Raw genomic sequence first — 56,402 nt, 5'->3', positions numbered from 1 at the left:
AGTACAGCGGCGGCGGCTCGGGCTGGCTGTGCACGGCCAACTGCGGCGACTGGCGCACGCGCCAGCTGGTGTACACCGAGCGCGGCGCGTTCGGCCGCATGCCCTGGGTCTACAACCTGGGCGCCAACGTGACCTGGACCCTGCCGGTAGAGGGCATCGACCTGAAGGCGCGGCTGTCGGTGTACAACCTGCTCAACCGGCAGACGGTGATCAACGTGCATTCGCGCTACGAGAGCGCACCGGGCACGCCGATGCCGTATTTTGGGGAGGGCACGGTCTGGCAGGAGCCGCGCTGGACGCAGTTGGTGGTGACCTGGAACTTCTGACGGCAGGTGCGCGGGCGGCCCGTCGCGCACGGGCCGTCCATCGCGACGGGAACGGCATGTTCAAGCACACAGGCAAGGCGCTGGCCCTGGCAGGGCTGCTGCTCGCATCGGGCCCGTCGGCGGCGGCCGATCCGCCGGCGCAGGCGTCCTTCGACACGCTGTTCGATCACGCCATGGCGCGCTACCGGCTGCCCGGCCTGGCGGTGGGGGTGGTCGAGGACGGCAAGGTGGTCTACCTGCGCACGGCGGGCGAGACGCGCGCCGGCAGCGGCGAGAAGATCGACGCCGACACGCTGTTCAAGATCGCCTCCAACACCAAGGCCATGACCACCGGCGTGCTGGCGCGGCTGGTGGACCAGGGCAAGCTCAAGTGGGACGACCCGGTCACCCGGTACCTGCCGCAGTTCCGCATGGCCGATCCCTGGGTCACGCGCAACTTCCAGGTGCGCGACCTGCTGATCCACAACAGCGGGCTGGGGCTGGGGGCGGGCGATCTGATGCTGTGGCCCGAGCCCAACGACTTCACCCGCGCCGACATCATCGCCGGGCTGGCCTATCTGCAGCCCACGCACAGCTTCCGCGCGCACTACGCCTACGACAACCTGATGTACGTGGTCGCCGGCGAAGTGGCGGCCAAGGCCGGCGGCAAGCCCTACGACCAGCTGGTGCGGCAGGAGCTGTTCGGCCCGCTGGGCATGACCCGCTGCCAGGTCGGCGCGTTCGATCGCGATGCGGTGGGCAACCTGGCTCAGCCGCACATGGTCCAGGACGGGCGCAACGTGGTGGTGCGCGCCGATGGCCCGACCATCCCGGACAACCCGTCCATGTCCGCCGGCGGCATCCGCTGCAGCGTGCGCGATCTGACCACCTGGATCGCGATGTGGCTGGCGCCCGATGCGGCCCATCCCTGGCTTTCGGCCCAGCAGCGCGCCGCGCTGTGGACGCTGCATACGCCGATGCCGATCGGGGCGCAGCTGCGCGACTGGGACGGCACCCATCTGTACGGCTATGGCTACGGCTGGCGGCTCTCGGACGTGGACGGCCAATGGCGCGTGGCGCATACCGGCACGCTGATGGGCATGTATTCCTCGGTGACGCTGCTGCCGGACCGCAAGGTCGGCTTCGTGGTGCTGATCAACGGCGACGGCGAGGCCGCGCGCACCACGCTGACCGAGGCGCTGACCAAGCACTACACCCGCCCCGGCGCGGGGCTGGATGTCGATCACTACGCGGGCCTGCTGGAACAGGCGCGCGCCAGGGCGGCCGCGAACGCCACGCACCCGCAGGTGCCGGACACCTCGGACCGCAAGCCCGCCACGGCGGCGCAGTTCGCGCGCTGGCAGGGCGTGTATCGCGATCCGTGGTTCGGCCAGGTGAGCCTGTGCCCGCAGGGCCAGGGCGTCGTGTTCCGCGCCGCGCGTTCGCCGCTGATGCGCGGGCCGGTGCTGGTCTCGCACGGGCGCTGGCTGGTGGACTGGGACGATGCCAGCGTCGATGCCGAGCCGTGGCTGGACTTCGCCCAGGCCAACGGCAAGACCACGCTGACGCTGAAGTCAATCGACCCGGACGCCGATTTCAGCTACGACTATCAGGACCTGCACTTCCAGCGCGTGGCCGCGTGCCCGGCGCAGCGGGGCGCAGCCAATCCATGAACCAGGGCCCGTCGATGCATTCCAAACCGAACCTGCCATTGCGCGCGGCCATGCTGCTGCTGGCCGCGCTGCTGCTGTCGGCCTGCGCCGGCCTGCCGCCGAGGAATCCGCTGGCGCAGTGGGAGCCCTCGCCGAATCAGAATGCGCGCGGGCCGATCCTGATCGTCATCCATTTCACCAGCGAGGACTCGGTCGCCGAGAGCTTGAAGACCCTCAAGACCGCCAACAGCGCAGGCCCGGTCAGCGCGCACTATCTGATCGGCGCCGACGGCAAGCGCTACCAGCTGGTCAGCGACGACCGCCGTGCCTGGCATGCCGGCGCGGGCCACTGGGGCACGATCAACGACGTCAACTCCGCCTCGATCGGCATCGAGCTGGACAACGATGGCCAGTCGCCCTTCGCCGATGCGCAGATCGACAGCCTGCTGCTGTTGCTGGACGACCTGTGCCGGCGCCACCACATCCCGCGCACGGCGATCATCGGCCACGAGGACATGGCGCCGGGGCGCAAGGTCGATCCGGGTCCGCTGTTCCCGTGGAAGCGGCTGGCGCAGGCAGGCTTCGGCGTGTGGCCGCGCGCCGATGCGCCGCCGGCGCCGGCCGGTTTCGATCCGTGGCTGGCGATGGCCACGCTGGGCTATCCGCTGGACAACCGCGGCGACGCGGTGCAGTCCTTCCGCCATCATTTCCGCGGCCTGGAGGGGCGCACTTTCGATGAGGAAGACCTGCGCATCCTGCATGACCTGACCCTGCCGCCTCCGGCGAAGGACGCGCAGGAGGATGCGCCGTGAGGCGTGTTCTCGCCCTTCTGCTGGTGCTGGCCGCCTCCAACGTGGCGCATGCCGCCGAGCCGGTGCGCACCTCGCCGGCCACCACCGCCGCGCAGGCCGGGCTGGTCGATGTGACCACGCTGGCGCCGGACGTGCGGCGCGAAATCCGCTACGCCGGCGCGCACAACTTCACCGGCAAGCCGGTGGATGGCTACGAGGCGCCGAAGTGTCTGTTGCTGGCGCCGGTGGCACAGGCGCTGGCGCAGGTGCAGGCCGACCTGCGCGCGCAGGGCCTGGGCCTGAAGCTGTTCGACTGCTATCGCCCGGTGCGCGCGGTGCAGGCCTTCATGCGCTGGGCCGCCGATCTGCCCGACCAGACGATGAAGGCCGAGTTCTACCCGGCGCTGGACAAGACCAGGATCATCCCCGATGGCTATGTGGCCGAGGTCTCTGGCCACAGCCGCGGCGCGACGGTGGACCTGACCCTGGTGCGCTGCCAGGCCGGTGCCTGCACCGAGCTGGATATGGGCACGCCGTTCGACTTCTTCGATCCGCGTGCGCATACCAACGCGCCGGGCCTGAGCGAGGCGCAGCGCGCCAACCGCAAACGCCTGGTCGAGGCGATGGCGCGGCGCGGCTTCGCCAACTATCCCGGGGAGTGGTGGCATTACACCTTCAAGCCGGAGCCCTCGCCCGACGTGCAGTTCGACGTGCCGGTGCGCTGACTTGTCCGAGCAGCTGTCTTTCGGATGTAGAGCGGAGCTTGCTCCGCTGCTCTTCGGCCGGATCAATCGGGAAAGCCCCAGCGGAGCAAGCTCCGCTCTACAGGTGGGAGCCGCCCGGGTGGCCTTTTCGGCTAATGGCGGCGATGGGCTCTTCGGGAAGGCCTCATTGCCGCCATGGCGGCTCCCACCTTACTTCGACTGGCCTGCGCGGCCGCTGGAATTGCTTCATGCCTGAGACCCACACCGCCCTGATCCAGTCCGACATCGTGCTGTTCGGCCTGATCGCCGCCACGCTGGCGTTCGTGTTCTGGACCGCCTCGCTCAAGGGCGTCTGGCAGAAGTTCTACGGCATCGTGCCGCCGCTGCTGCTGTGCTATTTCATCCCCGGCATCTTCAACTCGCTCGGCGTGATCGACGGCGCCGGCAGCCAGCTCTACAACCCGGTCGCCAGCCGCGTGCTGCTGCCGGCCGCGCTGGTGCTGCTGACCCTGACCATCGACCTCAAGGCGGTCATGGGGCTGGGCTGGAAGCTGCTCGCGATGTACTTCGGTTCGTCCTTCAGCATCATGCTCGGCGCGTTCTTCGCCTTCTGGGTGATGCAGCACGCGCATCCGGCGACCACCGCCGGCGATACCTGGGGCGGCATGGCGGCGCTGGCCGGCAGCTGGATCGGCGGCGGCGCCAACATGGTCGCGATGAAGGAGATCTTCCAGGTCGACGAGACCACCTTCGGCCAGTTCGTGGTGCTCGATGTGGGCGTGGGCTATGTGTGGATGGCGGTGCTGATCTTCCTGGCCGGGCGTGCCAAGGCCATCGATGCGCGCTCGGGCGCCGACACCGCGGCCATCGACGCGCTCAAGGCGCGCCTGGCCGACTACAGCGCCCAGCACGCGCGCATCCCCACGCTGACCGACTACATGCTGATCATCGGCCTGGCCTTCGGCGTGGTCGGCCTGGCGCACGCGGTGTCGCCGCCGCTGGCGGGCCTGTTCGCGCCGTATCCGTGGGCGCACGCGGCCAGCCTGGATTCGCCGTATGTGTGGGTGGTGCTGCTGGCCACCTTCGCCGGGCTGGCGCTGAGCTTCACCCGCGCGCGCCAGCTCGACGGCGTTGGCGCCTCGAAGATCGGCACGCTGCTGCTGTACGTGCTGATCGCCTGCATCGGCATGCAGATGGACATCGCCGCGCTGCTCGGCCGGCCCTGGCTGTTCGTGCTGGGCGTGCTGTGGATCGCCGTGCACATCGTGCTGCTGTGGCTGCTGGGCCGGCTGCTGAAGGTGCCGTTCTTCTATTTCGCCATCGGCTCGCAGAGCAATATCGGCGGGCCGGCCTCGGCGCCGGTGGTGGCGGCGGTGTTCCATCCGGCGCTGGCACCGGTCGGCGCGCTGCTGGGCACGCTGGGCTATGCCACCGGCACGGTGCTGGCCTATCTGGTCGGCATCGGCCTGCGCGCGATGGCCGGCGCGGGCTGAGCCTGGGCGACCGCGCGCGTCCACCGTCATTCCGCGAAGGCGGCAACCCGGCATCTTCGGCCTTGCGCGTGTTCCCACGCTTGACCGCTGTTTCCCGGCGACCTACACGCGAATCGATGGCAGGCCCTAGAATCCCCTCACTCATCCGAGCGGGGCGGTGCGATGGTCGAGGGCTGGGGTTTGTTCGTGCTGGGCCTGGTGCTGCTGGCGCTGGGCGGCGACACGCTGGTCAAGGGCGTGTCGGGCATCGCGCAGCGGGCCGGGCTGTCGCCGTTCACCGCCGGGCTGTTGCTGCTGGCCTTCGGCACCTCGCTGCCGGAGCTGTTCGTCAACGGCGCGGCGCTGCTGCGCGGCACGCCGTCGCTGGCGCTGGGCAATGCGGTCGGCAGCAATCTGGTCAATCTGGGCCTGACCCTGCCGCTGGCGGCCCTGTTCGCCAGCGTGCAGGTGCGCCTGCGCCTGCTCACCCCGCTGCTGTGGGTGCTGGTGATCGCCTCGCTGCTGGTGATGGTGTTCGGCCTGGACGGGCGGCTGAACCGGCTCGAGGGCGGCCTGCTGCTGCTCGGCTTCGTGCTGGTCGTGGTGAAGGTGATCGTGCGCGGGCGCGCCGAGGCGCCCGAGGTGCGCGCGCCGGTGGAGGCCTACGCCGCCACCCGCACCGTGACCTGGCTCAACCTGCTGCGGCTGCTGATCGGCGTGGTGCTGCTGGGCTACGGCGCGCGCGATGTGGTGGTGTCGATGGGCACGCTGGCCCCGGCGCTGGGCCTGACCCCGCTGATGGCCGGCCTGCTGCCGGTGGCCATCGGCACGGCGCTGCCGGAGATCGCCGCGGCCATCGCCGCCGCGCGCCGCGGGCAGGGCGACATGGTGCTGGGCCACGTGATCGGCTCCAGCGTGTGCAATCTGCTGCTGGTGGTGGGCGGCATGGCCCTGATCGCGCCGCTGTCGTTGCCGGCCTCGTTCGTGAAGCTGGAGCTGCCCGCGGCCATCGTCATGGCCATCGTGCTGGTGCCGATGCTGCGCGGCGATGCGCGCGTCAGCCGCGGCGAGGCGGCCGTGCTGCTGCTGGCCTTCTGCGCCTGGGTGGCGCTGGAACTGGCCTGGCTGCGCTGATCAGCGCGGCGCGTCGTCCTCGTCCTGCGGCGCCTGGGGCCGGGTGACCTGCGGCGAGATCCGCGTGTCCTTCGGCGGCACCGGCCGGGCATGGGTCATCAGCGACAGCGCCGCCTTGCTCATCAGGTGCGCGCTGATCGGCGCGGTGATGAACAGGAATGCGGTGATCAGCAACTCGCGCGGCTGCGGGTCCTGGCCCAGCACCAGGTGATAGCCGACCGAGGCGATCAGCACGCAGCCCACGCCCAGCGTGCTGCCCAGCGTGGGCGCATGCACGCGCCGGAAGAAGTCCGACAGCCGCACCAGGCCCAGCGCGCCGATCAGGATGAAGGCCGTGCCGGCGATCAGCACCAGCGCCAGCAGCACGCGGAAGAGGTCGATCATTCGAACACGTCCCGGCGCAGCACGAACTTGCACAGCACCACCGTGCTGCTGAAGCCCAGCATCGCCACCACCAGCGCCGCCTCGAAGTACACCGGGCTGTCCAGATGCATGCCCAGCAGCATCAGCGCCGCGATGAAGGTCACCGACAGCGTGTCCAGCGCCAGGATGCGGTCGGCCACCGTGGGCCCGCGCAGCAGACGCCACAGGCACAGCAGCGCGGACACGCCGATGGCCACCAGGCAGGCCACGATGGTGTGCTCGAAGAACAGATGTGCGGTCATGGAAAGATCTCCATCAGCGGTTTTTCGTAGCGGGTCTTGATGTTGTCGATCGCTTCCTGTGCGCTGCGCATGTCCAGCATGTGGACGAGCAGGTAGCGGCGGTCGTCGGTCAGCGCGGCCGAGACCGTGCCGGGGGTCAGGGTGATCATGCTGGTCAGCGCGGCGATGCCGTGCAGGTTCTGGATGTCCAGCGGGATCCAGATGAAGCCCGGATGCAGCCGGCGCTCGGGGCCGAGCACCTGCATGGCGACGATCATGTTGGAGCGCAGGATGTCCCAGGCCACCACGCACAGCATGCGCGGCACCGGCCGCAGCGAGCCGATGCGCGCGTACTCGCGGTCCAGGCGCGCGGCGAAGCGCGGGATCAGCCAGCCCAGCAGCAGGGCCAGCGCGAACTGCGCCGCGCTGTAGCTGTCGGTCATCAGCAGCCAGAACGCGATCACGCACAGGCTCAGCGGCCAGGACGGGGTCAGCCAGCGCAGCAGGCGCGCGCCCATCACGGCGCCCTCAGCACGGACGGCGCCGCGCGCAGCTGGTCGGTATAGCCGGCCGCGTCCAGCAGCTGTTGCCCGGTCGCGTCGGTGTAGCGCATCAGCGGCGCGGCGAAGGCCGTCATCGCCACGCCGAAGGCCAGCAGCAGCACCGTGGCCCAGGTCTCCTGCGGCCGGGCGCGGGCGGGCACGGGCTGTTCGCATTCGGCCTGCTCCACCTGCGCGGGCAGGCGCCAGAACAGGCGCACGCCGGCGCGGCTGAGGCCGATGATCACCAGCAGGCTGGAGAGCAGCACCACGCTCCATACCAGCGGCGTCTGCGCCGTCGGCACCGCCGAGAGCAGCGCGGCCTTGGCCAGAAAGCCAGACAGCGGCGGCAGGCCCGCGGCCGAGACCGCGGCGATCAGGAACAGCGTGCCCGGCACCGCGCGCCCGGGCAGGGCGGCGATGATCGACTTGTCGTCGCCGGCCGTGCCGCGGCGGCGGCGGATAAGGTCGGCGATCAGGAACAGCGCGGCCGCCACGAAGGTGCTGTGCGCCAGGTAGTACAGCCCCGCGCCGATGGTCTGCGCCTGGCCCAGGGCGAAGGCCACGAACAGCGTGGCCGCCGACCAGATCACCAGATAGCCGATCATCAGCCGCAGCCGTGCCGAGCCCAGCACGCCCAGCGCGGCCATCAGCAGCGTGCCGGCGCCCAGCCACAGCAGCGCGGGGCGGGCGAAGCCGGCCAGCAGCCCGGCCTGCGCGCCCAGCAGCAGGGTGCTGACCCGCAGCACCGCATACAGGCCGACCTTGGTCATCACCGCGAACAGCGCCGCCACCGCCGCCGGCGCGCGCGCATAGGTCTCCGGCAGCCACAGGTACAGCGGCAGCAGCGCGGCCTTGGCGCAGAACACCACCAGCAGCAGGCCGAAGGCGGCCTTGACCAGCCCGGCCTGCGCCGGCGGCACCTGGCCGATGCGCGCGGAGAGCTCGGCCATGTTGAGCGAACCGAGCAGCCCGTAGATCAGCCCCAGTGCGATCAGGAACACCGCCGAGGCGGCGACGTTGAAGGCCACGTAGTGGAACGCCCCGCGCAGGCGCAGCCCGCGCCCACCGCTGGCCAGCAGGCCGTAGCTGGCGCTCAGCATCACCTCGAAGAACACGAACAGATTGAACACATCGCCGGTGAGGAAGGCGCCGTTGAGCCCCATCAGCTGCAGCTGGAAGAAGGCATGGAAATGCGGCGCGCGCCGGTCCCAGCCGCCGCAGGCGTGCAGCAGGCAGGCCACGCCCAGCAGCCAGGTCACCGCCAGCATCCAGCCCGACAGCCGGTCGGCCATCAGCGCGATGCCCAGCCGCGCCGGCCAGTCGCCGAGCAGGTAGGCGACCACCTCGCCGTCGGCCACGCGCGCGACCACGGCCGCCACCGCCACGCCCTGCAGTGCCAGCATCCCCCACGCCGCCCAGCGTCGCGCCGCCCAGCCGAAGCGCCGGTGTTCGAGGAACAGCGCCAGCGCCGCGCCCAGCAGCGGCAGCACGATCGGCCACAGCAACAGATGGCTCATGCGCCAGGCTCCCGCGGCGGCTCGGGCGCGGCATCGTGCGCATCGACATGGTCGCTGTGGTTGTCGGCGCGGCTGCGCATGGCCAGCACCAGGCTGACCGCGGTCATGGCGAAGGCGATCACGATCGCGGTCAGCACCAGCGCCTGCGGCAGCGGATCGGTGTAGTGCGCCAGGTCGGCCGGCTGGCCGTCCACCAGCACAGGCGGCTGGCCCGGCCGCAGCCGCCCGCCGGCGAAGATCAGCAGGTTGGTGGCATAGGACAGCAGGGTCAGGCCCAGGATCACATCGAAGGTGCGCGCGCGCAGCATCAGCCAGATGCCGGCGGCGGCGAGGATGCCGATGGCGCTGGCCAGGGCGAGTTCCATCAGGCGCGGCCTCCGGTGCTGGGCGAGCGGCGGTCCGGGTCCAGCGGCTTGCGCTGGGCCCGGCGGCGGCTCGAACCGCGGATGGTGCCCAGCATCGAGAGCATCAGCATCGCCCCGCCGAACACCACCAGATACACGCCGGTGTCGAAGCCCAGCGCACTGGCCAGGGGCACATGCCCGATCAGCGGCAGCTGCAGGTCCAGGTGGCCGCTGGTGAGGAAGGGCACGCCGAACAGCAGCGACGCCAGCCCGCTCAGCACCGCCAGCACCAGGCCGAGCCCGATCAGGCGGATGTAATCGAAGCCGAAGCGCGACTCGACCGAGGCCGCGCCCTGGATGACGTACTGCATCAGCAGCGGCACGGCCAGCACCAGCCCGGCAATGAAGCCTCCGCCGGGCGCGTTGTGGCCGCGCAGGAACAGGAAGATCGACACGGTCAGGATCAGCGGGAACAGGATCTGGGTCAGGTCGGCCGGCACCGGCAGCTGCACCGGGTCGCCGGCGATCAGGCGCTCGGGCGCCATGCGCGCGCGGCGCAGGCAGGCATGCACCACCAGCGCGGCGATGGCGAACACGGTGATCTCGCCGAAGGTGTCGAAGCCGCGGAAATCCACCAGCGTCACGTTGACCACGTTGCGGCCATAGGCCTCCGGCAGGGCGCGCGTCAGCAGCTCGCCGGCGACGGTGTCCGCGGGCCGGGTCATCATCGCGTAGGCCAGCACCGCCAGGCCCGCGCCGGCCACACAGGCGATCAGCGCATCGCGCCACTTGCGCCAGCGGGAAGCTTCGGGCGGGCTGGTCTCGGGCAGGTAGTTCAGCGCCAGCATCATCAGCACCAGGGTCACCATCTCCACCAGCAGCTGGGTCAGGGCCAGGTCCGGCGCCGATAGCAGCACGAAGGTCAGGCTGATCATCAGCCCCGCCGCGCTCAGCACGATCGCCGCCAGCAGGCGCTGGCGATGCAGGCGCACCGCGCCGAGCGCGGCGGCGATCATCACCACCCACACCAGCGCGCCCAGCAGCGGCAGCGGCTGCACCCCGGCCAGCGACAGCGCCAGGCCGTCGCGCCACAGCGGCACCGCGGCCGCGGCGATGGCCACCAGCACCAGCATCAGCAGGCTGCGCTGCAGACTGTTGTTGGCCAGGCGCGTGCTGATGCGGTTGCCGGCGACGAACAGCAGCTCCAGATGCCGCCTGAACAGGTCGCGCCCGATCGCCCGGGTCACCACCGCGTGCAGATCCAGCAACCGCGCCAGCCCCAGATACAGCGCCACGCCGCCGACCACGCCGGCCAGGCTCATCGCCAGCGGCCAGTTCAGGCCGTGCCACACCGCCAGGCTGTAGTCGGGCGTGGCCGGGCCCAGGATGGCGTAGACGCCGGCGTGCAGCAGCCGCGCCACGGTCAGCGCCGGGAAGATGCCCACCGCCACGCACAGCACCACCAGCACCTCGACGGGGATCTTCATCCAGCGCGGCGGCTCGTGTGGGGTGACTTCGAGGTCGCGCGGACCGTCGCCGAAGAAGGTCTCGTAGACGAAGCGCAGGCTGTAGGCCACGCCCAGCACACCGGCCAGCAGCGCGGCCACGCCGGTGAACACGCGCATCGGCGCCGGCGCCGGGGTCTCCAGCGCCGCGGCGAAGAACATTTCCTTGGACAGAAAGCCGTTGAGCAGCGGGATACCGGCCATCGACAGCGAGGCCACGATCGCCAGCGTGCTGGTGAAGGGCATCAGCCGGCGCAGCCCGCCCAGCCGGCGGATGTCGCGCGTGCCGGTCTCGTGGTCGATGATGCCGGCGGCCATGAACAGCGAGGCCTTGAACACCGCGTGGTTGAGGATGTGGAACACGCCGGCCACCACCGCCAGCGGCGTGGACAGGCCGAACAGCATCGTGATCAGGCCCAGGTGCGAGATGGTCGAATACGCCAGCAGACCCTTCAGATCGTGCTGGAAGATCGCATACCACGCGCCCAGCAGCAGGGTGACCGCGCCGATGGTGCTGACCGTGTAGAAGAACAGGTCCGTCCCCGCCAGCGCCGGGTGCAGGCGCGCCAGCAGGAACACGCCGGCCTTCACCATCGTGGCCGAGTGCAGATAGGCCGAGACCGGCGTCGGCGCGGCCATGGCCTGCGGCAGCCAGAAGTGGAACGGGAACTGCGCGCTCTTGGTCAGGATGCCGCCCAGCACCAGGAACAGCGCCCATGGATACAGCGCACTGGCGCGCAGCGTGTCGCCGGCGCCCAGCACCGTGTCCAGGTCGAAGCTGCCGACGATGCGGCCGATCAGCAGCACGCCGCCCAGCAGCGCCAGGCCGCCACCGCCGGTCACCACCAGCGCCATGCGCGCGCCTTCGCGCGCATCCTTGCGATGCGTCCAGAAGCCGATCAGCAGGAACGAGGTCAGGCTGGTCAGTTCCCAGAACACGCACAGCAGCAACAGGTTGCCGGACACCACCACGCCCAGCATCGCGCCCATGAACAGCAGCAGGAAGGCCAGGAAACGCGGCACCGAGTCGCGCTCGCTGAGGTAATAGCGCGCATACATCACCACCAGCGCGCCGATGGTCAGCACCAGCAGCGCGAACATCCAGGCGAAGCCGTCCACGCGCAGCGTGAACTCCAGGCCGATGCGCGGCAGCCAGGCGTGCCGGTCGTGCAGCACCTGTCCATCGAGGATGGCCGGCGCCATCGCCGCCAGCAGCGCCAGGCCGCCCAGCGGCGCCAGCGCGGCCAGCCACGCCAGCGCCGTGCGCGGCAGGCAATGGGCCGCCGCCACGATCGCCGCCATGACGAAGGGCAGGGCGAGCAGGGGAAGGAGGAGGTGGGGCATGCAGGGAATGCAGCCATTCGCGAGCAGGCCATCACGATAACAGCGGCGGCGTGAGCGGGCCGCTGACTGTCGGGTCATCGTGGTCAGCGAGGACCTGCGATCGATCCCCGGGCTGCCGGCCTTAGTGCTGCAAGGCCGGCAGGTTTGCGTTGCGTCGGGTAGGCCTGACTGGTCGTCAGAGTTCCGCCCTCGCAAAGGCGGGGTCGAGCCGCGCGGGGAGAAGAGGGGGCTTGCAGCGCCAACCCGAAGAGCCGCCCTCGCGGCGCGATCTGCAGAGGATTGACAGGCCCTCGCGTCGCGGGAGTGCGCGCGGCGACGCGAGTGCGGCGTGCTGGCCTATCCTGTGCGGATGACTGCGTCTGTCGCTGCCGCCGTGTCGTCTTCCCCCGCCCGCGTCGCCCTGGTGCTGGGCGGCAGCGGCCAGATCGGCCAGGCGCTGCTGGACCGGCTGGTCGCGCGCGGCTGGTCGGTGCTGGCGGTCTCGCGCCACGGGCAGCCGGCGCGCGAGCGCGTGCAATGGCTGGCCGGCGACCTGGCGACGATGCCCGCACTGCCCGATCGTGTCGATGCGATCTTCAGCGCCGGGCCGCTGGACCACTTCGCGCGCTGGTATGTGGGCAGCGCGCTGATCGCGCCGCGCGTGGTGGCCTTCGGCTCGACCAGCCTGGGCACCAAGCAGACCTCCGTCGACGCGCACGAGCGCGACCTGGCCGCGCGCCTGCGCGATGCCGAGGCCGCGGTGTTCGCCGCGGCCGCCGCGCGCGGCGCGCAGGCCACCCTGCTGCGGCCCACGCTGGTCTACGGCGCCGGTCGCGATGCCTCGCTGACCCGGATCGCGGCGCTGGCGCGGCAGCTGCGCTGCTTCCCGCTGCCGCGCGGCGCCACCGGCGGCCTGCGCCAGCCGGTGCACGTGGACGATCTGGCCGATGCGGCGCTGGCCGCCTGCGACGCGGCGGCCAGCGCCGGCCAGGCCTACGCGCTGCCCGGCGGCGAGACGCTGACCTATCGCGAGATGGTGGCGCGCACGCTGGCGGCGATGTCGCCGCCGGCGCGGCTGCTGGAACTGCCGCCGCCGCTGTTCGCCCTGGCGGTGCGCACGGCGCAGGCGCTGGGCGTGGCGCGTTCGCTCAACCCCGCCGCGGTGGCGCGCATGCGCCAGGACCTGGTGTTCGACGCCGCGCCCGCGCGGCGGGACTTCGGCTATGCGCCGCGCGGCTTCGCGCCGACCGCGGCGATGCTGGGTCAGTAGCGCCAGCCCATCTTCCGGTAGAACTTGGCCAGCACCCAGATCGGGCCGATCAGCAGGTAGGACAGGTCGGTGAGGAAGCTGGGCTTGCGGCCCTCGATCTTGTGGCCGACGAACTGCGCGATCCACGCCACCACGAACACGCTCGCCGCGCTCCACAGCAGCACCTCGGTGCCCGCGCGCTGGCTGATCAGCCGGCACACGCAGCCCATGGTGAAGAACACCACGAACATCCCGTAGCCGATCGACCGCGAGAGCCGGTTGTAATACATCCACGCGCAGAACATCGCCAGGCCCGCCCACACCCCGCCGCGGAACCAGGTGGCCTGCACCGGGATGCACCACAGCAGCGCGATCACCGACCACAGGATCGCCGGCACCGCGACGACGTGGATCGCCTGGTTGGTGAGATTGCGGTGGTCTTGCGAGTAGTTCGCGAACCACCGATCGATCGGACGTTGCGCGTCGACGTGCTGCATCGGGTCCCTCCCAGGAAGACCGACAGCATAGCCCGCCGCCCGCCGCCGCACCCAGCGGGCGGCATGCTGCGCCGCGAAATCGACGCGAACGCAAACAAAAGCGCCGCGCCTTCTTACGAAAGCGCGGCGCGTTGGCCCCTCCCCTTGCGAAGCAGGGGGAGGCTGGGAGGGGGTTGCCTCAGCTACGCGCGGCCCCAACCGAACGCCGCCTCGCCAACCCCGCCAACCATCACCGCTGCATCGCCACCACCGGCGTCGGCTCGACGACCGGAGCCGCCCGCTGCTGCGCCAGCAACTGCTGACTGCTGTGCTCGAAGCTCGGCGGCTGCGCCAGATCCACCGTGGCGCGAAAGCCCGGCGTGGTGCCCACGACGTAAGCCTTGCCGTCCTGCACCGCCACCCCGCCGACCTTCTCCGGCGTATCGATGCCGTGCTGCTTGGCCTGCACGGTGATATGCGCGGCCAGCTCGTTCGAATAAGGCGCCGGCACCTGGGCACGGATGGCCGCGTACAGCCGGTGGTCCGGATGCGAGGCCTGGTCCAGCCCCGGCGTCGCGATCGCCGGGCGTGCCGCCAGCGCCCGGCGCGTGTCCGGCCCGACCTCGCCATCCACCGCGATCCCGTGCGTGCGCTGCAGCCGCTCCACCGCCGCCTGCGTATGCGTGCCGAACTTGCCGTCCTCGGCCAAGCGCCGCCCGTGTTCGTCCCGCACGCCCAACGTGTTGAGCTGCTGCTGCAGGGCGCGCACGTTCGGGCCGTGGTCGCCGTGCTGGAGCACCTCGGCACCGGCGCCACGATGCGGTGCCGCGGTCGAGGTCGGCGCGGACGTGGTCTGTGTCGGCGCATGGCGATCCCAGAACGTCTGCGGGCTGATCAGATGGCCCTGCGGATCGCGCAGCTGGTAGTGCACGTGCTGGGCATATTGGCCGGCGCCTTCGGGTCCGCGCCCGCCCATCGTGCCGATCGGATCGCCGGCGCGCACGACCTGGCCCTCCTTCACCGAGCGCGAATCCAGATGCAGGATCTCGTGCGAGTTGCCCTGCGCGTCGCGGATCTTCACCGTGCCGTACTGGCCGCCGGAGAAGGTCACCGTGCCGTCGATGGGCGAATGGACGGTCGGATGCCGCAGGTTGCGGCCGGCCTGGCCGCCCTCGTAGTTGAAGTCGGTGCCGCCATGCGGCCCCTTGCCACGATGCTCGCCGAAGTTGCCCGTGATGTGGGGGTCTTGACCGCCCTGGCCCGGCAGCATGCGCTCCATCGTCTGCTGGAAGCCGCCGTGGCCTTGCGCGTGGGAGGCGGGCGAGGGCGCCGCATGCGTCGGTGCGTGTCCCTGGGTCTGGGTCTGCGACAGGCGCTGTTCGACGAAGCGCTCGTAACGGTCCAGGTAGGGCGCCACCTCGCGCTGGGACAGGCCGAGACCGCCGTAGTCCTTGCTGGGGCCGTCGTGGTGATACTTGTAGATGTAGTCCTCACCGTGGCCGCGGCTGCGCGCCAGGTCCCGATTGTCGATGAAGTGCTGCACCAGCGCCTGCGACTGGGTCCGCACGTCGAAGCGGTTGGCGTTGTTGAGCCCGTACTGGCCACCGGTGCGGTCGATGAACTGGCCAAGCCCGGACGCGGAGGTGGTCCCCGCGGCCGCATCCGGATTGAAGCCGGATTCGACCCGGGCGATGGCCAGCACATAGGCCGTCTCGCGCGATGACAGCCCGGCCTGGCGGGAAGCGTCGATCAGGTTGTCGATCACCCTGGACTGGGTCTGCGGGGTGGCATCGCCCCATCGGCGCGACTCGCCGTGCAGACGGCCATCGCCGGCGTCGATGGGTTCGCGGTAGTGGCTCCAGGGTTTGATCCTGTCGCTGCGATAGGCGGCCCCGCGGGGCTGCACCATCTCGGTGTAGATCGTGTCGTCGGTCATGTCGTGCGTTCCTTTCTATGAGACGGATTCTTCCTTGGGAGGGGTACTGCTCCATGTACTGCGTACTGCGTTGGCCACGCGCCGCCGGATGGCGGTGCGTGAGCTTTCCTTAGCTCAGGACGGGTAGGGCACCACCTCCGGGTGCTTGAGTCCCAGCTCCTCGAGCTTGTGTTGGTATTCGTCGTTGTTCGGGCTCTGCTGGCCGTCTTCCTCATGCAGCGGCGGAGTCGCGTGATTCAGCAGCCGGCCCTGGGCGTCGTAGAGGAAGAACCACTCGCAGAACTCGCAGCCATAAGGCAGTTCGCCGTATTGCACGACGAAGTAGGCGCCGCCCTTGCCGTCTTCGGCACAGCCCAGGCCCACCGCGGTGTAGTCGCTCATCTCGGGGGGCGCGGCCAGGGTCTGGCGTTGCCCGTCGCGTTCCAGCTCGACCTGGGTCTTGGTGGAGGCGGCGCCGTCCTGGCGAGGCAACGCGTCCAGGTGCAGGCGTGCGCCTGGGCATTCCTTGATCATGCCGTTCTGTCCTTGTGCGGACGCTTCGGTCGAAGCGGGAGAGGGTGAGGGAGCCGAAGCCTGTACCGGCGTGTCGGCGGTATGGTCCGTGGAAGGCGTCTTGCCGCCGCAGGCGGCCAGCACCAAGGTGAGGCCCAAGGCGGGCAGGATGGAGCGGGCGGGGCGCATCAGGTCACCTCCTTGGCGGTGCGAGTCACGGGAAGGCAGGCCATACGGTCAGCGGCGTCCGGCATGCGGGTCGAACTGCTCGAAGCCCAGCGGGCCGATCTCCTCTGCCATGGCGCGTCCGAGCGATTCATCGACTCAAAGCGACTGGTCGTCCACCTTCACCAGGGTCCAGCAGGGCCGCTGGGCGAAGTAATAGACCTGCTGGTCGCCGCTGTCCGGCGTGCGCACCAGCACCTTGCGTCCGCCGGCCTCGTCGGAGACCACGACCTCGCGTCCGCCGTTGCGGGCCGCCTCCAGGTTGGGAATCACCGGCCATTCGACCTCGGCCAGCGGGACCTGGCGGGTCACCGGTGCAGGTTCGGGCTGGGCGTTCGGATCGAGCTGGATCATCGTCAACGGATCGGCCGTGGCCTTTTCCTGGACCGCGATGTCGGCGCTGAAGCGCTGTACGAAGTGGTCGAAGTCCGCATCGGGGCAGTTGGCCGGGGCCGCGGCGGACGCGGCTGGCGCAGCGGGGACAGGCGCGGCAGCAGGGGCGGGCGCCTGCGGCTTGCAGGCGGCGAGCGCCAGAATCAGCGCGGACACGGGCACGAGCGTGCGGGTGAAGACCACTGGATCCTCCTGATCGCGAACAAGGCGCCCCCGGGCAGGGCGCGTCATCGGGCCGGAGGATACCCGGCGCCTGCGGCCAGGTTTGTGAAGCGCACCCCGCGTCGCGCGCGGGGTGCTTGGCGCCGTTCAGTCCAGGCGGATGTCGGCCAGCTTGAGCAGGGCCTCGGCGTAGCGGGCGCGGGTGCGCTCGATCACTTCCGGCGGCAGCACCGGGCCCGGCGCGGTCTTGCCCCAGTCCAGCGTCTCCAGGTAGTCGCGCACGATCTGCTTGTCGTAGCTGGGCGGGCTGAGGCCGACCTGGTACTCGTCGGCCGGCCAGTAGCGCGAGGAATCCGGCGTCAGCATCTCGTCCATGATGTACAGGCGGCCGTCGGCATCGGTGCCGAACTCGAACTTGGTGTCGGCCAGCAGGATGCCGCGCGAGGCGGCATATTCGGCCGCGAAGCTGTAGATGCGCAGGGTCGCATCGCGCACGCGCTCGGCCAGGTCGCCGCCGACGGACTTGACCATGGCGTCGAAGTCGATGTTCTCGTCGTGGTCGCCGACCGCGGCCTTGGTCGAGGGGGTGAAGATCGGCTCGCGCAGCTTCTGCGCCTGCTGCAGGCCGTCGGGCAGCTCGATGCCGCTGATCTTGCCGGTGCGCTGGTAGTCCTTCCAGCCGCTGCCGATCAGATAGCCGCGGGCGATGGCTTCCACCGGCACCGGCTTGAGCTTGCGCGTGACCACCGCGCGGCGGGCGTACAGCGCCGGGTCCACACCCTCGGGCAGGACGTCGGCGACCTCGATGCCGGTCAGGTGGTTGGGCATCAGGTGGGCGGTCTTGTCGAACCAGAAATTGGAGATCTGGCACAGCATCTCGCCCTTGCCGGGGATCGGGTCGGGCAGGACCACGTCGAAGGCGGAGAGGCGGTCGGTGGCGACGATCAGCAGATAGTCGCCGGGCGCGGCGTTGGCCGGCAGGCGTTCGCGTGGGATGTCGAAGACGTCGCGGACCTTGCCGCGATGGCGCAGGGTCAGACCGGGCAGATCGGCTTGCAACAGCGTGGTGGGCACACAGCACTCCTGGCGTGAGGCGAAAGGCGCTCGAAACCCCGCTCGCTGCGTGTGCCGGCGCGCCGGTTAAGGCGGCGGCGGGCCGCGTAGTGTACGCGCCTGCGCGCAAAGCGACAGGTGCCAAGGGCCCATCATCGATCCCCGGGCAGGCCGCGTTGGCGCCGCCCTGCGGCGCCCACCCGAAGGGCCGCCCTTGCGCGCACCCGGAGACTGCGTCATGGCTCGGCCGTGGACGGACGTCCACTCCCTCCCGCTTCCTTGCCCCGGGCACGCGCAAGGACGGCGCGACCCACCCGGGGATCGATGACGGGCCTTGGGCCGCCTACCGTAAAATGTCGCTTCCCTCCCCACCGCAGGCCCGACCTCCCGATGAATCGCTGGTACGGAAAACTGCTGGGCGGCATCGCCGGCGCGCTGCTGTTCCGCCCCAATCCGGTGTTCGGCGCGCTGGTGGGACTGCTGCTGGGCCATGCCTTCGACCGGGACTGGTTCCAGCTGTCGCGGGACAACCCGTACCGCGCCTTCGACCTGACCCGCGACGCCAGCGATGCGGAAGTCGACCAGGCCTATCGCCGCCTGATCTCCCAGTACCACCCCGACCGCCTGGCCGGCGCCGCGCCCGAGCTGCGCGCCCGTGCCGAGGCCCGCGCGCGCGAGCTCAACGCCGCCTACGACCGCATCAAGACGCTGCGCCGCAAGCGCGCCGCCTGACCTCCTTCCTCTTCCGGCAGACCGCCATGTCCAACTGCATCATTTCCCCGTCCATCCTGTCGGCCGACTTCGCCCGGCTTGGCGCCGAGGTCGACGCCGTGCTCGCCGCCGGCGCCGACTGGATCCATTTCGACGTGATGGACAACCACTACGTGCCCAACCTGACCATCGGCCCGATGGTGTGCGAGGCGCTGCGCAAGTACGGGGTGACCGCGCCGATCGACGTGCACCTGATGGTCGAGCCGGTCGACCGCGTCGTGCCGGACTTCGCCAAGGCCGGCGCGAGCCACATCAGCTTCCATCCCGAGGCCAGCCGCCACGTGCACCGCACGATCCAGCTGATCAAGTCGCACGGCTGCACCGCCGGCGTGGTGCTCAATCCGGCCACCTCGCTGGACGTGCTGGACTGGGTGCTGGACGAGGTGGACCTGGTGCTGCTGATGTCGGTCAATCCGGGCTTCGGCGGGCAGGCCTTCATTCCCTCGGCGCTGGACAAGCTACGCGCGGTGCGCGAGCGCATCGACGTCAGCGGCCGCAGGATCCATTTGGAGATCGACGGCGGGGTGAAGGTGGACAACATCGGCCAGATCGCCGCCGCCGGTGCCGATACCTTCGTCGCCGGCTCGGCGATCTTCAACGCCCCGGACTATGCGCAGGTGATCTCGCAGATGCGCGCGGCCGTGGCGGGGGCGAAGTGAGCCTGTCCATCCGCAGCGCCACGCGCGAGGACATCCCGCTGATCCTGGAGCTGATCCGCGCGCTGGCCGAGTACGAGCGCGAGCCGCACGCGGTCCAGGCCACCGAGGCCGACCTGGGGCGCACGCTGTTCGACGCGGGCGCCACCGCCTATTGCGTGCTCTGCGAGCAGGACGGCGTGGCGCTGGGCTTTGCGGTGTACTTCTTCAACTACTCCACCTGGAAGGGGCGCAATGGCCTCTATCTGGAGGACCTGTTCGTGCGGCCGCAGGCGCGCGGCCAAGGCGCCGGTCTGGCCCTGCTGCGCCACCTGGCGCGGCTGGCGGTGGAGAGGGACTGCGGGCGCTTCGAGTGGTCGGTGCTGGACTGGAACCAGCCGGCGATCGATTTCTACCGCGCCGTGGGCGCGCGGCCGATGGACGAATGGACCATCTATCGCCTGGATGGCCAGGCGCTGACCGACTTCGCACAGGGCTAGGGGCGCACCATGTTCAATCTGCTCAAGGCCACGATGCTGGCGATCGCCGCGCTGCCGCTGGCCGCGGTAGCGGCGCCCGCGTCGGTGGATCTGCTGGTCGGTTCGTATACCGACAGCGGCTCGCCGGGGCTGTATGCCTATCGCTTCGATACCGCCAGCGGCCGGCTGGACGCGCAGCCCTGGCAGACGCTGCGCCTGGACAACCCGTCCTGGCTGGTGCTCGCGCCCGACCAGACGCGCGTGTACGCCGTCAGCGAGAACGGGCCGGGCGCGCGCGACACGGTCGGCCGTGCCGGGATGCTGGCCCTGGACACGCAGCATCGGCTGACGCTGCAGGGCCAGGTCTCCACGCTCGGCGACCATCCCACCCACGCCAGCCTGACGCCGGACGGGCGCTATCTGCTGGTGGCCAACTACTCGGTCGACACGCATCCGGGCGGATCGCTGGCGGTCCTGCCGATCGATGCGCAGGGCCGGCTGCAGCCGGTCACCCAGCTGCTGACCTACCAGGCCAGTCACGTGGATCCCGAGCGCCAGCGTTCGTCGCATGTGCACTGGGTCGGCTTCTCGCCCGACGGCGCGACCGCCTATGCCTCCGACCTGGGCGGCGATCGCGTGTACGCCTACCGCTATGCGCCGCAGGTCAACGCCGAACGGCCGCTGCAGCCCGCGCCCACCCCGTTCCTGGCGCTGCCGCCGGGCAGCGGGCCGCGGCACCTGACCTTCGACGCCAGCGGCAGGCACGCCTACCTGACCCTGGAGATGGCCGGGCAGGTGGCGGTGCTGGACGTCGACGCGCAGGGCGCGCTGCGGCTGCGCGAGGTGGTGAACCTGTTCGCGCCCGGCTTCAGCGGCGGCAACGGCGGCGGCGCGCTGCACCTGTCGGCGGACGGGCGCTTCCTGTACGCGATCAACCGCGGTGGCGACGACCACCTGGCCGTGTTCGCGGTCGGCGCCGATGGCGGGCTGACGCTGATCCAGCGCCGCGCCACCGAGGGCCGCCAGGCGCGCGAGTTCGCCATCGATCCGTCCGGGCGCTTCCTGCTGATCGCCGTGCAGGGCGCCAACCGGATCGTGGTGCTGGCGCGCGACCTGCACACCGGCAAGCTCGGCAAGACGCTGCAGACCGTTGAGGTGGCGGCGCCGTCGGACCTGAAGTTCCTGCGGCCGTAGCGCGGAGCTTGTGGCAATCCCCTCTTGGGCACTCCGCTGGGGCTTTCCCACAAACCCTCCACCGGGGCCTTCCCACGAACCGGACGAAGGGCAGCGGAGCGAGCTCCGCTCTACAGGAGGGCCGCGGCAGGATGTGAGGAGGCAGTTGCTCCCGCAAACCGGAGATGCCGCCCTATGGCGGCACACAAAAAAAGAACCGCGTCGAGTCGCCCCGGCGCGGTTCCCGCGAAGACTGGAGGCTGATCCTGCCTCCCTCCGTCGTCCCTGCTATGGCCTTCCACGCTACGTGCCGTATCTGACGGGAACATGACAGCCGGAGGCCGCGGCGACTGCTAGCCTGCGCCACCCCACGTCCGTTGCCCTCCCCATGTCCCAGCCGCGCTGGTGTCTGATCCTCAACGGCAAGGCCGCCGGCAACGATGCGGTGCGCGCCGCGGTGACGCAGGCGCGCGAGCGCGGCGCGCGGCTGGACGTGCGCGTGACCTGGGAGAGCGGCGACGCCGAGCGCTACGTCACCGAGGCCATCGCCGACGGCGTGGACACGGTGATCGCCGGCGGCGGCGACGGCACGCTCAGCGAGGTCGCCACCACCCTGGCCCATCGCGACGAGGGCGCCGACGCGCTGCCCGCGCTGGCCCTGCTGCCGCTGGGCACGGCCAACGACTTCGCCACCGCCGCCGAGTTGCCGCTCGAGCCGCAGGCCGCGCTGGCGCTGATCGCCGCGGCGCCGGCGCGTCCCATCGACCTGCTGCGCGTCACCGCAGACCACGGCCCGCACTGGTGCGCCAACATGGCCACCGGCGGCTTCGGCACCCAGGTCACGGTGGAGACCGACGAGGCGATGAAGCGCGTGCTCGGCGGCCTGGCCTATGTGGTCACCGGCCTGTCGCGGCTGGGTCGGGTCGAGCCGATGCGGGCGCGCTTCCGCGGGCCCGACTTCGCCTGGGAGGGCAGCTTCATCGCGCTGGGGCTGGGCAACGGCCGCCAGGCCGGCGGCGGCCAGGCGCTGTGCCCGGATGCGCTGGTCGACGACGGCCTGCTGGAGCTGACCATCGTCCCCGAGCTGACCGGCGCCTTCGCCGCCACGCTGGGCACGCTGATCACCGGCGGCAAGCGCGCCGCGCTGGAGCAGGCCGCCGTGCGCGCGCGTCTGCCGTGGGTCGAGATCGATGTGGCCGAGCCGATCACGCTCAACCTGGACGGCGAGCCGGAGACCTCGCGCCACTTCCGCGTGGATTGCGTGCCCGGCCGCCTGCGCATGCACCTGCCCGACGGCTGCCCGCTGCTGGCCTGATCCGGCTGCATCGCCGCCGTGTTGCACGCTCCGCGGCTTGGCGAGGTTCCGGCGGCCAAGCGTGCGCGCGCAGCCCACGTGCCGCTTTGGTCGAATGGTCCGAAGTCCTGATCTCGATACGATGGCGACCGAAAGCAGCACCGACCCGGCTCGCGCGGCATCCGCGGCGCCCGCCCTTGCAACGAGGTCCGCCATGTCCGCCCAGGTGATCCTGCCCCGCGTCATGCATGTTGGCGCCGGCGCCAGCCAGAAGGCGGGTGAAGTGCTGGCCCAACTGGGCTGCTCGAGCCCATTGATCGTCACCGACCGGATGATGGTCGAACTGGGCTACGTACAGGGCGTACAGGCCGCGCTGGCCGCGGCCGGCATCGTCTCGGAGGTGTTCGACCAGACCGTGCCCGAGCCGACCGATGCCTCCATCGTCGCCGGCGTCGAGCGCGTCCGGCGTGGCAGCTACGATGCGATTATCGCCCTGGGCGGCGGCAGCCCAATCGACAGCGCCAAGGCTATCGCCATCCTCGGCAAGCATGGCGGGGTGATCCGCGATTACAGATTCCCGCGCCAGGTCGATGCGCCGGGCCTGCCGATCATCGCCATCCCGACCACCGCCGGCACCGGCTCGGAATGCACGCGCTTCACGATCATCACCGACGAGGCCAACGACGAGAAGCTGCTGTGCGTGGGCCTGGGCTTCATGCCCATCGCCGCGCTGGTGGACTACAGCCTCACCGTCAGCGTGCCGGCGCGCACCACCGCCGACACCGGCATCGACGCGATGACCCATGCGATGGAGGCCTACGTCAGCCGCAAGGCCAGCGCCTACAGCGACAGCCAGGCCATCGCCGCGATGCGCCTGATCGGCCCGAACCTGCGCACGGTCTTCCACGACGGCGGCCACCGGCCGGCGCGCGAGGCGATGATGCTCGGCTCGACCCTGGCCGGCATCGCCTTCTCCAATGCCTCGGTGGCGCTGGTGCACGGCATGAGCCGGCCCATCGGCGCGTTCTTCCATGTCCCGCACGGGCTGTCCAACGCGATGCTGCTGCCCAGCGTGACCGCTTGGTCGATCCCGTCTGCGCCGGCACGCTATGCCGACTGCGCGCGCTTCCTCGGCGCGGCCGGCCCGCACGACAGCGACGCGGTGGCCAATGCCAGGCTGATCGATTTCCTCTATGCCATCAACGCCGAATTGCGCGTGCCGACGCTGGAGGAATTCGGCGCCCAGGGCGCGCGCTTCTTCGAGCTGCTGCCCACCATGGCCGAGCAGGCGCTGGCCTCCGGCTCGCCCGGCAACAATCCGCGCGTGCCCAGCGCCGAGGAGATCGTCGGCCTCTACAAGACCTTGTGGGCCCAACCGAGGCACGAGGCGCGGCGCGCGTGAATCCCGCCCCGCAGGCGCACGTCCGCACCCCGCCGACCCCGCCATGACCGGCCATCGCATCCCCGTGGCGCGCCGCTAGAATGCGGCGATGAGTCGCTATATCGCCCTGCTTCGCGCCGTCAACGTCGGCGGCACCGGCAAGCTGCCGATGGCAGAACTGCGGTCGATGTGCGAAGCCATCGGTTGCACCGAGGTGCGCACCTACATCGCCAGCGGCAACGTCGTGTTCGCCAGCAGGCTCGCCAAGGCGGTGGTGAAGCACAAGCTCGAAGCCGCGCTCGAAGCGTATGCCGGCAAGCCGGTCGGCGTCGCGATCCGCACAGGCGCCGAGATGGCCGCGGTGCTAGCGGCGAATCCGTTCGCCTCGGCGGCGCCGAACCGCACGGTCGCGATCTTCCTCGACGGGCCGCCGCCCGCCGACACGGTCGAACGGGTCAGCGGTCTGCGCAACGAGGACATCGCGCTGGGCGCCAACGAGATCTACGTCCATTACCGCGATGGCATGGCCGATTCCAAACTGAAGATCGCCGCGGCGAAGGCCGGCACCGCGCGCAACATGAATACCGTGGCAACCCTCGCCGAATGGGCGGCCGAGTAGCGCCTCGCCCGTTCCCGTCCTGAGCGGCGAAGCCTCGCGCGCTTCGGCGAGAGCTTGCGGATCGTCAGGGATGTCTTCGGCTTGGCGCTGCCCGCGCCTGTCCCAGGCGTCAGCGGCTGGAAAACGCCCGTTGCCGCTTCGGCTCGAACGTGCGAGCCGAGGTGCGTGCTTCATGCCGACAGTGCACTGACAGGCCTCAGCTCCAGCTGTGATGACCGTCGCCTGCGTTGGCGCTGGATGGCGCCTGGGGCTAAGGCGGGCTGGGCGATACAATCGCGCGTCCTCTCACCGATGTTCCGTCCATGTCGCAGCGTGACTGGGTGGCCGCCGCCATCCACAAGATCGAGGCCGACTTCAACCGCTCGGCCGACACCCATCTGATCCCGCTGGAGCTGCCTGGCTACCCTGGCATCGACCTGTACCTGAAGGACGAGTCCAGCCATCCCACCGGCAGCCTCAAGCACCGGCTGGCGCGCTCGCTGTTCCTGTACGCGCTGGCCAACGGCTGGCTGCGCGAGGGCGCGCCGGTGATCGAGGCCTCCAGCGGTTCGACCGCGGTGTCCGAGGCCTACTTCGCGCGGCTGCTGGGGCTGCCCTTCATCGCGGTGATGCCGGCCAGCACCTCGCCGGAGAAGATCGCCGCGATCACCTTCTACGGCGGCCAGTGCCATCTGGTCGAGCAGGCCGGGGCGATCAATGCCGAGTCCGAGCGCCTGGCGCGCGAGCACGGCGGTCACTTCATGGACCAGTTCACCTACGCCGAGCGGGCGACCGACTGGCGGGCGAACAACAACATCGCCGAGTCGATCTTCAAGCAGATGGCGGCCGAGCCGCATCCGATCCCGGAATGGATCGTGTGCAGCCCCGGCACCGGCGGCACCGGCGCCACGCTGGGCCGCTACGTGCGCTACCGCCGGCATGCCACGCGCATCCTGTGCGTGGATCCGGAGCACTCGGTGTTCTTCGACTACTACCGCGATGCGCTAGGCGGGGCGAGCGATCCGGCGCGCCTGCACCACTGCGGCTCGCGCATCGAAGGCATCGGCCGGCCGCGGGTGGAGCCGAGCTTCGTGCCGGCCTGCATCGATGCGATGGTCAAGGTGCCCGATGCCCTGAGCCTGGCGGCGATGCGCTGGGCCAGCGCGACCCTGGGCAGGCGCGTGGGCGGCTCCACCGGCACCAACCTGGTCGGCGTGCTGCACGCCGCCCACGCGATGTGCCGGGCCGGGCGCCGCGGCTCGATCGTCACCATCCTGTGCGATGCCGGCGACCGCTACGCGCACAGCTACTACGACCCGGCCTGGTACGCGCGCTGCGGCATCGACACCGCCGACAGCGATGCGGCCATTGCCGCAGCCGTGGCCGGCGGCGCGCTGCCGGCCCTGGCCACGGCCGCGGGCTGAGCGGGCGGGTCGACGGCGGCAGGGCCGCACGACAGTCGGCCCGGGCCCAGGCAAGTCCTTGCAATAAAACGGGTTTCGGCAGCGCTGGCTGAGATTTCGGCCAGCTGCTGCGCCGCCGCATGCAGGCCGGGCGCAGAATGATTACTCTGTAATTACAGAGTAATTCCTGGTGATGCGATGGCGGACTGGAACACCTTGAGCACCGACCGGAGCCAGCGCCTGCAGGCCGCGGCCAAGCTGGCCGAGGGCCGCCTGGTGCGCAGCCAGGACGTGGTGCCCCTGCTGGAGGCCGTGCTGCGGCCCGGCGACCGGGTCTGCCTGGAAGGCAACAACCAGAAACAGGCCGACTTCCTGGCCGAGTGCCTGACCCGGGTCGATCCGGCGCGCGTGCACGACTTGCACATGGTGCAGTCGGTGCTGTCGCTGCCCTCGCACCTGGACGTGTTCGAGCAGGGCATCGCCAGGAAACTGGACTTCTCCTTCTCCGGTCCGCAGTCAGTGCGCCTGGCGCGGCTGCTGGGCGAGGGCCGGCTGGAACTCGGCGCGATCCACACCTACCTCGAGCTGTTCGGCCGCTACTTCATCGATCTGACCCCGCGCGTGGCGCTGATCGCCGCGCATGCGGCCGATCGCCACGGCAATCTCTACACCGGCCCGAACACCGAGGACACTCCCGCGATCGTGGAGGCCACCGCCTTCGGTGGCGGCATCGTCATCGCCCAGGTCAACCAGATCCTCGACACGCTGCCGCGCGTGGACATCCCGGCCGACTGGGTGAACTTCGTCACCCACGCGCCCAAGCCGAACTACATCGAGCCGCTGTTCACCCGCGACCCGGCCCAGATCAGCGAGGTGCAGGTGCTGATGGCGATGATGGCCATCAAGGGCATCTACGCCGAGTACGGCGTCAACCGCCTCAACCATGGCATCGGCTTCGACACCGCGGCGATCGAACTGCTGCTGCCGACCTATGCCGAATCGCTGGGGCTGAAGGGCAGGATCTGCCAGCACTGGGCGCTCAACCCGCATCCGGCGCTGATCCCGGCGATCGAGTCGGGCTTCGTCAAGTCGGTCCACTCCTTCGGCTCGGAGCTGGGCATGGAGGACTACATCGCCGCGCGACCGGACGTGTTCTTCGTCGGCGCGGACGGCTCGATGCGCTCCAATCGCGCGTTCTCGCAGACCGCCGGGCTGTATGCCTGCGACATGTTCATCGGCTCGACCCTGCAGATCGACCTGGCCGGCAACAGCTCGACCGCCACGCGCGACCGCATCGCCGGGTTCGGCGGCGCGCCCAACATGGGCTCGGACGCGCGCGGCCGGCGCCACGCCAGCCCGGCCTGGCTCAAGGCCGGGCGCGAAGCGGCCAGGCACGGCGAGATGCCGCGCGGGCGCAAGCTGGTGGTGCAGATGGTGGAGACCTTCCGCGAGCACATGGCCCCGGCGTTCGTCGACAGGCTCGATGCCTGGGAGCTGGCCGAGCGCGCCGGACTGGACCTGCCGCCGGTGATGATCTACGGCGACGACGTCAGCCATGTGCTGACCGAGGAAGGCATCGCCAACCTGCTGCTGTGCCGCACGCCAGAGGAGCGCGAACAGGCGATCCGCGGTGTGGCCGGCTACACCGCGGTCGGCCTGGGCCGCGACCGGCGCATGGTCGAGAACCTGCGCGACCGCGGCGTGATCAGACGTCCCGACGACCTGGGCATCCGCTCGCGCGATGCCACGCGCGACCTGCTGGCCGCGCGCACGGTCAAGGACCTGGTGCGCTGGTCCGGCGGCCTGTACGACCCGCCCAAGCGCTTCCGCAACTGGTAAGGGGCACGCCATGGAAACCCTGCGCTACCGCTATGACGGACGCATCGCGCCCACCGGCACACTCGACCATGTGCTGGTCGGCGTGGTCGCCTCGGGCAATCTGGAAGTCATGATCGAGCCGGTCGCGCTGGAGGGCGCGATGGAGATCGAGATCGTCACCGCCGCGCGCGGCTTCGGCGAGATCTGGCAGGCCGTGCTGGACGACTTCGCCGCGCGGCATCCGCTCAAGGATGTGCGCATCTGGATCAACGATGTCGGCGCGACGCCGGCGGTGGTCAGCCTGCGCTTGGATCAGGCGGTGGAGACGCTGCAGGAGCCGGCCGCATGAGCACCGCGCGCAGCTTCTACGAGGCCGACGCGCGCGAGCGCATCGCCGGCTTGCTCGACCCGGGCACGTTCGGCGAGTTCCTCGGCCCGCGCCGGCGCATCACCAGCCCGCACCTGGCGCAGTTGGATCAGCCGGGCGAGTTCGACGACGGCATCGTCGTGGGCGAGGGGATGCTGCGGGGACGCCGGGTGCTGATCGCCGCGCAGCAGGGCCAGTTCATGGGCGGCGGCGTGGGCGAGGTGCATGGCGCCAAGCTGGTCGGGCTGCTGGAGCGCGCGCAGCGGGTCGGGCCCGAGGCGGTGCTGCTGCTGCTCGACACCGGCGGCGTGCGCCTGCACGAGGCCAACGCCGGGCTGATCGCGATCTCGGAGATCATGCGCGCCACCTTGGCCACGCGCGCCGCCGGCGTGCCGGTGCTGGCGCTGATCGGCAGCGGCAACGGCGCCTTCGGCGGCATGGGCATCGTCGCGCGCTGCTGCAGCGCCGTGCTGATGTCCGAGGAGGGGCGGCTGTCGCTGTCGGGTCCGGAGGTGATCGAGACGGTGCGCGGCGTCGAGGAATTCGATGCGCGCGACCGCGCCCTGGTGTGGCGGGTCACCGGCGGCAAGCATCGCGTGCTGCTGGGCGAGGCGGCGCAGCTGGTCGCCGACCGCATCGACGCGTTCGCGCAGGTCGCGCTGGAGGTATTGGATCGACTGCGCCCGGCCGACGATGACGCGCAGCTGCTGCAGGCCCTGGAGGGCGAGCACGCGCGTCTGGCGCGGCGCATCGAGGCGTTCGGCGATTGCCGCGACGGGCTGCAGGTCTGGCAGGCGCTGGGCGTCGCGCAGCCGCAGGCCTTGCCGCTGCTGGACACCGCCGCCTTCCTGGAGGCCACGCGCGGCCGGAGGATGCCATGGTACTGAGCGAACTGCTGGACCGGCTGTTCCCGCTGGGACACCGCATCGATCAGCGCGACGACGTGCTGACCGGCACGGCGAGCACCGCGCTCGGCGAGGTCACCGTCATCGGCACCGCCAACCGGCTGGAGGTCGGCGTCGACCATGCGCTGGCCCTGGCCGCCACCGTCATCGCCAGCACCCAGGCGCACCCGCAGCGGCCGATCGTGATGCTGGTCGACACCGCCGGCCAACGGCTGTCGCGCCGCGATGAACTGCTGGGCATCAACGGCTACTTCGCCCACCTGGCCAAAGCGTTGGACCTGGCGCGCCGCCGCGGCGCGGCGCTGGTGTCGCTGGTCTATGGCGAGTCGGTGAGCGGCGGCTTCCTGTCTTTCGGCCTGATGGCCGATGCGGTCTACGCCCTGCCCGAGGCGCAGGTGCGGGTGATGGACCTGCGCGCGATGGCGCGCGTGACCAAGCAGCCGCTGGAGAAGCTGCAGGCGCTGTCACAGAGCTCGCCGGTATTCGCGCCGGGCGTCGAGAACTACGTGGCGATGGGCGCGGTGCGCGCGATCTGGCGCGGCGATCTGGCCCTGGCCCTAGTCGATGCGCTCCAGGCGCCGCGCGAGGGCGACACCCGGCGCGCGCTGGGCGCGCAACGGGGCGGGCGCACGCTGGCGGCGGACGTGTCGGCGATGGTGGCCGCCGGCGATGCCTGAGCCGCTGCGCCGCCACACGCTGGTCTGGCTGCCGCCGCAGGCCGCGCACGCGGTCCCGCCGGCGCAGGCTGCGCGCGTGCGCGCCTGGTTCGAACAAGGCCATCCGGCCATCGTGGCGCGGCGCCCGGCGGCGGCGCCGGCCGATCCGCTGCACCTGGGCGTGCCGCTGCCGCCGGCCGAAGGCAAGCAGCGCCTGGCCGTGCGCGCCGCGGCCGCGGACGTCCTGCGCATCGCACCGCCGCCGACACTGGAGCAGAGCATCGCCGGCGCGCCGGCGGCATGGCGACCGGCGCTGGCGGCGCTGGCGCATCGGGCGCATGCGCTCGACCTGGTGCCACGCGTGTTCGGCGCCTTCTGCTGGCAGACGCTGACCGGACTGGCGTACGTGCACGAGACGTCGGATCTGGACCTGCTCTGGGAGATCGATTCCGCCGCGCAGGCCGATGCCATCGTTCGCCTGTTGGACGAATGGGAGCGGCACCAGCAACGTCGTGCCGATGGCGAGCTGCGTCTGCCCGACGGGCGCGCGGTGAGCTGGCGCGAGTACTCCGGCGGCGCGCCGCGGCTGCTGGTCAAGACCGAGGACGACGCGCGCCTGGTCGCACGCGCGGACCTGTTCGCGGCGCAGCAGGTGGCCGCTTGAGCGCGCACGAGCCGCAGCCTGCCTGCGTGCCGCGTCCCCAGGACCGTGCCGAAGCGTCGCGTCTGGGCCGGCTCGCCATCGCCAGCCTGCATGCCGAACTGGCGCTGGCGCCCAAGCCCGGCCTGGTGACCCCAAGTGATGCCGGCAGCCATGCCGACATGGATGCGCGCACCTTCTGGCGCAGCCTGGCCGCACTGCGCGGCTACTTCGAAGCGGTCGCGCAGGCGGGGCTGGCGCAGGCGCCGCTCGATGCGCTGCGCCGCCTTGGTCTGCAGGCCGAGGACGCGATGCTGCGCGCCACCGACGGCATCAACACCCATCGCGGTGCGATCTTCAGCCTGGGGCTGCTGACCGCGGCTGCGGCGCGGCTGCGCCGCATCGAGCGTGGCCCCGTCGTCGCCGAGGCGGTCTGCCACGCGGTCAGCGACTGGCGCTCCGCGCTTGAGACCGCACCGCTCAACCCCGACAGCCCGGGCCAGCGCATGCGGCGCGCGCATCGCGTCGCGGGCGTGCGCGAACAGGCCGCGGAGGGCTTCCCGCTGCTGCGCGAGGACGCGCTGCCGGCGCTGCGGGACGCGCAGCAGGCCGGGCACGTGCCCATGGCCGCGCAGGCGCACGTGCTGATGACGCTGGTGGCGCGGGTCGACGACCTCAACCTGCTCCACCGCGGCGGTGCCGAAGGGCTGCGCTTCGCGCAACATCAGGCGCACGCCTTCCTCGCCCGCGGCAGCGTGTGGCAGCCCGACTGGGAGGCGCAGCTGGAGACGGTGGGCGAGGCCTTCGTCGCGCGCCGCCTGAGCCCCGGCGGCAGCGCCGATCTGCTCGCCTGCACCCTATTCCTCGACCGGCAGGCGCGCGCATGAGCCTGGCGCTGCTGTGTCCGGGGCAGGGCGGCCAGCATCCGGCGATGTTCGCGCGGGTGCAGGGCGATGCGGCCGCCGAACCCATCCTCCGCCACGCAGCCGACGTCCTGCAGGAAGCGCCCGAGGCGCTGGCCGTCAGCGAGGCGCGCTTCGACAACGCGATCGCCCAGCCGCTGGTGTGCGCGGCCACGCTGGCGACCTGGGCGGCGCTGCGCGCGCGCCTGCCGTCGCCGGGTCTGGTGCTCGGCTACAGCGTGGGCGAGCTGGCCGCCCATGGCGTGGCCGGCAGCGTGACGCCGCAGGTTTGCCTGAGCCTGTCGCAGGCGCGTGCGGCCTGCATGGACGCGGCCAGTCCCGCCGACGGCGGACTGCTGGCGGTGATCGGCCTGTCGCGCCGGCGCATCGAGCGCCTGTGCGAGGCCTGCGCGGTCGCCGTGGCGATCGTCAACGGTGAGGATCACTTCGTGCTGGGCGGTCGTGAGGCCGGCCTGCAGGCCGGCCAGCGCGAGGCCGAAGCCCTCGGCGCGCGCACGCTGCGCTTGCCGGTACACGTGCCCGCGCACACGCCGTGGCTGGCGCAGGCGGCCGATGCGTTCGCCAAGACGCTGCAGGACGCCGCCGTGCGGGCGCCCGCTCTGGATGTGCTGGCCGGCATCGATGGCCATCTCATCGCCTCGCGCGAGGACGTCGTCCGCAGCCTGTCGCGCCAGCTCGCCCAGCCGGTGGACTGGCACGGGGTGATGGCGCAGGCGATCGAGCGCGGCGCCCGCGTGCTGCTGGAGATCGGTCCGGGCAGCGCCCTGGCACGGATGGCGCGCCAGGCGCATCCGGACTGCGAGGCGCGCGCGGTGGAGGAATTCCAGACGCTGGAGGGCGTCGTGGATTGGGTCGTCAGCGCCCTGGAGCGCCAGGCGATGCACTGAAGCAGGACCCTTGGGTGGCGGGCCGCCACTCGACGCAGTCGCGATATCACGTGTCTTAGGGAGGGCGCATGAGTCCGCAAATCATCACGATCATCGGCTTGGTGATCATGTTCGTCGTGGCCACGGCGCTGCCCATCAACATGGGCGCTGTGGCCTTCGCCCTGGCCTTCATCGTCGGGGGGATCTGGCTGGGCATGGATGCCAAGGCGGTGCTGGGCGGTTTCCCCGGCGACCTGTTCCTGACCCTGGTCGGGATCACCTACCTGTTCGCCATCGCGCAGAAGAACGGCACCATCGACCTGCTGATCCACTGGGCGGTCAAGGCGGTGCGCGGCAAGCTGGTGGCGATCCCGTGGGTGATGTTCCTGGTCACCGCGCTGCTGACCGCCTTCGGCGCGCTGGGCCCGGCGGCGGTGGCGATCATCGGTCCGGTCGCGCTGCGCTTCGCCAAGCAGTACCGAATCAATCCGCTGCTGATGGGCCTGCTGGTCATCCACGGCGCGCAGGCTGGCGGCTTCTCGCCGATCAGCGTCTATGGCGGCATCACCAACAAGGTGGTGGAGAAGGCCGGCCTGCCGGTCAGCGAGATGTCGGTGTTCCTGACCAGCCTGGGCTTCAACCTGGCCATGGCGATCATCTGCTTCTTCGCGTTCGGCGGGCTGGCGCTGCTCAAGCGCCACGAGCCTTCGCGGGCCGAGTCCGAAGCCGTGCCGGTCAACGAGGCCTCGCCGCGCAGCTTCGCCATCGAGGGCCATGGCGCGCTGGTGACCCCGGGCGGAGGCACCTTGTCGATCAATCCGGTCGCGCTGGAGGCCGTGTCGATCAAGCGCGACCATGTGTTCACCCTGATCGGCCTGGTGGGCCTGGGCGTGGCCTCGCTGATCTACAGCCTCAACGTCGGCCTGGTGTCGATGACCGTGGCGGTGCTGCTGGCGCTGCTCTCGCCCAACGCGCAGAAGGGCGCCGTGGAGAGCATCAGCTGGTCCACGGTGCTGCTGATCGCCGGCGTGGTCACCTACATCGAGGTGCTGCAGAAGGCGGGCGCGGTCGACTTCATCGGCAACGGCGTGTCGCATATCGGCATTCCGCTGCTGGGCGCGTTGCTGGTGTGCTACGTCGGCGGCATCGTGTCGGCGTTCGCCTCCTCGGCGGCGGTGCTGGGCGCGACGATTCCGCTGGCGGTGCCGTTCCTGCTGCAGGGGCATCTGGCCCCGGCCGGCGTGATCTGCGCGCTGGCCGTGTCCTCGACCATCGTCGACGTCAGTCCGTTCTCGACCAATGGCGCGCTGGTGGTGGCCTCGGCCGCGCCGGACGAGCGCGAGAAGCTGTTCCGCCGCTTCCTGGTCTACAGCGGCCTGGTGGTCGCGCTGGGACCGCTGGCCGCGTGGCTGGTGTTCGTGGTGCCGGGTTGGCTGTGATGGCGCCACCCGGTAGAGCGGAGCTTGCTCCGCTGTGGCCTTCCTCGCGAACCGAACGAAGAGCAGCGGAGCAAGCTCCGCTGGGGCCTTTCGCGCGAATTGAACGAAGAGCAGCGGAGCAAGCTCCGCTCTACAAGGGGGACGCGACGCGATCGGGAGAGGGCGTTGCTCGGAACAAAAGAAGGCGGAGTGCCGATTGCTCCGCGCTCACGCCTCTCTCTTGTTCACTCACTCGCCGCTCTTGCGTCCGCGCGGCAGTGGCGCCGGCACGTTGAGCTTGCCGCCCGAGGCGACGTACTTGGCCAGGGCCTCGCCCTGACTGAGCAGGTGGCGGTGCATGGTGCGTTCGGCCTCGGCGGCGTCGCCGTTGCGGAAGCAGGCCATCAGCTCGCGGTGTTCGCTCAGCGACATCGCCATGCGCCCCGGCGTGAGCAGCTGGCGGCCGCGATGCATCTTGAGGATGCGGTGCAGGTCGTGGGTGACACGGATCAGCCACGGGTTGCCGGCGTGTTCCTGCACGGCTTCGTGGATGAGGTAGTTGTTGCGGTAGAACTCGGCCATGTCGCCGCGCTCGGCGGCCGCCTCCATCGCCGCGTGCAGCGATTCCAGCCGCGCCAGGCCGTCGGCGTCGATCTTGCGCACCGCCTCGTAGGCGCAGCGGCCCTCCAGCATCGCCATGATCGGGAACAGCTCGTTGAGGTCTTCCAGCGTCAGCCGGGTCACGCGCGCGCCGCGGCCGGGTTCGATCTGCACCAGGCCTTCGGCGGCCAGCAGCTTGAGGCTCTCGCGCAGCGGGGTGCGGCTGATGCCCAGCTCCTGGGCCAGGGCGGGCTCGTCGATCCAGTCGCCCGGCGGCAGGACGTAGTCGTAGATCTTCTGTCGCAGCGTATCGGCCACTTCCTCGTACATGGGCACGCGCCGGCGGGAGCTGGACTTGTCGGGCGTCAGGGTCATGGACGGGTGCGGCGCTTGGCACGATGTGTCAGATCCGCATCTTAATCCCTGCGCAGCGGCGGCCGCGAACCGCAGCGGGCACCGCGGCGCGCGCCGTATCATGGCGCGCGCGCGCTTGCCCTGCGGCCGGCGCGCCCCCAGATCGACCGCCTGCCCCATTCCCAGAGTGCCCCCGCCATGAATCCGCTGCTCGATTTCTCCGGTCTGCCCAAGTTCGATGCCATCAAGCCCGAGCACGTCGGCCCGGCCATCGATACGCTGCTGGCCCAGGCCGAGGCCGCGGTGAAGCAGGCCGAGACGGTCAGCCCGGTGACGTGGGAGAGCTTCGTGGTGCCGCTGGACGATGCGACCGAGCGCCTGTGGCGCGCCTGGGGCAAGGTCAACCATCTGCAGGGCGTGCTGAACTCGCCGGCGCTGCGCAAGGCCTACAACGACAACCTGCCCAAGATCACGCGCTTCGGCAGCGCGCTGGGGCAGAACCTGGCGCTGTTCTCGCAGTACCGCGCACTCGGGGAAGGCGCGGACCTGACCACCCTGGACGCCGCGCGCGCCAAGACCCTGGACAACGCGCTGCGCGACTTCCGCCTCGGCGGCGCCGAACTGCCGGACGAGGCCAAGGCGCGCTTCGCCGCGGTGCGCGAGGAACTGGCCAGCCTGTCGGCCAAGTTCTCCGAGAACGTGCTCGACGCCACCGACGAGTGGGAGTTCTGGATCAAGGACAAGCAGCACCTGGCCGGGCTGCCGGCCGATGTGATCGCCGCCTGCCGCGCCGCGGCCAAGGCCGACGACGAACCGGGCTGGAAGTTCACCCTGCAGATGCCGTGCTATCTGCCGGTGCAGACCTATGCCGACGACCGCGCGCTGCGCGAGACGCTGTACCGCGCCTATGCGGTGCGCGCCTCGGAGGCCGGCGAGGAGAAGCTGGACAACTCGCCGCTGATCGACCGCATCCTGGCCCTGCGCGCCGAGCTGGCGCGGCTGCTGGGCTTCGCCTCCTACGCCGAGTATTCGCTGGCGACCAAGATGGCGGGCAGCCCGGCCGAGGTGCTGAGCTTCCTGCGCGACCTGGGCGCCCGCGCGCTGCCGTACGCCAGACAGGACCGCGCCGAACTGGAGGCCTTCGCCCGGGACGAGCTGGGCCTGGAGACGGTCGAGCCCTGGGACCTGGCCTACGTCAGCGAGAAGCTCAAGCAGGCCCGCTACAGCTTCTCGGCGCAGGACGTGAAGCAGTACTTCACCGAGGACGCGGTGCTGGCCGGGCTGTTCGGCGTGATCAAGGCGCTGTACGGCGTGGACGTGCTGCCCGACACCGCGCCGGTGTGGCATCCGGACGTGCGCTTCTATCGCCTGCAGGACGCCGATGGCGCGCTGGTCGGCCAGTTCTACCTGGACCTGTATGCGCGCGAGGGCAAGCGCGGCGGCGCGTGGATGGACGATTGCCGCAACCGCCGTCACCGTGCCGATGGCGAGCAGACCCCGCTGGTCTATCTGGTGTGCAACTTCGGCAAGGGCGTGGACGGCGGGCCGGCCACCTTCACCCACAGCGATGTGATCACCCTGTTCCACGAGATGGGCCACGGCCTGCACCAGCTGCTGACCGAGGTCGGCGAGCTGTCGGTGGCCGGCATCAACGGCGTGGAGTGGGACGCGGTGGAGCTGCCGAGCCAGTTCATGGAGAACTTCTGCTGGGAGTGGTCGCGCGTGCAGGGCATGACCCGCCACGCGGAGACCGGTGAGCCGCTGCCGCGCGCGCTGTTCGACAAGATGGTGGCCGCGCGCAATTTCCAGAGTGGCATGCAGACCGTGCGCCAGCTGGAGTTCGCGCTGTTCGACATGGAGCTGCACAGCGCCTTCGATCCCTCCAGGGAAGGGGTGATGGACCTGCTCGAACGCATCCGCGACGAGGTGGCCGTCAACCGCGCGCCGAAGTGGGGCCGCTTCCCGCACGCCTTCAGCCACATCTTCGCCGGTGGCTATGGCGCGGGCTACTACAGCTACAAGTGGGCCGAGGTGCTCAGCGCCGATGCCTACGCGGCCTTCGAGGAAGCGCCCGATCAGCTGGCCGCCACCGGCGCGCGCTTCCGCGCCGAGATCCTCTCGCGCGGCGGCAGCCGCAGCGCGCTGGAGAACTTCACCGCCTTCCGCGGCCGCGAACCGCGCATCGACGCGCTGCTGCGGCATAGCGGGATGGCGGCTTGAGGGCAGGGCGGTCCCACACTTGATGGGGGAGCAACCGTCTCTCAGTTCAAGCCGCGGCCTTCTTGTAGAGCGGAGCTTGTGGCGATCCCCTCTTGGGGACTTCGCTGCGCTTCGTTCGGTGCGTGGGGACGGCCCCAGCGGAGCGAGCTCCGCTCTACAGGTGGGAGCCGCCCTTGTGGCTTTTTTGGCCAATGGCGGCGATGGGGCTTTCGCAGCGAAATCGAGCGATCTGGCCTCGCCGATCGCCCCACTACCGTCGTTCCCGCGAAAGCGGGAACCCAGGGACTTTCGCACGGTGCATCAAAGGCACTGGATTCCCGCGTTCGCGGGAATGACGGCTTCGGGGCTGCCTAAGAAAGCGCGAGCCCTCCAGACAGACCCCTGCCCTCAGTCGCTAGCCGCGACTTCAAACTCCCCTTCGCTGCGCGAACGGGAGGGAGCAGATTCTTCCGTGGGAGCCGCCACGGCGGCGATGGGGCTTCTGCGGCAAGGCCTACAACGCGCGAAACGCCGCCCCGCGGCTTGCCTCATCCGCATGCGCGTATCCTGTCGATCCCCACGTTGCATCGATCCGCCCGTGTCCGCGTCTTCGTCTTCCGTACCGCATTACCAGACCGCTGGCGCGCGTCGCGCCGACCTGATCGTCCACGTCGCCGGGCTGGCGCTGGCCATCGGCGGCGGCGCGGCCATGCTCTGGCGCGCGGCGGCCAACGAGGCCCTGCTGCTGGCTACCTGCGTCTACGCGCTGGGGCTGCTGGTGATGTTCGCCTGCTCGGCGGCGTACAACTTCGCCGCGCCCGCGCGGCAGCCGGTGCTGCGCAAGCTCGATCACGCCGGCATCTTCGTGATGATCGCCGGCTCCTACACGCCGCTGCTGGTGCTGGCGCTGTCCGGCACCTGGCGCTGGTCGATGATCGGCGTGGTCTGGGGCGTGGCGCTGTTCGGGGTGTTCGCCAAGCTGTGCCTGCCCGGGCTGGGCAAAGGCTTCTGGGTGGCGATCTATCTGCTGCTGGGCTGGGTCGGCATGGTCGCGATCAAGCCGATGGTGGCCGGGCTGCCGACGGCGGTGCTGTGGCTGATCGCCGCCGGTGGGCTGATCTACACCATCGGCGTGGGCTTCTACGTGCGCAAGTCGATGGTCTACAACCGCGCGCTGTGGCACGCCCATGTGCTGGGCGGTGCGCTGGCGCACTGGGCGGCGATCTGGCTGTGCCTGCGGCCGCTGCCGGCGGCCTGAAGGCGGGGTTTTTCAGCGGTTGCGGCGCGAGAGCAGGGCTTCCATCACGACCTTGCCGTCGGCGTTGCGCGCGCTGAGCAGGCCGCCGTGGGCGCGCACGAACTGGTCGGCGATGTACAGGCCCAGGCCCAGGCCGCTGCTGGCGCTGAAGCGGCCCTTGAACGGCTCGAACAGCCGCGGCAGCAGCTCGTCGGAAATCGCGCCGACATTGCTCACCATCAGCCGCACGTGCGCGTTCTCGCTGCCGTCCAGGCTGACCTCGACCGGCTCGCCGCCGCCGTGCTCGAGCGCATTGCCCAGCAGGTTGGAGAGGATCTGGGCGTAGCGGTCGGCGTCGACGTCGGCCACCAGATCGCCGGTGCAGGCCAGGCGCAGCACGCTGCCGGGCTTGGCCTGGCGGAACTCCTCCACCGCGCCAGCGGTCAGCGGCTGCAGGTCCTGTGCGACGAAGCTCATGCGCAGGCCGCGGGTGCGGATGCGCGAGAAGTCCAGCAGCTGCTCGACCATGCGCGCCATACGCCGTCCGCTGCTTTCCAGGAAGCCCAGTGTGCGCTGTGCCGAGGCGTCCGGCGGCAGCTCCACGCCCAGCTTCTCAGCGCACAGCAGCACCACCGACAGCGGCGTGCGCAGGTCGTGGGTGAGCACGGCGGTCATGGTCTCGTTGAGCTCCAGCGCGCGTTCCAGCTCGGCGTTGCGGCGCGCCAGCAGTCGGCGCTGCTCGTAGAGCTCGACGAAGATCTGCACCTTGCCCAGGATCACGTGCGTCTCGATCGGCTTGTGCAGGAAGTCCACCGCGCCGGCCTCGTAGCCCTTGAACGCGCGCAGCGGATCGTTGGGCGAGGCGGTGAGGAAGATGATCGGCACCTGCCGGGTGCGCTGCGAGCCGCGCATCAGCTCGGCCAGGGCGAAGCCGTCCATCTCCGGCATGTGCACGTCCAGCAGCGCCAGGGCGACCTCGTGGGTCAGCAGCAGCTCCAGCGCCTGCGCGCCGGAGGAGGCGCACAGGATGTTGAGGTCGGCGCGGCGCAGCAGCGCCTCCATCGCGATCAGGTTCTCCTGGACGTCGTCGACGATCAGCAGGTTGATCGGCTCGCCGGTCGGCGCGTCCTGGGGCGTGAGATTGAGATTCATCGAGAAAGGGCCGAGAGGTGGTGGCAGAGTTCTGCCAGGGAAATAACGGCGTCCGCACCGGCGCGGGCCAGGGCCGAGGCGGGCATCAGCGGTGAGGACGCATCGGCCGGGGTCTGGATCCAGGCGGTGCCGCCGGCGCGGCGCACCGCGGCGACGCCCTCGCTGCCGTCGCTGCTGGCGCCGGTGAGCAGGATCGCCAGCAGGCGCGGGCCGAAGACCTCGGCGGCGGTCTCGAACAGCGGGTCGATCGCCGGCCGCGAGAACAGCACCGGCTCGTCCAGCGACAGCGCCACATGGCCGGCGTCCTCGACCAGCAGGTGATAGTCCGGCGGGGCGATCAGCACCTGGCCGGCGCGCAGCGGCTGCTTGTCCTGCGCCTCGTCCACCTCCAGCGCGCAGTGCGCGCCGACGATCTGCGCCACCTTGCTGGGCCGGTCGCGCGGCAGGTGCAGCACGATCAGCACCGGCTGGCTCAGCGTGGCCGGCAGGCTGGCCAGCAGCGTCTGCAGCGCCATCACGCCGCCGGCCGAGGCGCCGATGACGATGGCATCCAGGTCGTGGCCGCTGGGCAGCTTCATGCAACCTTCCGGTACAGGCGCTGCTCGCGGCTGACCACCTCGAACGCGCCGGCATGCGGCCCGAACTGCAGCGACTCCTTGCTGCCCAGGCCAAGGAAGCCGCGATGCACCAGCGCCTCCTGGAACAGCCCGATCGCGCGGTCCTGCAAGGCGCGGTTGAAGTAGATCAGCACGTTGCGGCACGACACCAGGTGCACTTCGGAGAACACCGTGTCGGTGGCCAGGCTATGGTCGGCGAAGACCACGTTGCGGCGCAGGCTGCGGTCGAACACCGCCCCGTTGTAGGCGGTGGTGTAGTAATCGGCCAGCGAGCCGCTGCCGCCGGCGTCCAGATAGTTGCGGCTGAACAGCGCCAGCCGGTCGATCGGGAAGATGCCGGCCTCGGCCTGGGCCAGCGCCTCGGTGTTGATGTCGGTGGCGTAGAGGATCGTGCGCTCCAGCAGGCCTTCCTCGCGCAGCAGGATCGCCAGCGACCAGACCTCTTCGCCGGTGCTGCAGCCGGCCACCCACAGCTTGATCGAGGGATAGGTGCGCAGCACCGGCAGCACCTGCGCGCGCAGCGCGGCGAAGTAGGCCGGGTCGCGGAACATCTCCGAGACCTGCACGGTGAAGTACTGCAGCGACTGGGCGAACAGCGCCGGGTCGTGCAGCAGTCGGTGCTGCAGCTGCGCCACCGTGTCGCAGTCCAGCCGCGCCATCGCATGGCGCACGCGCCGGCGCAGCGAGGACATGGCGTACTGGCGGAAGTCGTAGTGGTAGCGCCGGTAGATCGCCTCCAGCAGCAGCGACAGCTCCAGATCGAACAGCTCGGCCTCGTTCACTGCCGCGAGCACCACACCCGGCACAGCGAGACCAGCTTGTCCACATCGATGGGCTTGGCGATGTAGTCGTTGGCGCCGGCTTCCAGGCAGCGCTCGCGATCATCGGCCATGGCCTTGGCGGTCAGGGCGATGATCGGCAGGTGCTGGTGGCGGCGCTGCTTGCGGATGTGCCGCATCGCGGTCAGCCCGTCCATCTCCGGCATCATGATGTCCATCAGCACCAGGTCCACCTCCTTGTCCTGCTCCAGGCGCTCGACCGCCTCGCGGCCGTTGCGCGCGATCTCCAGCTTCACCCCGAGCGGCTCGAGCACGCTGGACAGGGCGAAGATGTTGCGCACGTCGTCCTCGGCCAGCAGGATCGTGCGCCCGTCCAGCACCGCATCGCGCTTGCGCGCCTCGCGCAGCAGGCGCTGCTGGTCGCTGGGCAGCGAGGCCTCGACGCTGTGCAGGAACAGGGTCACCTCGTCCAGCAGCCGCTCCGGCGAGCGCGCGCCCTTGATGATGATGCTCTTGGAATAGCGGCGCAGGCGCTGCTCCTCCTCGCGGGTCAGCGCGCGGCCGGTGTAGACGATCACCGGCGGGAACGCCCCGGATTCGCGCTCGCCCATGCGCTCGAGCAGGTCGTAGCCGCTGCCGTCGGGCAGCGCCAGGTCGGTGACCATGCAGTCGAAGGTCACCGCGGCCAGCTGTTCCATCGCCTCGGCGATGCTGCCCACCGCGGTGATGTCCAGGCCCTCGTGGGCGAGCAGGCGGCGCAGGTTCTCGCGCAGGTTGCGGTCGTCCTCGACGATCAGCAGGCGGCGCATGTTGCGCTCGCTGGTCTGCTCCAGCTGGCGGATCGCCGCCACCAGCCGCTCGCGCGTGGCCGGCTTGAGCAGGAAGCCCACCGCGCCCAGTTCCAGCGAGACCTGCGCGCGCTCCTGCGCGGACATCACGTGCACCGGGATGTGGCGCGTGGCCGGGTCGCGCTTGAGCTGTTCGAGCACGCTCAGGCCGGAGATGTCGGGCAGGCCGACGTCCAGCAGCACGCCGCTGGGCTGGATCTGCGGCGCCAGGGCGATGGCCTCCTGCGCCGAGCCGGCCACCACGCAGTCGAAGTCCATGTCGTGGGCCAGCTCGACCAGCGCCTGGGCGAAGGCGGCGTCGTCCTCCACCGCCAGGATCGCGCGGCCCGGGCGGGTGCGGCGGTCGCGGTCGTCGAACGCGCTCGGTGCCGGCGCTGGGGTGCTGCTCGCGGCAGGGGCGGGCGCCGGCGCGGCGGCGGGCGCGGGCGTCGCGGCCGCACGCACGGCCGGCTCGGGCGCGCGCGGCGTCACCGGCGTGTCGGGCGTCTGCGGCGCGCCTTCCACCGGCAGCTCCAAGATGAAGGTACTGCCGCGGCCGGGCTCGCTGTCCACGGTGATGGTGCCGCCCATGCGCTGGGCCAGATCGCGCGAGATCGACAGCCCCAGGCCGGTGCCGCCGAAGCGGCGCTGGGTGCTGCCATCGGCCTGGCGGAAGGCCTCGAAGATCACCCCGGTCTGCGCCTTGGCGATGCCGATGCCGGTGTCGCTGACCACGAAGCGCACCCGGCCCACGCCGTGCCCCTGCACGACCAGGGCGACGTGGCCGTGCTCGGTGAACTTGACCGCGTTGGCCAGCAGGTTCTTGAGCACCTGCTGCAGGCGCTGGGCGTCGATGGTCAGCCGCTCCGGCGCGCCGGGCTCGGCGCGGATGTCCAGCCCCAGCGCCTTCTGCGCGGCCAGCGGCTCGAAGGTCTCGCGCAGGCGCACCAGCAGCGGCGCCACGGCGATGTTGTCCTCGGACAGCTCGACCTGGCCGGCCTCGATCTTGGACAGGTCCAGGATGTCGTTGATCAGCGCCAGCAGGTCGTTGTTGGACGAGTGGATGGCCTGGGCGTACTTGATCTGCTCGGCGCTGAGCGTGCCCTCGCGGTTGTCGGCCAGCAGCTTGGCCAGGATCAGCGAGCTGTTCAGCGGGGTGCGCAGCTCGTGGGACATGTTGGCCAGGAACTCGGACTTGTACTGCGAGGCGGCCTCCAGCTCCTTGCCGCTGCGCACCAGCTCGTCCTGCGCGGCCAGCAGCGAGCGGCGCTGCTCCTCCAGCTCGTGGGTGCGCTCTTCCAAGTGCACGTTGATCTGTTCCAGCTCGGCCTGCTGCTGCTCCAGGTTGGCCTGGGACTGCTGCAGACTGCGGCTCTGCTCCTCCAGCTCCTCGTTGGCCACGCGCAGCTCTTCCTGCTGGGCCTGCAGCTCCTCGCTCTGGCGCTGGGTCTGCTCCAGCAGCTCGACCAGATCGGCGCGCAGCTGCGCGGTGCGCAGGGCCACGCCGATGATGTCCATGCAGCGCTCCAGCAGGGCCAGGGCGCGGCCGTCGCTGTGGGCCACGCCGCTGCGGCCCAGTTCGATCGCGCCGACCACGCGGCCATCGGCGGTGACCGGCGCCAGCATCAGCTCGCCCGGCGCGCTGCGGCCCAGGCCGGTCTGGATCTGCACGTGCGAAGCATCGACGGCGCGCAGCTGGCGGACCTGCTTCAGGCGCACCGCTTCGCCCAGCTGGCCCTCGCTGGCGGGAATCTCGCTGGCCATGCCGGCCGGCAGCGCGATGCCGCCGCTCAGCACCAGGCGCTCGCCGAGCAGGCGGTACAGCGCGCCGACGTGCGCACCGGTGGCCTGGCATAGCGCGCCCAGCGCGTGCTGGGCCAGCTCCTGCGGCGACAGGTCGCCCTGCACGGCCGCGGCCACCGCGGTCTGACGCTCCTGCAGCCACAGCGCACGCTGGGCGGACATGCGCGCGCGGATGCCCTGCATGGTGATCATGCCCATGCCCAGGAAGCACAGGCCGCCGAAGGTGCGATTGACCGCCGAGAACGAGGAGTTGGTGCTGGCCGGGGCCACCTGGAACCCGATCGCCACCAGCACGCAGGCCAGCACCGCCACCAGCAGCGGCACGCGCGGGCGCGACTGGAAGTTGGTGATCGCCACGGCGAAGAAATGGACCAGCCAGACCGCATAGCCCAGCGGCGTCACCAGCTCCAGGCCCAGGGTGAGGATCAGCAGGCCGGCCGCGGCGGCCCAGATCCAGGCGTCCCGCGAGGTATTGGAGATTTGCATGGTGCGCGTACGGCTGGAAAAAAGACCCCCGATGGTAGCCGAGATCACGCGCAGATCACGTGCAGCGCCTGCGCCGCCGCGCGGTCTCCACGCGGCCTTCACATGGCGACTTCGAAGAATGCCTGTGTCCGCCTCCTCGCCTCGCTGCGCGTTCCGGCGGGCGACGCTGTGTCATCCTGCCGGGTCGTGCCGTCCCGCTTCTCTCGCTCTCTTCCCGGTGTTATTCCCATGTCCAAGCCGCTGCGCATTCTCTTTGTCGAAGATCAGGCCGACCTGCGCGAGCTGATGTCCGACGTGTTCGTGCAGATGGGCATGGAGGTGGTCACGCTGGCCGACGCCGCCGCGGCGCTGGAGCTGCTGGCCGAAGGGCCGCAGGTCGACGTGTTGTTCACCGACGTCTACATGCCCGGCCAGATGAGCGGCGCCGAGCTGAGCATGCGCGTGGCCCAGCGCTGGCCGCAGGTGCGCATCGTGCTGGCCTCCGGCCATGCCCGCCACCAGCTGCCCGAGCTGCCGCCGGGCGTGCAGTTCATCCAGAAGCCCTACAGCCTGCAGCAGGCCGCGCGCCTGATCCGCGGCGAAGCGCCCAGCATCCAGGCCGCCTGAGCCGGCGCCCGCGCCGGGCGTAGGACCTTCGGCAGGGGAGGGCGGACCGCCGGGACGGTAGGATCACCGGTCCGTGCGTGGCCGGGCTGGTGCCCGGCGCGCTTCACCTGATTGCCTGGGGATCCGCATGCTCCTGAAATCCACCGCCCCGCGCCTGCTCGGTGCCTTGGCCCTGGCCGCGTGCGCGGCCGGCGCCTGGGCGCAGACGCCGACCGTGTCGGCCGCCGACTACGCCCGCGCCGGCACGCTGATGTTCGCCCAGCCGCTGGTCGACCACGCCGTCACCCGCGTGACCTGGCTGGACGACACGCACTTCGTCTACACCGACCACGACGCCAGCGGCGACCGCCTGCTGCAGACCGACACGGCCACCGGGACCACCGCGCCGCTGTTCGACGCCAAGGCGCTGGCTGCCTCGCTCAACACGCTGCTGGAGACCAAGGACAAGCCGATCAAGGCCGACAAGCTGGGCATCCGCGGCATCGCCCTGACCGCCGACGGCCGCTACCGCTTCGCCATGCGCGGCACCGAGGTGGTCTGCGACGCCAGCGCCAAGTGCGCCAAGGTCTACGCCAAGCAGGACGCCGAGCCCGGCGCCCTGTCGCCGGACAAGAAGTCCGAGGCCTTCATCCGCGACTGGAACCTGTGGGTGCGCGACCTGGCCACCGGCAAGGAGACCCAGCTGACCACCGATGGCGTCAAGGACTACGGCTACGCCACCGACAACGCCGGCTGGAAGCACACCGACAGCGCCATCGTCGAGTGGTCGCCGGATTCGCGCAAGATCGCCACCTTCCAGCAGGATCAGCGCAAGACCAGCGACATGTACCTGGTCAGCACCAAGGTCGGCGCGCCCAAGCTGGAGGCGTGGAAGTACCCGCTGCCCGGCGACAAGCACGTGACCATGATCGAGCGGGTGATCATCGATGTGCCCACCCGCCAGGTCACGCGCCTGAAGATGGAGCCGGACCAGCACCGCTCCACGCTGTGCGACGACATCAGCTGCGGCCCGGACGGCGGCTGGGACGATGTGAAGTGGGCGCCGGACAGCAAGACCGTGGCCTTCGTGTCGACCTCGCGCTTCCACAAGGACGCCTGGTTCCGCATCGCCGACGCGGCCACCGGTGCGGTGCGCACCGTGTTCTCCGAACACGTCAAGACCCAGTACGAGAGCGGCAACGGCACGGCCAACTGGGCCTATCTGCCGGCCAGCAACGAGGCGGTGTGGTTCTCCGAGCGCTCCGACTGGGGCCAGCTGTATCTGTACGACCTGACCACCGGCAAGCTCAAGCACGCCATCACCACCGGTGAGGGCAACGTCACCGAGATGCTCAAGGTCGATCCGGCCACGCGCACGGTGTGGTTCCGCGGCGTCGGCCGCACCGCCGGCCTGAATCCGTATTACCAGCAGTTCTGGAAGGTCAGCCTGGACGGCGGCGAGCCGACCCTGCTCACGCCCGAGGCGTCCGACCATACCGTGGCGCTGTCGCCCGACGGCAAGCTGTTCGTCGATGCGTACTCGACCACCACCGTGCCGCCGGTGACCGTGCTGCGCAGCGCGGCCGACGGCAAGGACGTGGCCCAGATCGCCAAGGCCGACATCACCCGCCTGAAGGCCGCCGGCTGGGTGCCGCCGGAGCCGTTCACGGTCAAGGCGCGCGACGGCAAGACCGACCTGTACGGGATCCTGTTCAAGCCGTCCAACTTCGATCCGTCCAAGAAGTACCCGATCGTCAACTACATCTATCCCGGTCCGCAGACCGGCTCGGTGCGCGGGCGCAGCTTCCTGGCCGCGCACGGCGACAACCAGTCGCTGGCCGAACTGGGCTTCATCGTGGTGGCCATCGACGGCATGGGCACGCCGTGGCGCTCCAAGTCCTTCCACGACACCTGGTACGCCGACATGGCCGACAACACGCTGCCCGACCAGGTGGCCGGCATGAAGGAACTGGCCGCGCGCTATCCGTGGATCGACCTGTCGCGCGCCGGCATCTGGGGCCATTCGGGCGGCGGCAACGCCTCCACCGCGGCGATCCTGCGCTACCCGGACCTGTTCAAGGTGGCCTGGTCGGAGAGCGGCAACCACGACAACCGCGGCTACGAGGACGACTGGGCCGAGCGCTACCAGGGCGAGCTGATCGTCGGCAAGGACGGCAAGAGCAACTACGACGCCCAGGCCAACCAGTCGCTGGCCGGCAACCTCAAGGGCCATCTGATGCTGGTGCACGGCACGCTGGACGACAACGTGCCGCCGTACCTGACCCTGCTGGTGGCCGACGCGCTGATGAAGGCCAACAAGGACTTCGACATGCTGATGATCCCCAACGCCCGTCACGGCTATGGGGCGATGACGGCCTATGTCGCGCGCCGGCGCTGGGATTACTTCGTGCGCTACCTGGCTGGCGGCACGCCGCCGGCGCAGTACGACCTGCAGATGCCGAAGGATTGATCGCGCGCGGTCGATCTTCGCGCTGCCGATCGTGTTCGAGAGAGGCCGGGTCCCGCGAAGGATCCGGCCCTTCTCTTTTTCAGATCTGCATTCCCGCGAAAGCGGGATCCAGGGACGTCGCGCTTCGCTTCTGTTGGTGCCTTGAGATTCCACCGTAAGTCACGGCGAGAGACAGGCCCCAAAAGAAACGCCGGTGCAAAACCGGCGCTTCTCTTCATCTTTTTCGTCGAATGGATCAGGTCTTCGACTCGAGCGGAAGCAGGCTCACAGGCCGGGTTTGCCCGATCAGGATCTCCTGTCCGTTCTGATCCTTGACATGCAGGCGGGTGCGCTGCGCTTCGGCGGTACTCGGCTGCCCTTCACATCGCTCCATGCACATCTCCAGCTTGGTCTCGCACTGATCTTCGGGATTGCCACTGGACAGGCACTGCCTGTACGCCATGTTGCACACGGCGACACACGACGCCTCCGCCTTTCCGGGGGTGAGTGAGAGGGCGGTGCCAACCGCCAGCGCGGCTCCAACGATGATTGCTTTCATCCGTCAATCTCCTTTTGGTGGGAATCATTCCCGTTGCAGTTCTAGCACTGCCGAGCTGCCGCTGGCGCAACCGTCATCACGGTCTCGTCGCGATACGAATGCTCACCCGACTTGGCCACCATGAGCGAACAGTTCCGGACGTCCGCAATGTAAATCGCGACTCCCGTGCGAGCGAACGATTGATCGCGACGCAACATCCGATCCCGCCCGCACATCGTCCCGCCCGACGACAGCCAGACAGATCAAGCGCTGCGTCATGTCAACGTTTCCGGTGGCCTGCCCCACCGGCCGCGCGCGATACTGCGCGTCCCATGCGCAAGATCCTCCACATCGACATGGATGCCTTCTACGCATCGGTCGAACAGCGCGACGACCCGTCTCTGCGCGGCAAGCCCGTGGTGGTGGCCTGGCGCGGCGCGCGCTCGGTGGTGTGCGCGGCCAGCTACGAGGCGCGCGTGTTCGGCGTGCGCTCGGCCATGCCGGCGGTGCGCGCCGAGCGACTGTGCCCGGATGCGGTCTTCGTGCCGCCCGACTTCACCCGCTACAAGGCCGTCTCGCGGCAGGTGCGCGAGATCTTCCTGGCCCATACCGACCTGGTCGAGCCGCTGTCGCTGGACGAGGCCTACCTGGACGTGACCGACCCCAAGATCGCCTCGCCCAGCGCCACGGCCACAGCGCAGGCGATCCGCGCGCAGATCTTCGAGACCACGCAACTGACCGCCTCGGCGGGCATCGCGCCCAACAAGTTCCTGGCCAAGATCGCCTCGGACTGGAACAAGCCCAACGGCCAGTACGTGATCAAGCCGGCGCAGGTCGAGGCGTTCCTGACGCCGCTGCCGGTCGGGCGCATCCCCGGCGTGGGCAAGGTCGCCGAACAGAAGCTGGCCGAGCTGGGCATCGCCACGGTCGGCGAGCTGCGCGCGTGCTCGCTGGAGGAACTCACCCTGCGCTTCGGTCGCTTCGGCGCGGCCCTGCACCGGCGCGCGCGCGGCATCGACGAGCGCCCGGTGGAGCCGGACCAGCCGGTGCAGTCGATCTCGGCCGAGGACACCTTCGCCGTGGACGTGCCGCTGGAGGAGTTGGACGAACCGATCGTGCGCATGGCGGCCAAGGCGTGGGCGGCCACGCGCAAAACCCCGCGCATCGGCCATACCGTGGTGCTCAAGCTGAAGACCGCGCAGTTCCGCATCCTCACCCGCAGTTTCACGCCCGAGGCGCCGCCGGCCTCGCTGGAAGCCTTCACCCGCATCGCGCTGGCCCTGCGCGAACGCGTGGACCTGCCCGCCGACACGCGCTATCGCCTGGTCGGCGTGGGCCTGTCGGGATTCCGCGAGCGCGAGGAGGTGGTGGTGCAGGGCGCGCTGTTCGACCACGATCTGCCGCCTGCGGGCGATGACAAACCGGCCATGTGATTGTTTAACGCGCGGCGCGCGCACTAGCATCGGCGCCCATGTCGTTGCGCATCGTCCCTCGCTGCCTGTCCTGGCTGCGCCTGCCGGCGCTGGCCGTGCTGCTGCTGGCGGTGCTGGCCAATCCGGTGCTGGCGGCGGTGGGCGATCTGCATGAGGCCACGCGCGGCAGCGCCGCGCACCTGCATCAGGCCGACGAGCACGCGCTGGCCGCCGATGCGGACGATGCCGACGATGCGGGCGATCTGCTGCATGCGCTGATGCATGCGGCCCACTGCTGCGGCCACCTGACCGCCATCCCCTCCCAGTTCGCGCTGCTGCCGATGGCGGCGGTGCGTGCGGCCCCGCAGGCGCGTGCGGACCTGCCCGCGCGTTCCCACACCCCGAGCCTGGCGCTGCGTCCGCCGATCGCGGCCTGACGATCCCTCGCCCGCGGCGCCCGTGAAGGCTGCGCCGCGGGGATTCGTCATCGCCCTTTCGGAGATTCCCCATGTGGTTGCGACTGGCGGCATTGGCCGCCTTCGCGGCCGTGCCCTGCGCGTTGGCGCAGGACCGGCCGCCGGTTCCCCTGAGCCTGGACGAGGCGCTGCGGCGCGTGTCCGACACCCATCCCCAGCTGCGCCTGATCGACGGCGAGCGGCCCGTACTGGAGGCGCGCCGTGACGCCGCCGCGCTGGCGCCGGCGACGAGCTTCGGCGTGGAACTGGAGAACGCGCTGGGCAGCGGCCAGACCCGCGCCTTCGACAGCGCCGAGCTGACCGTCTCGCTGTCCGGCGTGCTCGAACGCGGCGGCAAACTCGACGCGCGCCGCGCGCTGGCCCAGGCCAACCTGGACGCGCTGGCGCCGCGGCGCGAGGCCGCCCGCCTGGACGTGCTGGCCCAGGTCGCCCAGCGCTACCAGGCCATCGCCCTGGCCCAGCGCGCGCTGGCCATCGCGCAGCTGGACATCGACCAGCGCCGGCGCGCCGTGCAGGCGGCGCAGGCGCGGCTGCAGGCCGGCGCCTCACCCGAGTCGGTGCTGCTGACCGCACAGGCGCAGCTGGCCCAGGCCGAACTGGACCGCGACCGCGCGCTGGCCGCCGGCCAGGCCGCACGCCGCCAGCTGGCCACGCTATGGGGCCAGCGCGAGGCCGACTTCGACGCGGTCAGCGGCGATCTGCAAGCCTTGCCGCAGCTCGAGTCCTTCGACGCCCTGAGCCGCCTGCTCGAACGCACGCCGGAGCTGGCCATCGTCGCCGGCCAGGCGCGCGTGAACGAAGCGCAGCTGCGCCTGGCCACCAGTGCGCGCAGCGCCGATGTCCAATGGCAGCTGGGCGTGCGTCGCCTGCAGGACGCGGGCGACACCGCGCTGGTGGCGGGCTTCAGCCTGCCGCTGGGCGGCGCGCGCCGCGCCGAGCCGGAGATCCGCGCGGCCCAGGCCGAGCTCGCGGTCAGCACGCTGCAGCGCGACGCGGTGCTGCTGCAGCTACATGCGACGCTGGCCGAGGCGCACGGTCGCTACCTAACCGCGCAACTGGAGACACAGCGCCTGGCGCGCGACGTGCTGCCGCGCCTGCAGCAGGCCGAACGCGCCGCCGAACGCGCCTGGCGCGCCGGCGCCATCAGCTACCTGGAATGGGCGCAGCTGCAGGCCCAGCGCGTGGAGGCGCTGCGGCGCCAGCTCGACGCCGCAGCGCAAGCCCAGACCGCCCTCATCGAACTGCAGCGCCTGACCGGGCAACCGGTGGTGGCGCCCCACGCTGCGCAGGAGATCAGCCCATGAACACGTATTCCCGCCTCCCGCGCTGCCTGCTGCTGTTCGGCACGCTGCTGCTTGCCGCCTGCGGCAAGGACGCGACGCAGGCCGTCGCGACGGACGATCACGCGCAAACCGCCACCCGCGACGAACACGCCGATACGCCGCAAGGTGCGCAGGAGGACGCCGAGGCCGACAGCACGGTGATCCCCGCGGACATCGCGCGCGAGGCCGGCATCCGCGTCGCCCCGGCCGGGCCGGGCACCATCGCCGACGCGCACGAGGTGCAGGGCGTGCTGACGCCGGTCGATGGCAACATCGCCCAGGCCACCGCGCGCTTCCCCGGCCCGGTGCGCAGCCTGCGCGCCAACGTCGGCGATCGCGTGCGCGCCGGCCAGGCGCTGGCCAGCATCGAAAGCAATCTCAGCCTGACCCCCTACACCGTCAGCGCGCCGATCGGTGGCGTGATCACCGCACGCAGCGCGCAGCTGGGCGGGGTGGTGGGCGAGGGCGCCGCGCTGTTCGAGATCGCCGACCTGTCCACGCTGTGGGTGGACCTGCATGTCTTCGGCAGCGATACCCAGCACATCACCGCCGGCGTACCGGTCACCGTGACCCGGATGACCGATGGCGTCAGCACCCGCACCACGCTCGAACGCGTGCTGCCCGGCACGGCCACGGCCAGCCAGAGCACCGTGGCGCGCGCGCTGCTGCGCAACGACGACGGCCTGTGGCGCCCGGGCGCGGCGGTGAAGGCGCGCATCGTGGTGGCCACCACGTCGGCGGCGCTGGTGGTGCCGCTGGACGCGCTGCAGACGCTGGAGGGGCGGCAGGTGGTGTTCGTGCGCGAGGGCCAGGACCGCTACGTCGCCCGCGCGGTCGAACTGGGCCAGCGCGACGCGACCCAGGCGGCCGTGCTCTCCGGGCTGAAGCCGGGCGAGCAGGTCGTGGTCGAGCAGAGCTATGTGGTCAAGGCCGATCTCGGCAAGGCGGGGGCCGGCCATGCGCATTGAGGCTGCCGTCCACGCCGCGCCTAACGCTCGGCCGTCCCCTTCGTTGCCGCGCACGTGGAAATCCAGCGCCTTCGCGCTCGACGGGACGACATCGCCACATCACGGGCGTCCCGCGTGCGCGCAGATGACGCCGATGCAGGCGATGGCGTCAGTCGCACGAGGCACGTCCGGCACGGTCCCAGGAGGACGCCCCCATGCTTGAGTCCATCCTGCGCCTCAGCATCGCCCACCGCTGGTTGGTCCTGGCGCTGACCGGCGTGCTCATCGCCGTCGGCGCCTGGAGCTTCACAAAGCTTCCCATCGACGCCACGCCGGACATCACCAACGTCCAGGTGCAGATCAACACCGCCGCGCCCGGCTACGCACCGCAGGAGGCCGAGCAGCGCATCACCTTCCCGGTGGAGACGGCCATGGCCGGCCTGCCCGGCCTGGAGCGCACGCGCTCGCTGTCGCGCTATGGGCTTTCGCAGGTGACCGTGTCCTTCGTCGATGGCACCGACCTGTACTTCGCCCGCCAGCAGGTGGCCGAACGCCTGCAGCAGGTGCGCGCGCAGCTGCCCGAGGGCCTGGACCCGCAGCTGGGGCCCATCGCCACCGGCCTGGGCGAGATCTTCGCCTACACCGTCGACGCCGCGCCCGAGGCGCGCAAGCCCGATGGCAGCCGCTACACCGCCACCGATCTGCGCACGCTGCAGGACTGGGTGATCCGCCCGCAGCTGCGGACCGTGCCCGGCGTGACCGAGGTCAACACCATCGGTGGCCACGCGCGGCAGATCCACGTCACGCCCGATCCGGCGCAGCTGCGCGCGCTCGGTCTGACGCTGGAAGACGTCGTGCAGGCGCTGCGCGTCAACAACCGCAATGTCGGCGCCGGCTACATCGAGCGCAACGGCCAGCAGCTGCTGGTGCGCATCCCCGGCCAGGTCGAGGGCATCGACCAACTGGGCGACATCGTGCTGGCGCGGCGCGAGGGCGTGCCGATCCACGTCCACGATGTCGCCCGGGTCGCCGAGGGGCCGGAGCTGCGCAGCGGCGCCGCGACCCAGGACGGGCACGAGGTGGTGCTGGGCACGGTGATGATGCTGGTCGGCGCCAACAGCCGCAGCGTTGCGCGCGCGGCGGCGGAGCAGCTCGAGGTCGCCCAGCGCAGCCTGCCGCCCGGCGTCACCGCCACGCCCACCTACGACCGCACCGCGCTGGTCGAGCGCACCATCGCCACGGTCGCCAGGAACCTGGTGGAGGGCGCGCTGCTGGTGATCGTGGTGCTGTTCGCGCTGCTGGGCAATCTGCGCGCGGCGCTGATCACCGCCGCGGTGATCCCGCTGGCGATGCTGTTCACCCTGACCGGCATGGCCCGCGGCGGCGTGTCGGCCAACCTGATGAGCCTGGGCGCGCTGGACTTCGGCCTGATCGTCGATGGCGCGGTGATCATCATCGAGCACTGCCTGCACCGCTTCGGCCTGCGCCAACGCGAACTGGGCCGCGTGCTCACCGACGAGGAGCGCTTCGAGGAAACCGCGCGCGCCAGCGCCGAGGTGATCCGGCCCAGCCTGTTCGGCCTGGGCATCATCACCGCGGTCTATCTGCCGATCTTCGCGCTCACCGGCGTGGAGGGAAAAATGTTCCACCCCATGGCCATCACCGTGGTGCTGGCGCTGAGCGGGGCGATGCTGCTCTCGCTCACCTTCGTGCCGGCCGCCATCGCGCTGTGGCTGGGGGGACGCGTGCGCACCGGCGAGAACCGGGTCATGGGCTGGCTGCGGCGAGGCTACGTGCCGCTGCTGGACGCCAGCCTGCGCCATGCGCGCGTGGTCGCCTTCGCCGCGCTCGCGCTGGTGGCGCTGTGCGGTGCGCTGGCCACGCGGCTGGGCAGCGAGTTCGTGCCGCAGCTGGACGAAGGCGATATCGCCATGCACGCCATGCGCATTCCCGGCACCTCCCTGAGCCAGTCGGTGGACATGCAGCAGCGGGTGGAGAGGCGGGTGCTGGCCTTCCCCGAGGTGGCGCGCGTGTTCTCCAGGATTGGCACGCCGGAGGTCGCCTCCGACCCGATGCCGCCCTCGGTGGCCGATACCTTCATCATGCTCAAGGACCGCGCGCAGTGGCCCGATCCGCGCAAGTCCAAGGACGCGTTGATCGGCCAGATCCAAGCCGCGGTGCAGGCGCTGCCGGGCAACAACTACGAGTTCACCCAGCCGATCCAGATGCGCATGAACGAGCTGCTTTCCGGCGTGCGCGCCGACGTGGCCGTCGCGCTGTACGGCGACGATCTGGACATGCTGCGCCAGGTCGGCGCGCGCATCGAGGCCGTGGCGCGCGGCGTGCCGGGCGCAGCCGACGTGCGCCTGGAGGAGGCCGAAGGCCTGCCGCTGCTGTCCGTGCTGCCCGATCGCGCCGCGCTGGCCGGCTACGGGCTCAACGCCGGCGACGTGCAGGACACGGTGGCCACGGCGATCGGCGGCGAAGTGGCCGGCCAGCTGTTCGAGGGCGATCGCCGCTTCGACATCGTCGTGCGCCTGCCCGAGGCGCTGCGCGGCGACCCGGCCGCGCTGGCCGACCTGCCGATCTCGCTGGCACCGGCGCTGGCCGGCGATGACGCCGACGAGGCCGGCCGCGTCGGTGGCTGGAACACGCCACGCACGGGCGCCGCGCCGCGCACGGTGCCGCTGCGCGAGCTGGCGCGCCTGGAGATCAGCGAAGGCCCCAGTCAGATCAACCGCCAGGACGGCAAGCGCCGCATCGTCGTCACCGCCAACGTGCGCCAGGGCGACCTGGGCAGCTTCGTGCAGCGCCTGCGCGAGGCGGTCGATGCGCGGGTCGAGCTGCCGACCGGTTACTGGATCAGCTACGGCGGCAGCTTCGAGCAGCTGGCATCGGCCAGCCGACGGTTGGCGATCGTGGTGCCGGCGACGCTGGCACTGATCTTCGCGCTGCTGTTCTGGGCCTTCGGCAATGCGCGCGACGCGGCGGTGGTGTTCACCGGGGTGCCGCTGGCGCTTACCGGCGGCGTGCTGGCGCTGGCAATGCGCGGGCTGCCGCTGTCGATCTCGGCGGGCATCGGCTTCATCGCGCTGTCCGGCGTGGCCGTGCTCAACGGACTGGTGCTGGTGAGCTTCGTACGCGATCTGCGCGGGCGCGGCGTGGCGCTGGCCCAGGCCGTGCGCGAGGGCGCGCTCGGCCGCCTGCGCCCGGTGCTGATGACGGCGCTGGTGGCCTGCCTGGGCTTCGTGCCGATGGCGTTTAACACCGGCGCCGGCAGCGAGGTGCAGCGGCCGCTGGCCACGGTGGTGATCGGCGGCATCGTGTCCTCGACGCTGCTGACCCTGCTGGTGCTGCCGCTGCTGTATCGCTGGGCGCATCGGCGCGAGGCGGGATAACGCGCGGCGTTCGGGCTTGTCCGGACGCGTGGCCCAAGGCTGCCGTCGCCGCCCGCAGGCGGCGGCGGGCGGTTGCCGGGGCCTGGTAGTGCCGACGCCGCGCCCGGCTTGAACGCCGCGCTACGCGTCGGCGGCTAACATGCCGCTCCCCTTCGTCGCGTGGAGCGCACCGTGTCCTTTCCCTACCCGCTGGTGATCTTCGACCTGGACGGCACGCTGGTGGACAGCGCGCCGGACATCGCCGAGGCGGTCAACCGCACGCTGACCGACTGGAAGCTGCGGACCTTCGACCTGGCGCAGATCACCAACTGGATCGGCGAGGGCTCGCGCCAGCTGATCACCTACGCCATGCGCGCGGCCGGCAGCGATGCCGACATCGACGCGGTGATGCCCGGCTTCCTCAAGCACTACGGCGATACCGCGCTGGATGGCCAGCTGTATCCGGGCGTGGCCGACACGCTGGCGGCGCTGCATGGGCAGGGCGTGCGGCTGGCGGTGTGCACCAACAAGCCCGAGCAGTTCGTGCGCCCGCTGCTGGAGGCGCGCGGCGTGCTGGGCCTGTTCGACGGCATCGTCGGCGGCGACACGCTGCCCCAGCGCAAGCCGGCGCCCGAGCCGCTGCGGCACCTGGCCACGCAGTTCGGCGTGGAGCCCGGCAAGAGCCTGATGGTGGGCGATTCGGAAAGCGATGCGCTGGCCGCGCACAACGCGGGCGTGCCGCTGGTGCTGCTGCGCTACGGTTATCGCAAGCAGTACGACCTCGACGCCGCCGGCGCGGTCGCGGTGCTCGACACCTTCCCCGAACTGCTCGCGCTACGCTGAGGTTCGATGGCGCGGTCGACAGGGCCTGGCTTGACCTTTTAAACCCGATGTTTCCAATTCGGGGTGATCCGAAACACGCTGCAGCATGGAGTTCCCGATGTCGTCATCCCCTTCCTTGCCACAGGTCCAGCCCTTCCACGATCCGGCCACCGGCACGCTCACCTATGTCGTGCGCGATCCGCACAGTCCGGCGGCGGTGGTGATCGATCCGCTGCTGGATTACGACGCCAACGCCGCGCGCACCTCCACCGCCTCCGCGGACGCGCTGCTGGCCTGGGTGCGCGAACAGGGGCTGGACGTGCTGTGGATCCTGGAGACCCACGCCCACGCCGATCATCCCAGCGCGGCCGGCTATCTGCGCGATGCGCTCGGCGCGGGGATCGCCATCGGTCGCGGCATCGTCGGCATCCAGGCGCGCTTCAAGGCGCTGTTCGGCCTGGGCGATGAGTTCGTGGCCGATGGACGCCAGTTCGACCGCCTGCTCGACGATGGCGACGTGCTGCAGGTGGGCGCGCTGACCGTGCGCGTGCTCGCCACGCCGGGCCACACGGAGGACAGCCTGAGCTATGTGATCGGCGATGCGGCCTTCATCGGCGACACGCTGTTCGCGCCGGCCTCGGGCACGGCGCGCACCGATTTCCCCGGCGGCGATGCGGCGCAGCTGTACGCGTCGATCCAGCGCCTGCTGGCGTTGCCGGAGGACACGCGTCTGTTCCTGTGCCACGACTATCCGGCGCAGGGCGCCGCGCCGAAGGTCGAGGTCACTGTCGCCGCGCAGCGTGCCCACAACCTGCATGTCGGCCAGGGCGCGAGCGAGGCCGACTTCGTCGCCCGCCGCCGCGCGCGCGATGCGGTCCTGCCGGTGCCGCGCCTGCTGCTGCCGGCCCTGCAGGTGAACATCCGCGGCGGTCGTCTGCCGCCTGCCGAGGCGGACGGGGTGGCCTATCTGCGCCTGCCGCTCAATCGGCTGGGCGTGCAATGAGCCTGGAGTGGAGCGGCGCACTGGCCGGCGGCGTGCTGATCGGCCTGTCGGCCAGCGCGCTGCTGTGGCTGACCGGGCGCATCGCCGGCGTCAGCGGCATCGTCGGGCGCGCGCTGCTGGCGCCCGGCGAGGGCCTGGCCTGGCGGCGGGCCTTCCTGGCGGGGCTGATCT

52 protein-coding genes (2 of these 52 only partly in view) are annotated in these 56,402 nt (G+C 70.7%); 35 read left to right on the top strand and 17 right to left on the bottom strand.

Going from position 1 to position 56,402, the window contains the following annotated elements:
- From EAT51_RS17230 to EAT51_RS17205, 6 genes are all read left to right on the top strand, one after another.
- Positions 1–326, top strand: partial view of a TonB-dependent receptor gene (locus EAT51_RS17230; protein WP_130516387.1) — the end only. 2,668 nt of this gene lie to the left of the window's left edge; the window shows 326 of its 2,994 coding nt (coding positions 2,669–2,994); its start codon lies off the left edge, out of view; it ends in the stop codon at positions 324–326.
- A gap of 56 nt (positions 327–382) precedes the next feature.
- The gene (locus tag EAT51_RS17225) at positions 383–1,978 is read left to right on the top strand and encodes a serine hydrolase (RefSeq protein ID WP_130561855.1); all 1,596 of its coding nucleotides are present in this window, start codon (positions 383–385) and stop codon (positions 1,976–1,978) included.
- A gap of 14 nt (positions 1,979–1,992) precedes the next feature.
- Positions 1,993–2,769, top strand: a complete 777-nt coding sequence (locus tag EAT51_RS17220; RefSeq protein ID WP_130516391.1) for an N-acetylmuramoyl-L-alanine amidase — start codon at positions 1,993–1,995, stop codon at positions 2,767–2,769.
- A complete protein-coding gene (locus EAT51_RS17215; protein ID WP_130561854.1) occupies positions 2,766–3,473 on the top strand; it encodes a M15 family metallopeptidase in 708 nt (235 codons plus the stop codon). The genes EAT51_RS17220 and EAT51_RS17215 overlap by 4 nt, the downstream gene beginning before the upstream one ends.
- A 227-nt stretch (positions 3,474–3,700) precedes the next feature.
- Entirely contained in the window at positions 3,701–4,945 is a 1,245-nt protein-coding gene (locus EAT51_RS17210) for a DUF819 family protein (RefSeq protein ID WP_130516393.1), read from the top strand.
- A gap of 162 nt (positions 4,946–5,107) precedes the next feature.
- A complete protein-coding gene (locus tag EAT51_RS17205; RefSeq protein ID WP_130516395.1) occupies positions 5,108–6,058 on the top strand; it encodes a sodium:calcium antiporter in 951 nt (316 codons plus the stop codon).
- On the opposite strand, the gene EAT51_RS17200 is transcribed toward EAT51_RS17205, so the two are convergent.
- Genes EAT51_RS17200 through EAT51_RS17175 form a run of 6 tightly spaced genes read right to left on the bottom strand, consistent with a single transcriptional unit; the run spans position 6,059 to position 11,954 of the window.
- Positions 6,059–6,442 (bottom strand): Na+/H+ antiporter subunit G, encoded by a 384-nt coding sequence (locus EAT51_RS17200; protein WP_130516398.1) that lies wholly within the window; start codon positions 6,440–6,442, stop codon positions 6,059–6,061.
- Positions 6,439–6,723: a K+/H+ antiporter subunit F gene (locus EAT51_RS17195; protein ID WP_130516400.1), complete on the bottom strand. Its 285-nt coding sequence runs from the start codon at positions 6,721–6,723 to the stop codon at positions 6,439–6,441. The genes EAT51_RS17200 and EAT51_RS17195 overlap by 4 nt, the downstream gene beginning before the upstream one ends.
- Positions 6,720–7,220, bottom strand: a complete 501-nt coding sequence (locus tag EAT51_RS17190; protein ID WP_130516402.1) for a Na+/H+ antiporter subunit E — start codon at positions 7,218–7,220, stop codon at positions 6,720–6,722. Before EAT51_RS17190 ends, EAT51_RS17195 begins: the two co-directional genes overlap by 4 nt.
- Entirely contained in the window at positions 7,220–8,761 is a 1,542-nt protein-coding gene (locus EAT51_RS17185) for a monovalent cation/H+ antiporter subunit D (RefSeq protein WP_130516404.1), read from the bottom strand. Before EAT51_RS17185 ends, EAT51_RS17190 begins: the two co-directional genes overlap by 1 nt.
- Positions 8,758–9,126, bottom strand: coding sequence for a Na+/H+ antiporter subunit C (locus tag EAT51_RS17180; protein WP_130516406.1), 369 nt, complete (start codon positions 9,124–9,126; stop codon positions 8,758–8,760). Before EAT51_RS17180 ends, EAT51_RS17185 begins: the two co-directional genes overlap by 4 nt.
- On the bottom strand, positions 9,126–11,954 hold the full coding sequence (locus EAT51_RS17175; protein WP_130516408.1) for a monovalent cation/H+ antiporter subunit A: 2,829 nt from the start codon (positions 11,952–11,954) through the stop codon (positions 9,126–9,128). The genes EAT51_RS17180 and EAT51_RS17175 overlap by 1 nt, the downstream gene beginning before the upstream one ends.
- 349 nt (positions 11,955–12,303) lie before the next feature.
- Here EAT51_RS17175 and EAT51_RS17170 point away from each other — a divergent pair, with 349 nt between their 5' ends.
- A complete protein-coding gene (locus EAT51_RS17170) occupies positions 12,304–13,203 on the top strand; it encodes an NAD-dependent epimerase/dehydratase family protein (protein WP_130516410.1) in 900 nt (299 codons plus the stop codon).
- On the opposite strand, the gene EAT51_RS17165 is transcribed toward EAT51_RS17170, so the two are convergent.
- The 5 genes from EAT51_RS17165 to EAT51_RS17145 form a co-directional block, all read right to left on the bottom strand.
- Complete coding sequence (locus tag EAT51_RS17165; protein ID WP_130528149.1) at positions 13,197–13,679, bottom strand: Mpo1 family 2-hydroxy fatty acid dioxygenase; 483 nt, start codon at positions 13,677–13,679, stop codon at positions 13,197–13,199. The two genes, EAT51_RS17170 and EAT51_RS17165, sit on opposite strands and share 7 nt — an antisense overlap.
- A 229-nt stretch (positions 13,680–13,908) precedes the next feature.
- A complete protein-coding gene (locus EAT51_RS17160; RefSeq protein ID WP_130516414.1) occupies positions 13,909–15,594 on the bottom strand; it encodes a peptidoglycan-binding protein in 1,686 nt (561 codons plus the stop codon).
- Between the two features lie 114 nt (positions 15,595–15,708).
- Positions 15,709–16,275, bottom strand: a complete 567-nt coding sequence (locus tag EAT51_RS17155) for a hypothetical protein (protein ID WP_228257983.1) — start codon at positions 16,273–16,275, stop codon at positions 15,709–15,711.
- 135 nt (positions 16,276–16,410) lie between these two features.
- Positions 16,411–16,851, bottom strand: coding sequence for a hypothetical protein (locus tag EAT51_RS17150; protein WP_425478231.1), 441 nt, complete (start codon positions 16,849–16,851; stop codon positions 16,411–16,413).
- Between the two features lie 162 nt (positions 16,852–17,013).
- The gene (locus EAT51_RS17145; RefSeq protein WP_130516418.1) at positions 17,014–17,940 is read right to left on the bottom strand and encodes a phosphoribosylaminoimidazolesuccinocarboxamide synthase; all 927 of its coding nucleotides are present in this window, start codon (positions 17,938–17,940) and stop codon (positions 17,014–17,016) included.
- Between the two features lie 369 nt (positions 17,941–18,309).
- Here EAT51_RS17145 and EAT51_RS17140 point away from each other — a divergent pair, with 369 nt between their 5' ends.
- The 16 genes from EAT51_RS17140 to EAT51_RS17065 all read left to right on the top strand — a co-directional run bounded on the left by EAT51_RS17140 (position 18,310) and on the right by EAT51_RS17065 (position 33,267).
- Entirely contained in the window at positions 18,310–18,651 is a 342-nt protein-coding gene (locus tag EAT51_RS17140; protein ID WP_130516420.1) for a J domain-containing protein, read from the top strand.
- A 26-nt stretch (positions 18,652–18,677) separates the two neighbouring features.
- Positions 18,678–19,349, top strand: coding sequence for a ribulose-phosphate 3-epimerase (gene rpe / locus EAT51_RS17135; RefSeq protein WP_130516422.1), 672 nt, complete (start codon positions 18,678–18,680; stop codon positions 19,347–19,349).
- Complete coding sequence (locus EAT51_RS17130; protein ID WP_130516424.1) at positions 19,346–19,825, top strand: GNAT family N-acetyltransferase; 480 nt, start codon at positions 19,346–19,348, stop codon at positions 19,823–19,825. The genes rpe and EAT51_RS17130 overlap by 4 nt, the downstream gene beginning before the upstream one ends.
- 9 nt (positions 19,826–19,834) lie before the next feature.
- Positions 19,835–20,998 (top strand): lactonase family protein, encoded by a 1,164-nt coding sequence (locus tag EAT51_RS17125; protein WP_130516426.1) that lies wholly within the window; start codon positions 19,835–19,837, stop codon positions 20,996–20,998.
- 367 nt (positions 20,999–21,365) lie between these two features.
- Positions 21,366–22,292: a lipid kinase YegS gene (gene yegS, locus EAT51_RS17120; protein WP_130516428.1), complete on the top strand. Its 927-nt coding sequence runs from the start codon at positions 21,366–21,368 to the stop codon at positions 22,290–22,292.
- A gap of 193 nt (positions 22,293–22,485) precedes the next feature.
- Positions 22,486–23,673 (top strand): iron-containing alcohol dehydrogenase, encoded by a 1,188-nt coding sequence (locus EAT51_RS17115; RefSeq protein WP_130516430.1) that lies wholly within the window; start codon positions 22,486–22,488, stop codon positions 23,671–23,673.
- Between the two features lie 88 nt (positions 23,674–23,761).
- Complete coding sequence (locus tag EAT51_RS17110) at positions 23,762–24,271, top strand: DUF1697 domain-containing protein (protein WP_130516432.1); 510 nt, start codon at positions 23,762–23,764, stop codon at positions 24,269–24,271.
- Between the two features lie 302 nt (positions 24,272–24,573).
- A complete protein-coding gene (locus EAT51_RS17105) occupies positions 24,574–25,674 on the top strand; it encodes a PLP-dependent cysteine synthase family protein (RefSeq protein ID WP_130525019.1) in 1,101 nt (366 codons plus the stop codon).
- A gap of 177 nt (positions 25,675–25,851) precedes the next feature.
- Positions 25,852–27,492, top strand: coding sequence for a malonate decarboxylase subunit alpha (gene mdcA, locus EAT51_RS17100; RefSeq protein WP_130561853.1), 1,641 nt, complete (start codon positions 25,852–25,854; stop codon positions 27,490–27,492).
- A gap of 10 nt (positions 27,493–27,502) precedes the next feature.
- Positions 27,503–27,820 carry a malonate decarboxylase acyl carrier protein gene (mdcC, locus tag EAT51_RS17095; RefSeq protein ID WP_130516438.1) on the top strand — a complete coding sequence of 106 codons (318 nt, stop codon included), beginning with the start codon at positions 27,503–27,505 and terminating at the stop codon, positions 27,818–27,820.
- Positions 27,817–28,725 (top strand): biotin-independent malonate decarboxylase subunit beta, encoded by a 909-nt coding sequence (locus EAT51_RS17090; protein WP_130516440.1) that lies wholly within the window; start codon positions 27,817–27,819, stop codon positions 28,723–28,725. Before mdcC ends, EAT51_RS17090 begins: the two co-directional genes overlap by 4 nt.
- Positions 28,716–29,420 carry a biotin-independent malonate decarboxylase subunit gamma gene (gene mdcE / locus EAT51_RS17085; protein WP_130516442.1) on the top strand — a complete coding sequence of 235 codons (705 nt, stop codon included), beginning with the start codon at positions 28,716–28,718 and terminating at the stop codon, positions 29,418–29,420. Before EAT51_RS17090 ends, mdcE begins: the two co-directional genes overlap by 10 nt.
- Positions 29,413–30,063, top strand: coding sequence for a malonate decarboxylase holo-[acyl-carrier-protein] synthase (gene mdcG, locus EAT51_RS17080; RefSeq protein WP_130516444.1), 651 nt, complete (start codon positions 29,413–29,415; stop codon positions 30,061–30,063). Before mdcE ends, mdcG begins: the two co-directional genes overlap by 8 nt.
- A complete protein-coding gene (gene mdcB, locus EAT51_RS17075; protein WP_130516445.1) occupies positions 30,060–30,926 on the top strand; it encodes a triphosphoribosyl-dephospho-CoA synthase MdcB in 867 nt (288 codons plus the stop codon). The genes mdcG and mdcB overlap by 4 nt, the downstream gene beginning before the upstream one ends.
- The gene (gene mdcH, locus EAT51_RS17070) at positions 30,923–31,849 is read left to right on the top strand and encodes a malonate decarboxylase subunit epsilon (protein ID WP_130516447.1); all 927 of its coding nucleotides are present in this window, start codon (positions 30,923–30,925) and stop codon (positions 31,847–31,849) included. The genes mdcB and mdcH overlap by 4 nt, the downstream gene beginning before the upstream one ends.
- A gap of 68 nt (positions 31,850–31,917) precedes the next feature.
- On the top strand, positions 31,918–33,267 hold the full coding sequence (locus EAT51_RS17065) for an SLC13 family permease (protein ID WP_130516449.1): 1,350 nt from the start codon (positions 31,918–31,920) through the stop codon (positions 33,265–33,267).
- A 228-nt stretch (positions 33,268–33,495) separates the two neighbouring features.
- Here EAT51_RS17065 and EAT51_RS17060 read toward each other — a convergent pair whose 3' ends face one another.
- Positions 33,496–34,221, bottom strand: a complete 726-nt coding sequence (locus EAT51_RS17060; RefSeq protein WP_130516451.1) for a GntR family transcriptional regulator — start codon at positions 34,219–34,221, stop codon at positions 33,496–33,498.
- Between the two features lie 177 nt (positions 34,222–34,398).
- On the opposite strand from EAT51_RS17060, the gene EAT51_RS17055 reads away from it, so the two are divergent.
- Positions 34,399–36,420, top strand: a complete 2,022-nt coding sequence (locus tag EAT51_RS17055; protein WP_130516453.1) for a M3 family metallopeptidase — start codon at positions 34,399–34,401, stop codon at positions 36,418–36,420.
- A gap of 535 nt (positions 36,421–36,955) precedes the next feature.
- Complete coding sequence (trhA, locus tag EAT51_RS17050; RefSeq protein ID WP_130516455.1) at positions 36,956–37,657, top strand: PAQR family membrane homeostasis protein TrhA; 702 nt, start codon at positions 36,956–36,958, stop codon at positions 37,655–37,657.
- A 12-nt stretch (positions 37,658–37,669) separates the two neighbouring features.
- On the opposite strand, the gene EAT51_RS17045 is transcribed toward trhA, so the two are convergent.
- Genes EAT51_RS17045 through EAT51_RS17030 form a run of 4 tightly spaced genes read right to left on the bottom strand, consistent with a single transcriptional unit; the run spans position 37,670 to position 43,300 of the window.
- Entirely contained in the window at positions 37,670–38,788 is a 1,119-nt protein-coding gene (locus tag EAT51_RS17045) for a hybrid sensor histidine kinase/response regulator (RefSeq protein ID WP_130516457.1), read from the bottom strand.
- The gene (locus tag EAT51_RS17040) at positions 38,785–39,366 is read right to left on the bottom strand and encodes a chemotaxis protein CheB (RefSeq protein WP_130516459.1); all 582 of its coding nucleotides are present in this window, start codon (positions 39,364–39,366) and stop codon (positions 38,785–38,787) included. Before EAT51_RS17040 ends, EAT51_RS17045 begins: the two co-directional genes overlap by 4 nt.
- A complete protein-coding gene (locus tag EAT51_RS17035; RefSeq protein ID WP_205953499.1) occupies positions 39,363–40,211 on the bottom strand; it encodes a CheR family methyltransferase in 849 nt (282 codons plus the stop codon). Before EAT51_RS17035 ends, EAT51_RS17040 begins: the two co-directional genes overlap by 4 nt.
- Positions 40,184–43,300, bottom strand: a complete 3,117-nt coding sequence (locus EAT51_RS17030; RefSeq protein ID WP_130516463.1) for a response regulator — start codon at positions 43,298–43,300, stop codon at positions 40,184–40,186. The genes EAT51_RS17035 and EAT51_RS17030 overlap by 28 nt, the downstream gene beginning before the upstream one ends.
- A 228-nt stretch (positions 43,301–43,528) precedes the next feature.
- On the opposite strand from EAT51_RS17030, the gene EAT51_RS17025 reads away from it, so the two are divergent.
- Entirely contained in the window at positions 43,529–43,906 is a 378-nt protein-coding gene (locus tag EAT51_RS17025; protein ID WP_130516465.1) for a response regulator, read from the top strand.
- A 127-nt stretch (positions 43,907–44,033) separates the two neighbouring features.
- On the top strand, positions 44,034–46,355 hold the full coding sequence (locus EAT51_RS17020) for a S9 family peptidase (RefSeq protein WP_130516467.1): 2,322 nt from the start codon (positions 44,034–44,036) through the stop codon (positions 46,353–46,355).
- Positions 46,356–46,590: 235 nt separating this feature from the next.
- Here the strand turns inward: EAT51_RS17020 and EAT51_RS17015 are convergent, their stop codons facing one another.
- A complete protein-coding gene (locus EAT51_RS17015) occupies positions 46,591–46,893 on the bottom strand; it encodes a hypothetical protein (protein WP_130516470.1) in 303 nt (100 codons plus the stop codon).
- A 311-nt stretch (positions 46,894–47,204) separates the two neighbouring features.
- Between EAT51_RS17015 and dinB the strand changes: the two genes are divergently transcribed.
- The 8 genes from dinB to EAT51_RS16975 all read left to right on the top strand — a co-directional run.
- Positions 47,205–48,305, top strand: a complete 1,101-nt coding sequence (dinB, locus tag EAT51_RS17010; protein ID WP_130516472.1) for a DNA polymerase IV — start codon at positions 47,205–47,207, stop codon at positions 48,303–48,305.
- Between the two features lie 38 nt (positions 48,306–48,343).
- Positions 48,344–48,721, top strand: coding sequence for a hypothetical protein (locus EAT51_RS17005; protein WP_130516474.1), 378 nt, complete (start codon positions 48,344–48,346; stop codon positions 48,719–48,721).
- A gap of 71 nt (positions 48,722–48,792) precedes the next feature.
- The gene (locus tag EAT51_RS17000) at positions 48,793–50,064 is read left to right on the top strand and encodes a TolC family protein (protein ID WP_130516476.1); all 1,272 of its coding nucleotides are present in this window, start codon (positions 48,793–48,795) and stop codon (positions 50,062–50,064) included.
- Positions 50,061–51,050, top strand: coding sequence for an efflux RND transporter periplasmic adaptor subunit (locus tag EAT51_RS16995; RefSeq protein ID WP_130516477.1), 990 nt, complete (start codon positions 50,061–50,063; stop codon positions 51,048–51,050). Before EAT51_RS17000 ends, EAT51_RS16995 begins: the two co-directional genes overlap by 4 nt.
- 194 nt (positions 51,051–51,244) lie before the next feature.
- A complete protein-coding gene (locus EAT51_RS16990; RefSeq protein WP_130516479.1) occupies positions 51,245–54,427 on the top strand; it encodes an efflux RND transporter permease subunit in 3,183 nt (1,060 codons plus the stop codon).
- 171 nt (positions 54,428–54,598) lie between these two features.
- Positions 54,599–55,249, top strand: a complete 651-nt coding sequence (gph, locus tag EAT51_RS16985) for a phosphoglycolate phosphatase (protein WP_130516481.1) — start codon at positions 54,599–54,601, stop codon at positions 55,247–55,249.
- 97 nt (positions 55,250–55,346) lie between these two features.
- Positions 55,347–56,231 carry an MBL fold metallo-hydrolase gene (locus EAT51_RS16980; RefSeq protein WP_130516483.1) on the top strand — a complete coding sequence of 295 codons (885 nt, stop codon included), beginning with the start codon at positions 55,347–55,349 and terminating at the stop codon, positions 56,229–56,231.
- On the top strand, positions 56,228–56,402 hold the start of the coding sequence (locus tag EAT51_RS16975) for a YeeE/YedE family protein (RefSeq protein WP_130516485.1). It continues 251 nt past the right edge of the window; 175 of the gene's 426 nt are visible here — the first part of the coding sequence; its start codon is at positions 56,228–56,230; the stop codon falls past the right edge of the window. Before EAT51_RS16980 ends, EAT51_RS16975 begins: the two co-directional genes overlap by 4 nt.

Source organism: Pseudoxanthomonas winnipegensis (genome assembly GCF_004283755.1).
GTDB lineage: Bacteria > Pseudomonadota > Gammaproteobacteria > Xanthomonadales > Xanthomonadaceae > Pseudoxanthomonas_A > Pseudoxanthomonas_A winnipegensis.
Note: the sequence above shows the minus strand (reverse complement) of the source record. Positions and strands in the feature narration are given on the sequence as shown.

Excerpts from the sequence above, each read along its gene's own strand:
- EAT51_RS17225 (WP_130561855.1), top strand. The coding sequence starts at position 383 with ATGTTCAAGCACACAGGCAAGGCGCTGGCCCTGGCAGGGCTGCTGCTC.
- EAT51_RS17220 (WP_130516391.1), top strand. The coding sequence starts at position 1,993 with ATGCATTCCAAACCGAACCTGCCATTGCGCGCGGCCATGCTGCTGCTG.
- EAT51_RS17210 (WP_130516393.1), top strand. The coding sequence starts at position 3,701 with ATGCCTGAGACCCACACCGCCCTGATCCAGTCCGACATCGTGCTGTTC.
- EAT51_RS17205 (WP_130516395.1), top strand. The coding sequence starts at position 5,108 with ATGGTCGAGGGCTGGGGTTTGTTCGTGCTGGGCCTGGTGCTGCTGGCG.
- EAT51_RS17200 (WP_130516398.1), bottom strand. The coding sequence starts at position 6,442 with ATGATCGACCTCTTCCGCGTGCTGCTGGCGCTGGTGCTGATCGCCGGC.
- EAT51_RS17195 (WP_130516400.1), bottom strand. The coding sequence starts at position 6,723 with ATGACCGCACATCTGTTCTTCGAGCACACCATCGTGGCCTGCCTGGTG.
- EAT51_RS17190 (WP_130516402.1), bottom strand. The coding sequence starts at position 7,220 with ATGGGCGCGCGCCTGCTGCGCTGGCTGACCCCGTCCTGGCCGCTGAGC.
- EAT51_RS17185 (WP_130516404.1), bottom strand. The coding sequence starts at position 8,761 with ATGAGCCATCTGTTGCTGTGGCCGATCGTGCTGCCGCTGCTGGGCGCG.
- EAT51_RS17180 (WP_130516406.1), bottom strand. The coding sequence starts at position 9,126 with ATGGAACTCGCCCTGGCCAGCGCCATCGGCATCCTCGCCGCCGCCGGC.
- EAT51_RS17175 (WP_130516408.1), bottom strand. The coding sequence starts at position 11,954 with ATGCCCCACCTCCTCCTTCCCCTGCTCGCCCTGCCCTTCGTCATGGCG.
- EAT51_RS17170 (WP_130516410.1), top strand. The coding sequence starts at position 12,304 with ATGACTGCGTCTGTCGCTGCCGCCGTGTCGTCTTCCCCCGCCCGCGTC.
- EAT51_RS17165 (WP_130528149.1), bottom strand. The coding sequence starts at position 13,679 with ATGCAGCACGTCGACGCGCAACGTCCGATCGATCGGTGGTTCGCGAAC.
- EAT51_RS17160 (WP_130516414.1), bottom strand. The coding sequence starts at position 15,594 with ATGACCGACGACACGATCTACACCGAGATGGTGCAGCCCCGCGGGGCC.
- EAT51_RS17155 (WP_228257983.1), bottom strand. The coding sequence starts at position 16,275 with ATGCGCCCCGCCCGCTCCATCCTGCCCGCCTTGGGCCTCACCTTGGTG.
- EAT51_RS17140 (WP_130516420.1), top strand. The coding sequence starts at position 18,310 with ATGAATCGCTGGTACGGAAAACTGCTGGGCGGCATCGCCGGCGCGCTG.
- rpe (WP_130516422.1), top strand. The coding sequence starts at position 18,678 with ATGTCCAACTGCATCATTTCCCCGTCCATCCTGTCGGCCGACTTCGCC.
- EAT51_RS17125 (WP_130516426.1), top strand. The coding sequence starts at position 19,835 with ATGTTCAATCTGCTCAAGGCCACGATGCTGGCGATCGCCGCGCTGCCG.
- yegS (WP_130516428.1), top strand. The coding sequence starts at position 21,366 with ATGTCCCAGCCGCGCTGGTGTCTGATCCTCAACGGCAAGGCCGCCGGC.
- EAT51_RS17115 (WP_130516430.1), top strand. The coding sequence starts at position 22,486 with ATGTCCGCCCAGGTGATCCTGCCCCGCGTCATGCATGTTGGCGCCGGC.
- EAT51_RS17110 (WP_130516432.1), top strand. The coding sequence starts at position 23,762 with ATGAGTCGCTATATCGCCCTGCTTCGCGCCGTCAACGTCGGCGGCACC.
- EAT51_RS17105 (WP_130525019.1), top strand. The coding sequence starts at position 24,574 with ATGTCGCAGCGTGACTGGGTGGCCGCCGCCATCCACAAGATCGAGGCC.
- mdcA (WP_130561853.1), top strand. The coding sequence starts at position 25,852 with ATGGCGGACTGGAACACCTTGAGCACCGACCGGAGCCAGCGCCTGCAG.
- mdcC (WP_130516438.1), top strand. The coding sequence starts at position 27,503 with ATGGAAACCCTGCGCTACCGCTATGACGGACGCATCGCGCCCACCGGC.
- EAT51_RS17090 (WP_130516440.1), top strand. The coding sequence starts at position 27,817 with ATGAGCACCGCGCGCAGCTTCTACGAGGCCGACGCGCGCGAGCGCATC.
- mdcE (WP_130516442.1), top strand. The coding sequence starts at position 28,716 with ATGGTACTGAGCGAACTGCTGGACCGGCTGTTCCCGCTGGGACACCGC.
- mdcG (WP_130516444.1), top strand. The coding sequence starts at position 29,413 with ATGCCTGAGCCGCTGCGCCGCCACACGCTGGTCTGGCTGCCGCCGCAG.
- mdcH (WP_130516447.1), top strand. The coding sequence starts at position 30,923 with ATGAGCCTGGCGCTGCTGTGTCCGGGGCAGGGCGGCCAGCATCCGGCG.
- EAT51_RS17065 (WP_130516449.1), top strand. The coding sequence starts at position 31,918 with ATGAGTCCGCAAATCATCACGATCATCGGCTTGGTGATCATGTTCGTC.
- EAT51_RS17060 (WP_130516451.1), bottom strand. The coding sequence starts at position 34,221 with ATGACCCTGACGCCCGACAAGTCCAGCTCCCGCCGGCGCGTGCCCATG.
- EAT51_RS17055 (WP_130516453.1), top strand. The coding sequence starts at position 34,399 with ATGAATCCGCTGCTCGATTTCTCCGGTCTGCCCAAGTTCGATGCCATC.
- trhA (WP_130516455.1), top strand. The coding sequence starts at position 36,956 with ATGCGCGTATCCTGTCGATCCCCACGTTGCATCGATCCGCCCGTGTCC.
- EAT51_RS17045 (WP_130516457.1), bottom strand. The coding sequence starts at position 38,788 with ATGAATCTCAATCTCACGCCCCAGGACGCGCCGACCGGCGAGCCGATC.
- EAT51_RS17040 (WP_130516459.1), bottom strand. The coding sequence starts at position 39,366 with ATGAAGCTGCCCAGCGGCCACGACCTGGATGCCATCGTCATCGGCGCC.
- EAT51_RS17030 (WP_130516463.1), bottom strand. The coding sequence starts at position 43,300 with ATGCAAATCTCCAATACCTCGCGGGACGCCTGGATCTGGGCCGCCGCG.
- EAT51_RS17025 (WP_130516465.1), top strand. The coding sequence starts at position 43,529 with ATGTCCAAGCCGCTGCGCATTCTCTTTGTCGAAGATCAGGCCGACCTG.
- EAT51_RS17020 (WP_130516467.1), top strand. The coding sequence starts at position 44,034 with ATGCTCCTGAAATCCACCGCCCCGCGCCTGCTCGGTGCCTTGGCCCTG.
- EAT51_RS17015 (WP_130516470.1), bottom strand. The coding sequence starts at position 46,893 with ATGAAAGCAATCATCGTTGGAGCCGCGCTGGCGGTTGGCACCGCCCTC.
- dinB (WP_130516472.1), top strand. The coding sequence starts at position 47,205 with ATGCGCAAGATCCTCCACATCGACATGGATGCCTTCTACGCATCGGTC.
- EAT51_RS17005 (WP_130516474.1), top strand. The coding sequence starts at position 48,344 with ATGTCGTTGCGCATCGTCCCTCGCTGCCTGTCCTGGCTGCGCCTGCCG.
- EAT51_RS17000 (WP_130516476.1), top strand. The coding sequence starts at position 48,793 with ATGTGGTTGCGACTGGCGGCATTGGCCGCCTTCGCGGCCGTGCCCTGC.
- EAT51_RS16995 (WP_130516477.1), top strand. The coding sequence starts at position 50,061 with ATGAACACGTATTCCCGCCTCCCGCGCTGCCTGCTGCTGTTCGGCACG.
- EAT51_RS16990 (WP_130516479.1), top strand. The coding sequence starts at position 51,245 with ATGCTTGAGTCCATCCTGCGCCTCAGCATCGCCCACCGCTGGTTGGTC.
- EAT51_RS16980 (WP_130516483.1), top strand. The coding sequence starts at position 55,347 with ATGTCGTCATCCCCTTCCTTGCCACAGGTCCAGCCCTTCCACGATCCG.